The following is a 57,671-nucleotide window of genomic DNA, read 5'->3' on the forward strand; positions in this document are numbered from 1 at the left end:
TCTGACGATAAGTAATCAATAGCACATAGTGCTTTAACAGAAAAGCCTTCCGATTCGGAGGGCTTTTCTGTTATACGCCCGCAAAAATTGACTGATTAAGAGGTTCCAAACCCACATTGCTATACCTGTTTTTGCAACCATAGACTAGGTCAGCCGTTACAATAAACTAGTCTGTAAAAAAAGCAGGCACACTTAAACTATACTCATACAAACTTAAAAATTCAACTATGGAAAGACAAAGCAATGCGAGCATGATGACTGCCATGTTCCGTGACCGTGACAGCGCCGAGCGCGCCTATGAAGAACTTCGCGCACGTGGGTACGACAAAGACGATATCAATGTAGTACTGTCTGACGAGGGCCGCAAGCGTCACTTTAGCGGCGACCTGGACCGCGACGGCGATACAGAGCTAGGCAATAAATCACTGGAAGGAGCCGGAGCAGGATCGGCCATTGGTGGTACGCTTGGTGCCATTGTTGGTGCTGTGGCCGCCATTGGTACGTCAGTAGCTATACCTGGCCTGGGTCTGGTAGTGGCAGGCCCGCTGGCAGCTGCGCTGGCCGGTGCCGGTGCCGGTGGCCTTACAGGCGGCCTGATCGGAGCGCTGGTAGGTGCCGGTATACCTGAGGAACGCGCCAAGGTATACGAAGAAGGCGTGAAAGAAGGAAACATTGTGCTGGGCTTTAAGCCGCGCACGGCAGAGGATGCCCGCTATTTCGAGGAGCATTTCCAAAAGCACCGCGGAGAGCATATTTATTACTAAGGCCCCGTGCCTTACCTGTATCAAAGGCTTGGCTTTTCCCTTGTGGCAAAGTCGAGCCTTTGTGCTTTTTAAACCATCCCGCTCGCCCTGCTGCGAAAGGCACCGCAATGAAAAAACGAACATCTACCGCCCATTTTCCCGTATGCCCTAAAAACACTAAAGAATATCTAAAAGCAAAAAATAAGACTATGAAAAACCTATGGATGGCAGCCACCCTTGTAATGGGCGGGATTGCCTTTGCATCCTGCAGCTCCGAAACGCAGGAAACAGACACCACAGCCAATGTAGACACCGAACTGAATGCAACTGCTGTTGCAGATTCAACCCTGAACGAAGACAAGCGGGAGTTTATGGGCAAAGCCTACAGCATCAGCACCCAACAGGTAGAACTGGGCAAACTGGCAGTCGAGAAAGGCACCACAGACCAAATACGGAACTATGGCCAGCAGATGGTAGACCTCTATTCCAAGAAGTTGGAAGAACTACAGGACATGTCTGGGCAGTATAGCGTTACCCTGCCTCAACAAATGGAAGAAGACCACGCAGGCCGCGTACAGGAACTCCGCGATAAAAACACAGATGAGTTTGACCGTGCCTATTGGGACACTGTAGTGGATGCGCACAAGGACGCGCTCAGCGTTTTCGAGGATAATGTGAAGGATATTGAGGAGACAGACAACACAACATTTAACCTGTGGGCGCGCAACACCACCAAAGAGATCAGGGCGCAGATGGAAAACGCCATGCGTTTCCGGCAGGGTAGCAGAAACTAACACAAGCACAGGCGGCGCTTACAGTGCCGCCTTTTTTAATCGCCTTTCTTTAACAGCTTCTGCAGCACAGTCCAGGTATGGCGGGCCAGCAGCTTCTGCCCTGCTGCATTGGGGTGCACGCCATCCGGCAGGTTGAGGTGCCGCATGCCGGCCACCCCCTCCAGCAAAAAAGGCACAAAAGCAACATTATTCTTGATAGCCAGTTCCCTGAACAGTTTTCGGAACTCCGCGGCGTAGCGTCCTGGCACAATGTCCGGAATCTCCATACCTGACAAAATGATCTGGGCATCCGGATGTTTGTGTTTCACTTTGTCGATGATCTGTTGCAAGTTCTGGGATGTTTCCCGGGCAGGTATACCGCGCAGCCCGTCGTTGGCCCCGAGCGCCAGCACAAAAATATCGATCGGGGCAGAAAGCCAGCGGTCCACCCGGTACAGGCCACTGGCCGTGGTATCCCCGCTTATACCTGCATTGATCACGGTATAGGCATCGTAGCCCTCCTCCTTCAACTTCTCCTGTATGAGCGAGGGATAGGCCTGCGCTGTTGGCAGTCCGTACCCCGCTGTGAGGCTATCCCCGAAAAAAAGTATTGTTTTCATAGTTTTCTGGTCTGGCTATACCTGACTGGGCGGTTGCCGTAACTGTTGCTCTGGGCGTGAAAAAGCCCCGCCATGAAGAGCTGCAAACAGCATGAATCAACCCCAAGCCCCGAGGTTTAAGCATGCTCCGGAAACGAAAAAAAAGTCAGAACAGTTATATGATCAAGTGAGGCTTTGCGTAAAACAAGGAGGCAATATGATTGTTTATGCTTTGCCGACGCGCTGCTTTGCGATAAAGCTATATTTATACTACATTAGGACTCGCCTAAAAGAAATGCCCGTGGCCTCATCTGCGGCACTACTTTTGCGTAGATACTGTGTGGTCCAACTAACTTAATTAGATGCTATCCTTGACAACCCGATTAAAAATATTCCTTTCTGTACTGGCCGTGGTCCTACTCACGGGTTCTTTTATCCTGTACAGCAAAAACAATACGACACCTGCCGGCAAAAACGAGATTCTGATCAAGGCCCTGATGCAGGGTTTGAGCACTATGCACTACAAGCCGGAGAAAGTAGACGACGAATTTTCAAAAAAAGCCTTTAAGCTATACCTGGACCGCCTCGATTTCAACAAGAAGTTTCTGCTGGAGTCAGACGTGGCCATGCTGCGCAAGTACGAAACACAGATCGATGACCAGCTGCGTGCCGGCTCGTTTGAGTTTTTCGACATCTCGGCCGACCTGATCGAGAAGCGCACCAAGGAATCTGAGGCTTTTTACAAAGACATTCTGTCAAAGCCATTCGATTTCTCAAAAGAAGAAAACATTGAGCTGGACGGCAAGAAACTGAAGTTCGCCAAAGACAAAAACGAACTAAAAGAAGCCTGGAGAAAGCAGCTGAAGTACCAGACACTGGTGCGACTGGCCGATATGCAGAAGCAACAAGAAAAAGCCACTGCCAGTGCAGATAACAAGGAAACACGCAAAACCTTTGAGCAGATGGAAGCCGAGGCTCGCGAAAAGGTGATGACCGCCTACAACGAGCTTTACAAGCGCCTGGACCAGGTTACCCGCGATGATCGTCGTTCGACTTACATCAACGCAGTGGCCAACGTGTACGACCCGCATACCGGCTACTTCCCTCCTAAAGCCAAGAAAGACTTCGATATTGAGTTTACAGGTCGCCTGGAAGGTATAGGGGCCTCGCTGCAGGAAAAAGACGGACAGATCAAAGTATTTGAGATTGTACCGGGTAGCCCGTCCTACATGCAGGGCGATCTAAAGCCGGGTGATGCGATCCAGAAAGTTGCCCAGGGCAACGGCGACCCGGTATTGGTAGAAGGTATGCGCCTGGACGACGCCATTCAGCTGATCCGCGGTAAGAAAGGCACGGAGGTACGTTTGACGGTGCGCAAGCCAGATGGCAGCACACGCGTTATCCCGATCATCAGAGACGTGATCGTGTTCGAAGAGACCTACGCCCAAAGCGCGATGATCGATGATCAGCAAAAGATCGGCTATATCAAGCTGCCTGGCTTCTACGCCGACTTTGAGCGCAACGGTGGCCGTAACAGCGGCGAAGATGTGAAAGCCGAAATCGCGAAACTGAAAGCGGCAGGTATGCAGGGACTGGTACTAGACCTCCGTAACAACGGTGGTGGTTCGCTCGCCGATGCGGTGGAGATGGCTGGCCTGTTCATTGACCAGGGCCCGATCGTGCAGATCCGTACCTCTTCTGGCAAAACCGTGGTGCTCGACGACCGCGACCCTGAAGTGCAGTATGCCGGCCCACTGGTGGTGATGGTGAACTCCAACAGCGCCTCCGCCTCCGAGATTCTGGCAGCTGCCATGCAGGACTACAAACGCGCCGTAATTGTTGGCACCCCTACTTTTGGTAAAGGCACTGTGCAGCAGTTTGTTGAGATTGACGAAGCCCTGCCATCACAGTTTGACCCATACAAGCCGTTTGGAGCACTTAAGCTAACGATCCAGAAGTTCTATCGCATCAACGGGGGCACAACCCAGTTGCGCGGCGTAACACCTGATGTGATTCTGCCAGACGCTTACAGCTTCCTCGAGTTCGGTGAGAAAGAACAGGAATACGCCCTTGCGTTCGACGAAATCTCACCAGCCCGCTACAAGCCTTGGACGCGTTCTAAGCTGAACATTCCGGCTATCCAGGCCAGCAGCAAGAGTCGCGTTTCAGGCAACGAAAGCTTCAATGTTATCCAGAAGAGCGGCGAAAGGCTGAAAAAGCAGGCAGACAATACTTCCCGCTCCCTGAGCCTGAAGAAGTACATGGAAGAGGAGAAGAAGAGCGAAGTAGCCAACAAGCAACTGGAAGACGCTCAGAAGAACGTTCCGGTACTGAACGTGGCACGCCTTAAGTCTGATTTGCAGGCTATTTCGGGAGACACAGCCAAAATGGCCCGTAACAAGGATTTCCTGAAGTCGCTACAGAAGGATGTGTATGTGGAGGAAGCCGTGGCGATCATCAAAAACGACATCAAGTAATTGCCCTCATTTGGCAATAAGCAGAAAGCCGGCTATGTAGATAGCCGGCTTTTTTTTATTTTGCATCTTCGCCTTACCTATACCTTATGAAACACTTCAACCCACTCCGGGGCTTCCGATCGAAGCGCTATACCTTGTCTTGCGTTGCTGCCGTACTTCTGGCTTTTTCTGGTTGCGCTCCCCGCCCTCAAACCCAGGCAGAAGCCGGGAAGCAGGGCGTAGTAGCCGACAAGGCGATGGTCGTGTCTGCCCACCCGGATGCCTCTGAGATTGGCCTGGAAATCCTGCGCAAAGGCGGTAACGCCTACGACGCCGCGATCGCGACACAGTTTGCCCTGGCCGTCTGCTACCCGGTGGCGGGCAACATTGGGGGCGGTGGCTTTTTGGTGTACCGCCACCATACCGGCGAAACCGGCGCACTTGACTTCAGAGAGAAAGCTCCCGCTGCCGCTCACCGCGACATGTACCTCGACTCGCTGGGCAATGTGATCCCAAACCTGAGTCTGCTGGGCCACCTGGCAGCTGGCGTGCCCGGTTCGGTTGATGGCATGATCAAACTCCACGAAAAGCTTGGCTCTATGCCTTTTGCCGAACTGGTGCAGCCCTCTATCGACCTGGCGCGGCGTGGTGTGGTGCTGACGGCGCGTGAGGCCCGCATGCTTAACAGTGCCCGCGAGGAGATGATCGCATACAACAAGCATACCCCCTACCTGACACGTGAGCAAGCCTGGCAAACCGGCGACACGCTCTTCCACCTGGACCTGGCACGCACCCTGGAGCACATCCGCGACAAGGGCCGCGATGGTTTTTATGCCGGCGAAACAGCTGACCTGATCGTGAAAGAAATGCAGCGTGGCGGCGGTCTGGTGTCGCACCAGGACCTGCGCGACTACAACGCCGTGTGGCGCACCCCGATCACGGGGCAGTACAAAGACCTGAAAGTAACGTCGATGTCGCCGCCCTCCAGCGGAGGTATAGCCCTGATGCAGTTGCTCACCATGGTGGAGCCTTACGACCTGAAAAGCTACGGCTGGCAACAGCCCCAAACGATCCAGGTCATGACCGAAGCTCAGCGCCGCGTATACGCCGACCGCGCCACCTACCTCGGAGACCCGGACTTTTACAAGGTGCCGAGCAATGGCCTGCTGGATCGTAGCTACCTGCAGGCCCGCATGCAGACTGTGGATTTGGAACGTGCCACGCCGTCATCAGAAGTGAAAGCAGGCAAGCTGCCCATCTACGAATCAGACCAAACGACCCATTTCAGCATCGTAGACCAGTTTGGCAATGCCGCCTCCATCACCACGACCATCAACGGGGGCTATGGCTCCATGGTAGTAGTGGAAGGCGCCGGTTTCCTGCTCAACAACGAAATGGATGACTTTAGCGCTAAGCCGGGAGTGCCGAACATGTTTGGCCTGATCGGTGGCGAGGCGAACTCCGTGCAGCCCGGGAAACGCATGCTCAGCGCCATGACTCCAACTATACTGGAGAAAAACGGCAAGCTCTTTATGGTGGTAGGCACGCCGGGCGGCTCCACTATCATCACCTCTGTCTTCCAGACCATCCTGAACGTGGTAGAGCACGGCATGACCATGCAAGAGGCCGTGGCTGCCCCACGCTTCCACCACCAGTGGCTACCGGACGAGATACAGCACGAACCGGATGCGATTTCTCCTGAAGTGCGCCAGGTACTAGAAAGCAAAGGCTACAAACTCAAGCAACGGAACCGATACGGCGCCGTGGAAGGTATCCTGGTGCTGCCCAACGGCAAACTCGAAGGCGGTGCCGATCCGCGCGGCGACGACACAGCTGTTGGCTTCTAAATGTTTTTTGGACAAAGGACTTTTTGACAAAAGACAAAGGACGATCTTTTAATGATTATAAAAAAAGAGAGCCTGCAGGTATAGCACCTGCGGGCTCTCTTTTTGGAATTGGTTTATTTCTTCCCTTAGCTGTTTTTACGTTTTTCAATGAACCCGCCAATGTAAGTAGCCATGGCGGCTATACCTGTGGTGCTCATCAGGCCAAACATCAACTTGCGGCGGTTGAGGGTGGCAGTGTCGAACTTCGTTTCTGTTTCGGTATCCGACAGGGCAGCCTGCAGGAACGAGCGCAGTGTCTGGACGAGCAGGAGGCCTGTGATACCGACTGCCACGTGAGCCATGGCCTGATCACCTTTTTCCAGGTTCTTGCTCAGCAATAGCAGCCCGCTTCCGGCCACTGCAGGTATAAGGGCCGTCTTCGGTCGCTTCTCGTTCAGGAAGTAGCTGCTCAGACCTGTCCCGATTAGCGTGGCAGCGTGCACATTGTTGATGATTTGAGGTTTATCTAGCATAGTCGTCTTCATTGGTTTTCTAGTTCATACCGATTGTCAGGCGGCTTGGTTATACCTCTACAAACGCCCTCGGCCATGAAACTGCTATACCTGCGCAAAAAAAGCGGCCTACCGCATGACGGTAGGCCGCTTCCTAATATAAGTAACTTCGCTTAGTTTCTAACCAGTTTGGCCTGGTACACTTTGCCTTGTACCAACACCTGCACGTAGTACATGCCATTGCGCAGGCCAGCTACCTTCTCGTTCAGCTGCTGCTGCACGCTGCTCAGGTTACCGCTCAGCTCGTACATTTTGGTACCGTTGGCAGAGCGCAGCTCCAGCGTCATCTCTTCCATCACCGATACTTCAGCCGGCAACGAGATGTTCACCACAGCGCCCTGTGTCGGGTTTGGATACAGACGGAAAGCCAGATCCTGGCCATTGGCTATACCTACCGGGAAGTCGTTGTCGCGGATGGCGAGCGTGAAGCTGCGGGCGGCGGCTGCCATACCCAGGTCCGTTGTCACATTGTTGATGTAGAACGACACCTGTTCGGTTGGCTCTGTCAGCTTGTCGTCTGCTATGCTTACCTCGAACGAAGCAGTTGAAGCGTAGGCAGGCACCTCCACGGCGATTACGTTGCTGGCGGCCACTGGGGCAGTCGTGTAGTCAACGGCAGTGGCAGTAGCACCGTCCTTCACTGTCAGGTATACGGTATGCGCCTTTGGCTGCGCGGCTGAGATGTCCATGGTCACAGTGACAGGTGCATCGCCCTCCGTGGCAGTCAGGGTTGGTGCTGAGAAAGCAACTGCTGGCGTAGCCCCGAAGCTGAAGCGGGCTGAAACCGGCACGTGGTCCGACGTAGTGTTTCTGTAGTTCGGAATAAGGCTCAACAACTGGTTCTCAATCGCAATCGACTCCTCAATGTATTCATCCACCAAAGACTTCGACACGATGATGTGGTCCAGGAAGCTTTGGAAAGAACCCGAGGCATAGGTATAGCCACCGGCCACGCTCAGGTCGTAGGTCAGGGCTTTGTAGTTGTTGTCGAGCACAAACGAGTTTAGGGAAGAAGGCAGGTTGTTCACCACCGAGATGTCTACATCCTCGTTCATGTCGCCCAGCATCACCAGGTTCACGTTCGGATACTGTGCCGCCAGGCTGTCTTTTAACACCTGCACGTCATACTTGCGCTGGTTGTAAGGCGTCACGTTGGTGCCGGAGTTGGCACGGGTATGGAGGTTCACCACATAGATCTGCTGTGTCACGCCGTTCACGGTGGCTTCCAGTTCTACCAGCAATGGCAGGCGACCACTGGCCCAGAAGCTGGTCTGCGCTGCAGGGTAGTCAGGCAAGGTAGCTGTACCGGCCAGCACATCCTGATACAGTTTGTGGAGCAGCACTTTCTGGCTCTTCACTTTCACAACGTCTTTCTTGTAAGCAACATACAACTTCTGTGGCACCAGGTTGCGGCTTGGGTCCCAAGAGTATGAATGCACATCGGAGCGAACAAAATCATAAGCAGGGAGTTCTGCCATCAGGCTAGCCATGGCGGCATCGTTTGCAATCTCCTGGAAGGCCACGATGTCGGCGTCCAGTGTCTGAAGGGCTTTTTTAGCATTGGCGAACTGGAGTTCCTCGTTATCCGGACCAAGTTCTGCACCTCTGTCGTCTTTGTCAGCGCCAAACCACTCCAGGTTCCAGGACACGATATCCAGCGTGCTGCTCTTTGGCAGGGAGGTACCAGTCAGGACTCCTTTCACTACGGTGAAGTCGCCGCTTGAGTAAGTCAGCTGGCCAGTGGAGCGGAGCTTGGTGCTGCCTGGCTTGTAGCGTACGTACACTTGATTCGTGGCGCCTGCCTCAGCAGCAGTGTAAAAGAGTGAGGAAGCGTAGGTCTGACCGTTCTTGGAAAGCTCGAAATCGGTTCCTACAGACAGGGTCATGCCTGCCGGGTAGCCCAGTGCTGAGAAATTGAAGGCATAGGGAGCTGATGCGTTCGGTACTTCCACCAGACCGAAATCAACGCTGAACTCGTTGGCTACCAGCAGTTGGTCTACGTTCTCAACGGCAAAGTCGTCCAGCGTCCAACGAGCGGCATTCAGGTCCACACCGGAGGTATAGACGAAGGCTACATGCACCGCAGAGCCTTTGTAGGCCGTCAGGTTCACGATGGATTGCTTCCAAACGTCAGAAGCGGCAGCCGGGAAGTCGCCATTCAGCTCGGTCCAGGTGGCAGTGGCTGGTGCGCTGGTGCCATCGTAGTTTGTCGACACCATCAGTTTCAGGCCAGGGCCCTGGAAGGCGGTTCTGGTCCAGAAGGAAAGGGCGGCAATGTTAAAGGCAGACAAATCCAGTGCAGGCGAAATCAGCCAGTCCTCGTTGTCGCGGGCACTGCCGGCAAAGCCGTTAATCTGCACACCGTTGTTGCGTCCGCTGGTTTCAGTTTCTCTACCGAAAGTCGTGCAGCCCCATAACTGGTCGCCGGTTACGCTGTAGGCCTTCCAGCCACCTGGCAGTGCGGTACCGCAGTTGTTGAAGTTCTGTACATACGGGCTAACCGCATTGGCAGACAGCTCAGTTACAGCCGTGGCTATACCTGTGCCGCTATGCGCAATTGTGCCAGTCAAGGCTCCTAAAGTAGTTGGCGTCACGCGTACAAACACGGTTGGGTTGGCAGCCATCTCCTCAGCAGAGAAAGAGATGCTGGCAGCGAAACCAGATGTAGCTTGCTTGGAGACCATAAAGCCACCAGTAGCCGACAGTTGTACGTTGCCGGTGATGTTGGCACTGGCCAAGGTATAGGAAGAAACGTTTGGCTGGTTCAACACCACATCGCCAAAAGCCAGTGATGCCGGAGCCAGCACGATGGGATTCTTACTGTCGCTCAGGCTGCTCACTTCGATATTGTCTATGGCAAAGCTCGGTCTGGAACCGCCGCCGCTTATTTGGCGGGATGCCCAGCGCAGCTGCACCAACTCCTGGTTTTCAGCCGCCTCTGGTAGGGTTATAGTAAAAGTCTCTACTTTTTGTGGCGCTGTGTTACCGCTCGTAGTCCACTTTTCTGTGTTGTTCTGGTACGCAGTGCCGTCCAGGTTGATAAAATCGCCGCTTGTACCAACGCGGTACTGCAGCACCACTTCGTTGATACGCGTGTTGCTACCGCCATCATACGGATTGCGCAGCGTCATCATCTCAAACGACACTTTCACGGCCTGTTTTTGCAGGGTGCTGATGGCGAACGCCAGGCTTAGGTCAACCGACCCACTGTTCAGAAAGCCTATTTTGCCATTGTAGTTATGAACGGAGCCGTTGGTAGTAGTGGATGTGCTACTTCCCAGCATCGCTCTGTCTGCAGTTGCCGGAGTCGTTCTGAAGTTCGCGCCAGGACTAGTAGACAATAACCATCCCTGCCATCCGTCAGGATAAGCAGTGGACGCATGCTCCAGGCTGGAAAAGTCCTGCGAGTAAGGCAGCGACTGTGGCTGCGGATTGGTCTGCGCTAATGCTTCGCCGCCGGCCAAAAAGGCACAGCAGGCCAACACAAAAGCAGACGCCTTGTGTAAATGTTTAAACATAGGTATAAGAGAGATTTGATTGGTGACGTGTGAGGCGCACGAAAGTGTACTGCACTGTCGTGCAATGGGATACGGGCACAGAGTGGCGCTTGAAAATCCATCGATTGCAAAGGTAAGCAGACGTTTTCAATCCAATGTTACCAAATCATCAATATTATTCCAAGTGTATATTATAACTTAACTATACCTTGCTTAAAGCCTGTTCGATGTCCTTGATCAGGTAGTCGGCATCTTCCAGGCCAATGTAAAATCGTACCAAGTTGAAGTCAAGCTTGCCTTTGTGGCTGCCGTTGCTGTAGTAGGCCGCCGCCGGGTAGATCAGCGACTCGTGTCCTCCCCACGAAGCGGCCATCAGGAAATGCTGCAGGCTGTTGCAGAACGCTTCTATCTTCTGCATATCATCTGTTTTGAGAGCAATCGTGAACTGCCCGGTGTTATTGCGGAGCTGTTTTTTTGTGAGCTCAAATTGCGGGTTGGTGGGCAGGAAAGGATAATAGATCTTTTCGACCTTCTCTTGCTGCTGCAACCAGTCCACTACCTTTCGGGTGGTAGCCGCAACCCGCTCCATTCGGAGAGGCAAAGTACGCAGGCCGCGCAGAAGCAGCCAGGCATCGTGAGGCGCCAAGATCGCGCCCAGCGTCATAAATTCCCGCTCAAATATCTTGTTAATCATGTCACGGCTGCCGCAGATGACGCCTCCCATGGTATCGGAATGCCCACCGATGTACTTGGTGCAGGAGTGCACCACCAGGTCCACACCCATTTGCAGCGGATTCTGGTTAAGCGGAGAGGCAAAGCTGTTGTCGATAACGGTGCTGCAGCCATGTGCTTTGCCTAGTGCCGCCACGGCTTCTATATCCTGCTGCTCGAAGGTAAAGGAATTGGGGCTCTCCAGGTATAGCAACTTGGTGTTGGGGCGCATCGCCTTCCGGTAATTCTCAATGTCAGTACCGTCTACCATGGTCACCTCTACCCCGAACCGGGGCAGAAAGCGGTTCATCAGCACATTGGTCCAGCCGTAGGGTTTCTCGATGCACACCACATGGTCACCTGCCTTGAGTTGCGAGAGCACCGCCGCCGACACTGCCGCTATACCGCTCCCGAAGGCAATGGCGTGCTCCGCTCCCTCCAGGGCCGCCATCTTTTTCTCGAACATGGTTACGGTGGGGTTATTGCCGCGGGTATACAGGTATGACTCAGCCTCGTTCTGTAACATGCGTCGCATATCGTCTACCGTTTTACTGGCAAAATTACTCGTCTGCAGGATGGGCGGCGCTACTGAATTGTAATACAGTTCCCGGTCTTCGCCCAACTCGTTGAGGATGTAAGATAGCTCCATGGTATAGCGGATTGGTCCCCCTCTTGTACTCTCTTTTCCGGTTTCAGGTTGTTCACGCTCCCTCCCACTTTTGCTTCTGGTAACAGGTATAGATACTGTAAAAACATCCCCCTTAAAGCGCCTTTTACAAAAACCTGAAAGGTGCTTGAAAAACATTTTTCACAACCATTGCAAACGCTTGATTATCAACTATTTAAAATGAATAAATCTATGCAATTATACCTAAAATTTGCAACTGTTAGGGTGCTGAAAATGTTGTAATTACATGAAAGAGAAAGAAGAAGAAAACATCATATCCATGTATCCGGAAGAGCAGAAGCAGCTGGACAAGGAGTGGTATAAATCCATTCCGGCGCAGGTGTTCCTGAACTACTTTTTTGCGATCAATTACCACCTCGACCACTACGAAGGAATGGGGCTACAGCAGCTAGCTTATTTTAAGGAAGTGCCTGCCGAGCTACCCGAAGAAGATGTGGAAGCTATAAAGAAACTGTTGTTGAACAGCTGGAACACAGAGTATGCTTTGCGTACCACAGCCGAGCTGGGCGATGAGAATTATATCCGCAACGCCTTGCACTGGACGTTTCCGCAGGCTTATTATACCGTGTTTGCGAGCTTACAGGCTTTCCTGCATACCCGCCAGATCAAGACGAGCAACGAGTCGCTGGTGATGCGCGAAGCGGGTCGCCTTATCGTGAAAAATGCTTACCCGCAGGCGATGAGCTTCTATGCATCGGGGCATTACGACGATTTCCGTATTAACCGTTTGCCACTGGCGCACTATAAGCCGGGTTTGCAGATTGCAGGCAAAGAGTTGGAAGCGCAGTCGCAGATCGGACAGTTTCTGAAGACGACACGCCGCATGAAGGCAAAAGCTGTGCGTCAGCAGGTACAGGCGAACCCGAACACCGCTATCCGCAGCAGCCGCACAGGCGAGGTGTTGCAGAAGTTCGGTCCGCAGCATTGGCAGCAGCTGACCTGGCGCATGGGCTATACCACGCTCTTCGACTTGCTGGCCAGGTTGCGCATCTCCAACTCACACCGCGAGATCGAGCGCTTTGTGCAGGCCGACATCGACTTCAGGCTGTTCCACGAGTCACTGTTGCAGATCGTGAGCTACCTCAACGGCATACACGAGTGCTATGTGGCCCAGGCCATGAGCTTGCAGCAGTATGAGGCTTTTGTGCAGGAACTGCCAGCCTATCTGCAGAACTCGTTTGTGGCAGCCAGGTTGCAAGACAGAGTAAAACCGCTTTTGCAGGACGACGAGCAGCAACTCCGCACAGCTGCTTAAGTCCGATTTGTTCTACTACATATATAGGAGCCCCGGTGAGTTTTGCTTGCCGGGGCTTTTACTTTTCTCGCCGCAACCAGGTAACAGTCAACAATCAGCAATTTAATGTTTAAAAGCTCCTGTTTATTTAGCAATTTTGCAGTTTATATATAACAGTCACCATTAGTACTAAAATCGCATGCAACTCAGCGAACAGGAACTACGCAGACGCCACGAGCGCGAAGAGCTGGAGAAAATGGGCATCAACCCATATCCATCCGAAACATTTGAAGTGACGGCCACGGCCAAAGAGATAAAGGAGAATTTCGATAAGGATAAGAACAACTACCAGGAAGTAACCCTGGCGGGTCGCTTAATGAGCCGCCGCGTGATGGGCAAGGCCTCGTTTGCGGAGCTCATGGACAGCACGGGCCGGATCCAGATCTACGTATCGCGCGACGACATTGCACCGGGCGAGAACAAGGATATGTACAACACCGTGTTCAAGAAAATGCTCGACATCGGTGATTTCATCGGCATCAAAGGCTATGCGTTCGTAACGCAGGTTGGTGAGATCTCAGTGCACGTAACAGACCTGAAAGTACTGACCAAATCGCTGCGTCCGCTGCCGATTGTGAAGCGTGAGATCGACGAGAACGGCAACGAGATCGTGCACGATGGTTTTACGGATCCGGAGCTGCGTTACCGTCAGCGCTACGTCGACCTCATCGTGAACCCGCACGTGCGCGAGACGTTCAAAAAGCGTACGCAATTGGTCAGTACCATGCGCAACTTCCTTGCAGAGAAAGGTTACCTGGAGGTGGAGACCCCAATTCTGCAGCCTATCCATGGTGGCGCGGCAGCCCGTCCGTTCAAGACGCACCACAACACACTGGACATGACGCTATACCTGCGTATTGCCAACGAGCTATACCTGAAGCGCCTGATCGTAGGTGGTTTTGACGGCGTATTCGAGTTTGCCAAAGACTTCCGCAACGAAGGCATGAGCCGCTTCCACAATCCGGAGTTTACAGTAATGGAGCTGTACGTTACCTACAAGGACTACAACTGGATGATGGATTTGGTGGAAGAAATGGTAGAGAAAGTAGCCTTGGCTTTGCATGGTAAAACAGAAGTGCAGGTAGGTGAGAATATCATCAACTTCGCACGCCCCTGGAAGCGCTACACCATGTACGAAGCCATTGAGCACTTCACAAAGATCGATATCTCGAACATGGAGGAGCCGGAACTGCGCCAGGCCGCGCAGCAGTTGGGCATCCATGTTGACCCAACGATGGGCAAAGCCAAAATCATTGACGAGATTTTCGGTGAAACAGCAGAGCCAAACCTGATCCAACCGACCTTTATTACAGACTACCCTGTAGAGATGAGCCCGCTGGCCAAGAAGCACCGCGACAAGCCAGGCCTAGTGGAGCGATTTGAGGCAATCTGTAACGGTAAGGAAATCTGCAACGCCTTCTCTGAGTTGAATGACCCGGTAGACCAGCGTGCCCGCTTTGAAGAGCAGCTGGAGCTGGCGAAACGCGGCGACGTGGAAGCCATGGCCCTGGACGAAGATTTCCTTCGCGCCCTGGAGTACGGCATGCCACCAACCGCTGGTTTGGGTGTTGGCATCGACCGCCTGACCATGATCATGACGAACTCCAACTCCATTCAGGATGTGCTGTTCTTCCCGCAGATGAAGCCCGAGAGAAGAGAAGAGTAAGAAGCAACCTCTAATAAAACAGAAACGGCCCGCTAAGGTATAGCGGGCCGTTTCTGTTTTAAATTTAGGCTAGAATTTTTCCTCGCCCGATATGCCGCCTTTCACTTTATCTGTAGCGTCTTTCAGGCTCTCTTCTTTTCCGATCCAGGATTCAACCCTCGTTTTACCAGCACCTAACTTCTCGTTGATGCCGCGGCCTACCCAGGCGGCGGAGTCGGACAGACGGCGACGGGTAATGCGGCCACTGTCGGGTGCCATGAGTATACCTGCGAGCACACCTACGCTGGCGCCGGCAAGCAAGCCCATCGCGACCCCCAGTGTGCTGCCACTGTCTTTATGCGAGCTGTAAGAAGAACTCTTGCGACTACTATCACTGCTATACCCGGTACGCTGCTGCGTTTGCGGTTGATGCTTTGGCTCACGAACAGAAGAGTGCGTTATATTTCCGCTCGATTCTTTGCCCACATGGCTGTAGGTGGAGGAAGTTCGTGGAGTGTTGCTGTATGTGCTTTTGGCCTCGCCCAGGCTGCTGTAATCCATTTTCGTTCTCATAGTTGGCTTTGGTTTTAGTGTAAATTCAATTGTGTTAACGCTTGATGCTCTCTAAAATATTAACGGGAGTAAAGTCCGAAGGTTAACACAAACCATTTCGCCCGCTTGCAAAAAACAAAGGCCCATCCCTCATCAGGATAGGCCTTTTAACTTCCCAAAGCTTGTCTCTGCCCCAGTAGGTATACCTACCTGAGCGGCAAGCTCAGTTTCAAGTTTGATTTTGATAGGGCTCTACCCTATTCACAAAACTAAACGTTGGTTTCTGCAGCGCCACCAGTAGTCGTACCAGTAGAGCCTGTTGATGAAGAAGATGCGCTGCCACCAGTAGTGCCGCCAGTGTTGCCACCGTTTTTAGAAGCACCACCCATTTTGCTCATCGCTTCATTGCTCATGTTCTTGATCTCGTCAAGGCCAGTCTGCAGGTTTTTCTCCAGATCTTTGCTCAGCTTGTTTGCCCACTTTTTGATACCTGTTCTGGTATGCTCACCTGTGTCTGGAGCCATCAGTAGGCCTGCAATTACACCAGCGCTAGCGCCTGCCAACAGGGCAAGCATGATCTTTCCGCTATTATCTTTCATAGTTGTGTTATTATAAATTGTTGGATTTGATTTCTCTGATTTTTACTGTTGACCTAATAACGATGAAGCCATGTATTAAGTTATAACTATACTACAGTTTTATACTATACTGCCTCTAATTAACGAAAAAAAGCCCAGCAAAATACATTGCCAGGCTTTTAATCTGAGTGCGTTTGATCTTACAAATCTCTGATCACCTTCATGATCTCGTTTTTGGTCTTGCCCAGCTTCTGCTGCAGGCGGCCCCAAAGCTCGTCTTCCTGTCCTTCTACATACGTCAGGTCGTCTTCTGTAAGCTCAGCGTAGTTCTTCTTCAGTTGGCCCTTCACATCATCCCAGGAGCCGCGCATCACCAGGCTGCTGCCATCGTCAGTTACCTTGTTGCGCTCGAGTTTGTCCATAAAGTTCTTTACGGTGCGCTCCAGGTCATCACCTGCTTTGCTCAAGGTCCTTTTCAGGCTATCGCGGGTGTCCAGGCCATTATTAGGTGCCAGCAAGATGCCAGCCGCTACGCCTACCCCGATACCGGCCAGCGTGGCCAGCAAAATCTTTCCTTTTTCGTCGTTCATGTTGTTTATCATTTTCTGGTGCTGTTTATTTGATAAGGCTTGGTTTCGCAAAACAGAACCTATCGTCCTTATACTTATATTCGATTTATTTTACGTTCCAATACATACGGGGCAGTGCATACTTGGTTTGCAACACATTGCGCCTCTCCGTTCAGCAACAAGTGCGTATAACCGATAACAAATAAAACACGATGAAAAAAACAGCTTTTGTAACGGCTTTCCTGGCCTTAAGTGCCTTCTACTCCTGCAAAAACAGCGAGATTCCCTGCATCGACCAGGCCAAGATCAACCCCGACCAGATGTGCACCATGCAGTACGACCCGGTGTGTGGCTGCGACGGAAAAACCTATGGCAACTCCTGCGAGGCTGACCGCTCCGGTGTGACTTCCTATACCAAAGGCGAGTGCGCCACCAAATCCTAAATTATACCTGGCAAGCTATGACAGAGAAAAGATACGTTAAACAGAACAGGCCCTTCCGGGTGCCGACTACCGACGGAAAGCTGATAGAAGAGCACTTTGGCAAAGCCTCTACCCGAACAGACGCTTTCAGCGTGGCCCACATGGTAGCACCGCCGCACTGGAGCGAGCCCCACCAAACGCCGGAGTTCGACGAGATCACAATTGTGCTGCGCGGCCGCAAATTAATTGAGCTCGACGGAGAGGAAGTAGTCGTGGAAGCTGGCGAGTCCATCCTGATCAAAGCGGGTTCCCGTATCCGCTACTCCAACCCTTACGATGAGGAAACTGAGTACTGGTCTGTCTGCGTGCCCGCTTTTGATTTCACCAAGGTACACCGGGAGGAGGGTTGATTGGGAAATTGGGAAATATGAAGATTCGGGAATCTAGCGTTTATGACTGAGGAGATGAATGGCTTCTCAGACTTGAGAAGGATATAAACCGCGTGAAATAGATCGTTCGCTTATACCTTCCCTCCCATTAAATTCTTATTGAAAAGCAAAAAACAAAAAGCCCCTGGCGCATATGCGCCAGGGGCTTTTTGTTTTTTTTAAATGAAAGATTCATTTACAAATCTTCAAATCCAAAATTATTGCTGCTTATTCAGCATTTCTACCACACCCTCGGAGATACCCATGTAAGAGAAGCCACCGTCGTGCATCAGGTTCTGCATGGTCACCATACGGGTCAGGTCAGAGAACAGGGTGATGCAGTAGTCCGCGCAAGATTCGGCAGAGGCGTTGCCAAGCGGCGACATTTTGTCGGCATAGTCGTAGAACGCGTCGAAACCACCTACGCCGGTTCCGGCTGTTGTTTTAGTTGGCGACTGCGATATTGTGTTTACGCGTACCTTTTTCAGGTTGCCGAAACGGTGTCCGTAGTTGCGGGCGATCGACTCGAGCAATGCCTTGGCATGCGACATATCTGTATAGTCAGGGAACACGCGCTGGGCTGCAATGTAGGAAAGGGCCACAATCGAACCCCACTCGTTCATCGCGTCCTGCTTCTCCGCCACGTGCATTACTTTGTGGAAAGACAGGGCCGAAATATCCAGTGTCTTCTGGAACCACTCGTAGTTCAGGTCGCCATAAGACTTGCCTTTGCGGATGTTCGGGCTCATACCGATAGAATGCAACACGAAATCCAGCTTACCGCCTAAAATCTCCTGCGCTTTGCTGAACAGGTTTTCCAGGTCTTCCACAGAGGTAGCGTCAGCAGGTATAACCTGAGCATTGCAGGCTTCAGCCAGTTTGTTGATCTCCCCCATACGCATTGCGATCGGGGCATTTGTCAGCACAAACTCAGCACCCTCTTCGTGGGCACGCATCGCAACTTTCCAGGCAATAGACTTCTCGTCGAGCGCTCCGAAAATGATTCCTTTCTTTCCTTTAAGCAGATTGTAAGACATGTATTTGTCAGGTTAATGTTTCACATTTTTAGGATTCGCGGCTGGCAGGTATAGCCAACCGAAATCAGGCAGCAATATAGCAATAACTAGGTATAACTCAAGTTCAAAACACCCATCATTCACGCAAGATCAACCTGCCATGTACTCCCTCCCCTGTTCCGGATTGAATGCCCCAACCGAGCACCTTGCCTTGAGTAGGTCTTATAGCGAAAGCAATTCTTTGGCACTCTTGTAGGCACTTGCGCTTGGGTTAGCACCCGCAATCATATGCGCAATCTCGTCTACCCGTTCTTTTTCGCTCAGTTTCTTGATGCGGCTGATCGTACGGTCTTCGGTATCGTGCTTGTAAACAAAGTAATGTGAGTTACCCTGCGCCGCAATCTGCGGCAAGTGCGAAATGGCAATGATCTGGTGCTTCTGGGCCATTTGCTGCATCATCTTGCCCACCTTCACGGCTACCTCCCCTGATATACCGGTGTCAATCTCGTCGAACACGATGGTTGGCAGGGCAGTCTTATCAGCTAGCATGTACTTAATGCTGAGCATGAGTCGGGAGAATTCACCTCCAGAGGCTGCCTTCACCAGCGACTGCGGCTGTGCACCCTTGTTGGCACTGAACAGAATGCTGATCTCGTCGGTACCGGTGGCGGTTGGGGCGGCCGCTTTGTGCTGAATTACAATGCGGGCGTTCGGCATACCGAGCTCAGCCAGTAAAACATAAAGCTCCTGCTCAAACTTGCCGAACGAGGCCTTGCGTCGCTCTGACAGCACAGCGGCTTTTTCCAGCATTTTCTGCTCGGCTTCTTTCATGGCTTTTTCGGTGCTGCTGAGCGCGTTGTCCAGGTTGAGCACGCTTCCCACTTTGCCTTCCAGTTCGCGCTGGATTGCAAGCAACTCATCAATAGTCTGCACCTGGTGCTTGCGTTGCAAGGTATAGATTGTATTGAGGCGCTCCTGCACTTCAGTCGTGCGGGCCGGGTCGGCTTCGGTGCGGCGCTCAGCGTCCTCCAATTCACCGGCCACATCGTTCAGCTCGATCATGCAGCTCTCGGTGCGGGTGCGCAACTCTTCGTATTTCGGCGAAAAAGACGCCAGTTGCCCAATCAGCTGCACGGTGTCTTTCAGGGCAGAAGTGATGTTAAACTCTGATTCGGTGAGCGACTGCACGGCCTGGGTCAGCTTCAGTTTGATATCCTCGGCGTTTTCCAGTTCTTTCAGCTCCGTTTCGAGTTGCTCTTGTTCGTCGGCCTGCAGCCCTATTTCCTCGAGCTCATTGAGCAGAAACGTATTGTAGTCCAGCTCTTTCTGTGCCTGGGCCAGTTGGTCGGTCAGTTTCTTGTAGTCGCCCTCGAGCTTCTTGAACTTGCGGTAAGTCTCGTTATAGTCCTTCAAATATGAGAGGTTCCCGGCATAAATATCGAGCGACGTGTTACCGGCGTAAATGTCCAGAATGTTGAGTTGAAAGCTGGTGTCGCCCAATTGCAGCGTGTCGTGCTGCGAGTGGATGTCCATTAGGTTTTCCCCTATCTTGCGTAGCACGTCCAGCGTTACGGGTGTGTCGTTCACGAAGGCGCGCGACTTTCCGCTTGGGCTGATCTCGCGGCGCAGGATGCAGTGCACGTCAAAGTCCAGGTCTTCGGCCACAAACACTTCTTTCAGGTTGTATTGCGAAATATCAAACACGCCCTCGATCACGCACTTCTGCTCTTGGTTAAAGAGCAGCTTGGAATCGGCACGATTACCGAGCAGCAGACCGATCGCGCCCAGCATAATGGACTTACCGGCACCTGTTTCGCCTGTTATGATATTGAGCACCGGCGATGGATTCATTTCCAACTGCTCTATGAGTGCGTAGTTTTTTATTTTAAGATCAATCAGCATATATAAGGATGCAAAACGCTCGTCAAAAGGTATAAGACTTAACGCCCGGACTTAGTTCGATAATTTGGGTGTATTTTAATAAGGTGCTTCTATATCGTAAATCACTTCTTCTACCTCTGCCACAGGTACGGTGTGCTTGCTGCGTCGGCTGTCCAGCAGCTCCAACTCTTCTGCGGAGACGTGCTGCAGCACTCCCTGCACCACCACACGGCTTCTCAGCACAATCTGCACCGTTTGCTGCTGCAACAGTTCAGGCAGGTGATCGGCCAACTTGCTTCTATAAATCCTGATTTGGCGTTTGCCCATAGGTATAGCGCGCAGGTATAGCCCTCCGCCCCGTGAAGATACGTGCTTTCTATGAAATTTGGAAAGGGCTTAGCGCTGGAGCAGCACTTCGTATTTGGTGTTGTTGGTGGGGTCCACCTGCGTGAGCAAGGTATAGGCGGCTTGCTTATCGGCCGGAGCGGCAGTCTTGAATATATTGACCAACTCATCTGACTTCGCTTCGAAGAACGAGCGGATTAAGGCCGCGCCAGGTTTCTGCTGTGATATTTTCTGAATGTTCCGCAACACCTCCAGCGTAGCTTTACGGGCTTTCTCCGGGTCCTGCACCATCAGGTCCATCCCCTGCCGGTGCATGGTATAGATGCCCTCCCGGAACGGCACAAACACCGGGTCCTGCAGGTTGTCGATCATCCAGTAGCGGTTGCGGTTGCCCTCGAACGGGCGCCAGCCCGGGAAAATGGAGTTCTGTGAAGCGGCAAGGTTCAGAATGCCACGAGCCCGGTCAAAAGAGGGCGAACCTCCTAGCTTGGCGAAGCTGTCGTTGTCCATCCCGATGATCATGTAGGCATAATAAGCCAGCATGGCCGACAGGTTACCGGTAAAGTTGTTTTCGGCAAAGTCGAGCGGCTGTGCTTCGTTGAATTGAAAGAGCCAGTCGCGGTCGATGAACGAGAAGAGTGTGGACTCGTAGCCAGTGCCATAAGCCGGACGTACAGACACGATTTGCACATTGGCTCGGAAAGTACCCACTTCGGGCATCTCCGTCAGGTTGATGAGCATGCGACACTTGATGCGCTCATCTACCCGGTAAGACTGGTTTGTCCAGCGGCGATTGTTCATAAACTCGAAAATGCGGCTCTGCATTTCGGTGAACAACTGTCTGTTGGCAAAAGCTACCTGTTCGCTGTTAACCACAACATCGCACTGTAGCTCCTGAGCACGCGCTCCCAGGGCTACTCCCATCACACACAGCAAAACAAACAGTCGCTTAAGCATAGATTCTCTCCCAGATCAGGTTGACGATGTCCTGCGCCACCTCGCTTTTGTGCTTCAGCTCAAAAGTTGTGGTCGTATCGTGCTCAATTATAGTGATTTTATTTGTATCGTGCTTAAAACCTGCGCCCGGATCGTTGAGCGAGTTGAGCACGATCATGTTCAGGTTTTTCTTCTTCAGTTTCTCGCGGGCATTGCTGTCCTCGTTGTCTGTCTCCAAGGCAAAGCCTACTGCAAATTGGTCGTCCCGCTTTTCCTTGCCAAGCGCCGCTGCTATATCAACGTTCTTTACCAGCTCAATGGTCAGTTCGGCGCCGGCTTTTTTTATTTTGCGGTCGGCTACCACTTTGGGTTTGTAGTCGGCTACGGCTGCGGCAAACACCCAGATGTCGGCTGCAGGCGCCTGCTTACTTACGGCAGCATACATTTCGTCGGCTGTGGTGACAGGTATAACCGTGATGGCTTCGTGCTGCGCCTGCAGGTTTGTTGGCCCTGCCACCAGCAGTACCCTGGCTCCCCGACTGGCAAAGCACTCGGCCAGCGCATAGCCCATTTTGCCCGTTGAGTGATTGCCTATAAAGCGTACCGGGTCAATGGGTTCGTAAGTCGGACCTGCCGTCAGGACGACCGTTTTGCCCTTAAACAGTTTTTCCAATTCCTGTGAAGTGGTTTTCAAGTACGCGAATAATTTCCTCAGGCTCTGCCATACGCCCTTGCCCTACCAGTCCGCTGGCTAGTTCGCCATACCCGGCCTCGATGATGAAGTTGCCATAGCCGCGCAGTTTGGTAAAGTTAGCCTGCACGGCCGGGTGCTGGTACATGTCCAGATCCATGGCTGGTGCCACAAACACCGGGCAGCGTGCCGACAGGTAAGTGGCTGACAAGAGATTGTCGCAAAAGCCATTGGCGAATTTGGCGACGGTGTTGGCACTGGCAGGCGCTACCACCATGGCATCGGCCCAGAGGCCCAGCTCCACGTGGTTGTTCCAGACACCCTGCTCGTTGAGCACAAACTCGGTGAGCACCGGCCGCTTAGAGAGGGTAGCCAGTGTGAGCGGGGTTATAAAAGCAGAAGCAGAAGTGGTCAGGATGACCTGCACTTCTGCTTCTGCTTTCACGAGTAGGCGGACCAGCATGGCGGCTTTATACGCAGCTATACTTCCGCAGACTCCCAATACTATTTTCCGGTTTCGGAGCATGCGCCTTACAGCGACAGTTCTTCGCCTTCTTCGTCTGGTGTGCGCACGTATACTTTACCCTCCAGGAATTCCTCGATAGCAAGGCTGGTAGGCTTCGGCAGGCGCTCGTAGTACTTAGAAATTTCGATCTGCTCACGGTTCTCGAACACTTCCTCCAGGTTGTCTACTGTTGTGGCAAACTCAGCCAGCTTAGAATTCAACTCCTCTTTCAGCTTCACAGAAATTTGGTTGGCTCTTTTAGAGATAACCGAAACAGACTTGTACACATTGCCGGTCTGCTCTGCAAAGTCGGCCATGTTACGGGTAACGATTGATGATGGTACTGCTGCCATATATACTTGCTTTATGAATTGCTTGGGTTAGTTTTCTTAATTTTCTCCAGCTCCGACTGTGTGTTGGCATATACCTGCTCGGCGCTACGCAGAAAACGGCTATCCGGATACTGGTCGATAAAGGCCTGGTAATAGTCCACTGCTTCAATGAAGCGCTCCTGCTGTTTGTCCGGTACACTTTCCAGTGCAAAGCGGTACTGTGCGTCTACTCTCAGGTAAGAGGCTTCCTCGCTGTAAGGGGAAGACGGATTTTCGCGCAGGAAGTTCGTGAATGCCACCACAGCCGACTTGTAATAACGCAGTTTGTAGTACAGGCGCGCGCTTTCAAATGATTTCAAATCGAGCTTGGCGCTCAGCGTATCGAACATTTTGTTCGCCTCGGCTGCAAACTGGCTGTTAGGGTAACGCACCAGAAATTCCTGGATCGACTCCATAGCCGTTACGGTGCTGGTTTGGTCCTGCTCAAAGTCAGGGGAGTCGTTGTAGAGCGACTTAGCCTGCAGGAACATCGCCTCCTCGGCCATTTCGCTGCGCGGGTAAGTTTCGTAGAAGGTGCGGAACTGAAAGGCGCTCAGCATGTACTCGCGCTGCTGGTAATGCGTGTTGGCGTAGTAGAAACGGGCTTTTTCGGCCTCTTCTCTGCCTGTCATCAAAGGCATCACCTGCTCCAGCAGCTGGTTGGCGCGGTAATAGTCCCCTTTCTCGTAATACTCAAGGGCGGCTTTGTATTTCAGGTCAACGTCGTTGCTTTTCAACAGCTTCTGGAAGTTGCTGCAGCTGGTTGCAAAAACCAACAGGCACAACATTACGACGGTATGCAGGATTCCTCTGTTCATGAACGGGCAAAATTATACAATATCCCTGTGATTTACAAGCGTGAAAATACGGCAATTACTGGCGAACCGGCGACTGTTTAACGGCTCCTGCGGCTGGCTTTTTTGGTTGAGACGCCCCCGCCTTGTTACCGGATGCTTTGCCCTTAGCCGGTGTAACCGCTTTTGCAGGTGCGGTCGTTTGCTTTGGCGCAGGTGCACGCGGTGCCAGCACTTCTTTCTTATCAGGTCTGAGCTCTTCTAGCCAGGCAAAACCCTCCAGCCTCCGGTCATCCGGTTCTAACTCGTGCGGCGGTATGAACTTAGCGTCCGGATTTACAAGAAACGTAATTGATTTCACTTTATTTTCCGCAAAGTTCAAAACCATGTCGCTGCATACGGCCCTATTCATACCTGTCAGCACGGAGTCGCCCTCCAGCGCAAAATAAATGCTTTCGCCGTTGCCATTCACATTCACGCGGCGCATCCGTCCCTCTTTAAAATAGGCCACCATGTCGCGTCCCTTCACCTGATTGTAGTTCCGGAGCGAGTCTTCAGAGGTGATAAAGGAGTTACTGAAGACGTACATCCTGTCTATGGTCTTGTTGCGCATGTGGATGCGAATGGTATCGCCCACGATCTGGCTTTGTTCGCTCCATAGCGTGGGGTTCCGATGCATGTACATCAGCGAGTCGGTGCGGTTATAGCTTAGCGAGTCGCAGGTACCCTGCAGGTCCGATTTGAAGATCTTCACATTGTTAAAAGCGAACAGCATACTCGGCTGACCGTCTGCCTTTGCCTCGCGGGAAATAAGCGAGTCTGCAGCCATGTAGAGCGTATCGCCGTCCATGATCGACTCCATCACGGGGCTGCCCCATACCTTGGCCACGCCCCGGTCGCGCCAGTAGCGGCCAATCTGCCCGCGTATGGTCACATCATCCTTGAGGGAGCGCATGGTCATGTTCACTTTCGCCTCGCCGTAGCCGCGGGCCTCGTCGTAGTACAGGTCATCACCACCCAAACGGTACTCCGGCGTCAAGATATAAGCATTGCGGCCAAAGCGCGACACTTTGGTAACTGTGTTGTAGGTGCCCTGCTCGGCATACAGGTCGCCGTTCTGGCCTTTGATAAAAGTTGGCCCCTGAAAGTAAACTACCTCTGTTTCGGTGTTGTAGCGCATGTTTTGCGCCGTGATCTCGTAATCAGGGGAGAACACTTTCACGTTTTGCTGGAAGGTAAAGACCTTGCTGTTGGTATCGTAGGTCCCGCGCTGGCTCTGCAAACGGTTGTTGGGCTGCACTATGGTGCCGCCTTCGGTATAAACCGCCGTACGTGTATCGAGGTTATAGTCGAGACTTGGGGTGGTGAGCGTCATGCTCGGGTCCTGCATAGTCACCCCACCGCTCATTTTAGCGGTACGTCTGGCGCCGTCGTAAATTGCTTTTGTCCCGGTCATGGTCACGGTATCGGCCTGGTTGATGCGCACATTGCCAAACGCTTCCAGTATTTCGCTGTCGCGGTACTGGTATACCGAGTCGGCATACAGAAAAGTCTCTTTCTGCTTGAAAATCACATTGCCGATCAGTTTGTTTACACGCTTCCCATTGATGGTGGTGCCTATCAATTCTTCTGTATTCTCGAGTTGTACCCGGTCTTGCTGCCCCTGCTGCTGAGGCCCTTGTTGAGTGGCTGTCTGGCTTGGGCGTGCTGTGTCCTGCTGGTTGAGGCGGGGCTGCGGAGGTGCCTGCCGTGGCTGGTCTATACGTGGCTGTGGGGGTTGCTGCTGTGGCACTATCTTGGGCGGCTGCGGCGGGCGTACCTGCTGCGTGGCCTGCCGCGGATTCACCGGAGGTTTCTGCTGCTCCTGTGCCAAAACTGTCAGCGACAATAGCGTAAAGAGAATAGAATAGACTAATTTTGTGATGTTCATGCTTTTTATGGATTCAGGACGCAAGACACAGGATAATTGACCCGATCAAAAGTGCTGCTCTAAAAACTAAGAAAGTGATGTGTCAAGATCTCTTGCTTGTTGTTTTCTGTTTTGTGTCCCTTACAATGTCAAAATTATAAAAAATATACCAGCCGCTGCCTTATGCTACAGAAAGTTTCCGGTTTCATCCAATCAAATGCCCTCTGCGAACCCGAAAGCAGAATACTGGCGGCCGTAAGCGGCGGCATCGATTCGGTGGTGCTCTGCGAATTGCTGCACCAGCTTAAATATACGTTTGCCATTGCGCACTGCAACTTCGGGCTGCGTGCCGAAGACGCCGAGGCTGACCAGCTCTTCGCCAAAAAGCTGGCCAAAAAGTACGAGGTGCCTTTCTTCACGGAGAACTTCGACACACGCACTTTTGCGGCTCAGGAAAAACTCTCGACCCAAATGGCGGCCCGCACCCTGCGCTATACCTGGTTTGAACAGGTGCGCCAGCAGGAAGGTTACGACTACATTGCCACAGCTCACCATAGCAACGACCTGACAGAGACCATATTGCTTCACCTGACTAAGGGCACAGGTATAGCCGGCCTGCATGGTATACCTGCCAAAAACGGCCACATCATCCGCCCCATGCTCACGGTCACCAAAGACGACATCTTCGACTTCGTAACGGAGCAGCGACTGATCTGGCGTGAGGATACCTCTAACGAGACGACCAAATACCAACGCAACAAAATTCGCCATGAGGTAATTCCGGTGCTCAAGGAAATAAACCCCAACCTGGAGGAGACCATGCAGCACACCGCCGAGCGGGTGAGCCAGGCCGAGGCCATCGTGCATGCCTACATCGACACGCTGCGCCAGCAAAGTATAAAAGAGGCAGAAGATGCGGTATATCTGTCGCTGGTGCCGCTACAGAACGCTACGGGCCTGCCGGTGGTGCTGCACGAACTGCTGCGCCCGTTTAACTTCAGCTACAGCGTGGTGCTGGAACTGGTGGAGGCGCTCGACGGCCTTTCGGGCAAGCAGTTCGACTCGCCGAGCCATACCCTGGTGAAAGACCGCGACCAGCTCGTGATTACCCCCCGCAACCTGAGCCGCTTCGGCAGCGTGACCATAGCCGAAGGCCAGGCGGAAGTAAGTGAGGAACACGTGCAACTGAGCCTGCGCTACGTACCTGCCAGCGAATACAAACTCAACACCAAACCACACGTAGCTGCTCTGGATGCCGGCCTGCTCAAATTCCCGCTAAAGCTGCGCCCGTGGCAGGAGGGCGACTGGTTTGTGCCGCTGGGCATGAACGGCAAAAAGAAAATCAGCGATTTCCTGATAGACAAAAAAATTCCGGCCAACCTTAAAGCCAAAACGCTGGTATTGGTAACAGAGCAGTCCATTGCCTGGATTGTGGGTCAACGACTCGACAATCGCTTTAAAGTGACGGAGAAGACGGAAAAGGTGCTGGAGATATCATTACTGCGGAAGTCTTAAGCTTCCTGACAGAGGAAATTTAGACAAAGGACAAATGATGCTATCTATAGTAGAAAACTCAAAAATTCTTTGTCTTTTGTCTAATAGTCTTTTGTCCGAAAAGCACGCTTTTACCAATAGATTTTTCTAATTTTACGGAAGTAAACTGAATCTCAAACCATAATTAAAGTATATCCTACAATGAAAGTAACCGTAGTTGGAGCTGGTAACGTGGGTGCAACGTGCGCCGATGTATTGGCTTACCGCGAAATCGCGAACGAAGTAGTTTTAGTGGATATTAAAGAAGGTTTTGCTGAGGGCAAAGCGCTTGATATCTGGCAGAAAGCCCCCATCAACCTATACGACACGCGCACTGTCGGCGTAACCAACGATTACACCAAAACTGCTGGTTCTGACGTGGTAGTAATCACATCTGGTTTGCCACGCAAACCAGGTATGACGCGCGACGACTTGATTTCTACAAACGCAGGCATCGTTACGTCTGTAACTGAGAACATCGTAAAGCACTCGCCTGACGCCATCATCATCGTGGTTTCTAACCCGCTTGACGTGATGACCTACGCAGCGCACATCACTTCCAAGCTGCCACGCACCCGCGTAATGGGTATGGCTGGTATCCTGGATACTGCCCGTTACCGTGCATTCCTGGCTGAGGCCCTTAACGTATCTCCAAAAGACATCCAGGCGGTGTTGATGGGTGGCCACGGCGACACCATGGTGCCACTTCCACGCTACACGACAGTTGGTGGTATCCCAGTAACGGAGTTGATCGACAAAGAAACACTTGACGCTATTGTTGACCGCACCAAGAACGGTGGTGGCGAGCTGGTGAAACTGATGGGTACTTCTGCCTGGTATGCACCAGGTTCAGCAGCTGCTCAAATGGTAGAGGCGATTGTACGCGACCAGCGTCGTGTATTCCCTGTTTGCGTGAAGCTGGAGGGTGAGTACGGCATCGACGGCGTATACCTGGGTGTTCCGGTAATCCTGGGCAAAAACGGTATTGAGCGCATCATCGAGCTTGACCTGAACGAAGACGAGAAGCAACTGCTGGAAACGTCTCGCGGTCACGTGAAAGAAGTAATGGACGCATTAGACAACATCAACGCTTCTAAAGCTTAATTGCTATACCTTACTTATCCATACGAAAAGCGCCGCTTCTGCAAAGGAGCGGCGCTTTTTATGTTTTGTCTGAATCAGGATTTGCAGGATTAAAAAGGATAGACAGGATTAAATTACTTTTCCTGTGAATGGTACATAGCCCTTGCTCGCGACCCGCGAGTGTGAGATACGCGAGTGTGAGATAATAAGCAGACTCTGGCCGCTGGTGCACGATTGTCATCCCCCTGCCCCTTTCTTTGTTGAGGGCCCCTAACCTCAAGGGGGACTTTTTGCTACTGCCAACTAAAAGGTATAAGCACTTTAGCACAAACCATTGGCACGCATTGAAAGACATACTCGCACGGAAGCTACGAAGCAAACGGCATTAGCCCAGTGCACAACCGACGATTTTGTGTTTGAGCGGCCAGCGAGTTTAAAATCGTCTTGATTTTTTTGCCTACTTTTTTTATCAAGAAAAAAAGTAGGTCCCCGCCGGACAGGCGAAGCAATGAAACAAGGCAGGTTGCTATACCTGCAACTGCCATAGCTATACCTCATTAATCCTTCTGACTCGCCTGAAACAGCTTCTGCTTCTCTTCTTTGGAAAGGCTTTCATAACCCGAAACAGAAATCTTATCCAGAATCAGGTCGATCTCCATTTGGCTGGGCTTGCCGGCATACCCGGTGTGATAACCGGAGGAAGGCCGAGCGCCGTTGCCCACAGTCGCTTTCTGGCGGTGCGTTACTTTCAGTTTTGGCCGGCGCTTAAATAAACCGGCAAAAAAATCCAGGGTGCTGTGCAAAGGGCGGCCCATATCCCGGCCACGTTGCAGTTGCTTCACAAAAAGCCAACCGAAGAGCGCGCCGCCCAGGTGGGCGATGTTACCACCGGCATTATCGCCAATGGCGCCTGAAATGGATAGAATCACCAGGAAAGCCGCGATATACTTGATCCGTACCGGTCCTATCAAAATCAGGTTGAAGGTATAGTTCGGTATCAGCGTGGCAGCCGCTACAACTACAGCCAGCACACTGGCCGAGGCACCGATCATAACAGCGTAGGCGGCACGGTCGGCGAAGTACGGAATAAGGTTATAGCTCAGGATGTAAAGCACGCCACCGGCTATACCACCGAGCACGTATAGACTCAACAACTTCTTCTCTCCCAGATATTCCCGGATTAGTTGCCCGAACCAGTAGAGGTTGAGCATGTTGAAGATGATGTGCAGGAAGCCTTCGTGGGTGAAGGAGTACGAAATGATCGTCCAGGGGCGGGTAATGAAAATGAGCGGGTCGGAGGGCAGCGCGATAAAGCGCATCAGCCCGGTGTAGGCCCAGCTACTGCCGGTCAGGTACAGCACCGTACGAAGCACAATCAGCGACACAAAAACGATGACGTTGATCAGAATCAGTTGCTTCAGGGTGTTGTTCGGCTGCCGGAAAGAGTCTTTTATGTCTTGGAGAATACTCATTATACCTGTTAGCTGAAAAAGGACGGAACAAAGGCTTTGGGGATTTGCTTTGGCGACCTGCCATGCGATCCGGAAAGGCTTGTGCGCCTTGCTATCTTATACTTATTGTTTTTACTATTACGTATCCTGATAATCGTTGCGTTGCCACATTTTGATAAGAATGTACGCAAACAGCATACCGCCGAGGTGGGCGAAGTGCGCCACGTTGTCGCCGGGTATACGATTAAAGCCCGCGTAGAGCTCATAAGCTCCATACATCAGCACAAAATACTTAGCCTTGATCGGTATAGGTAAAAACAGCAGAAAGAGCTCGAGGTTCGGGAAGAGCATACCAAAAGCCATCAGAATACCGAAAACAGCACCAGAGGCACCCAACATTGGCATGTTGAAAGTCTGGTTAAATACTGCTCTGACCGCCTTTTTGCTTTCGGTGATGTACCCTTCGTTATCGGGGTTTCGCTGGTACTCGATGGCAAACTGCTTTTCGTAGCCACCCGCATAGTGCGATTCCATAAAATTGTAAAAACCGGCCGGCGTCGGGTTTTCGATGTACTGTACCGCCTCGTTCTCGATTGTATTCAACTCATACGCCCGCACTCCGGAGTACATCATACTGGCACCCAAACCCGTGATCAGGTAAAAGGCCAGAAAACGCTGCGATCCCCAGAAACGCTCCAGCAAAGGCCCGAAAATGAACAAGCTGAACATATTGCTGAACAGGTGCCCCCAGCCGCCATGCAAAAACATATGCGTAAAAATCTGGATAGGCTGAAAGTAGTCGGAGCCGAAGTGGTACAAAGCAAACTGCCGGTAATCGAACACACCATTCGCCTGCAGAATAAAAATGACCACGTTGATGATCAGGAGGTTCCTGACCATGGGGGTTATATTGAACATCTTATCTACCTAAATTTCTCGCGCTGATTGCTATACCTGGGACAACGCTCAGTTAGCTAAAAATAACGATTTAACAATCAACCATTTAACAATTTAAAACCTACCCCTTCAGGAAAAGCTCATGCAGCTGGCCGAGCTCCATGATGACCAGCGTCTTTTGTCCGCCGGGGGTATAGTTGGGTACTTCGCAGCCAAACAGCTTGTCTACGAGCGAGTTCATCTCGAGGTCAGACATGCGTGGCTGCAGCTTGGAGGCCAGTCGCTTGGCCATGGCACGGGCGAGGTTCTCCCGTTTATCCAACTTGAGCGTGGCCAGATTGTTTTTATACTGTTCGATCAGCTCTTCGAGTAGCTCCTTTTCGTTGGCTGCCTGCACATCGGCAGGTATACCGTTCAGAATAATGGTGTTGCCGCCGAAGTCCTCAAACTGAAAACCCAGCTCCTGAAACTCTGCCCGCAGCTCTTTCACTAAAGCCGAATCGGCTGGCGAAAGCTCGATGGTCTGCGGGAAAAGCAAAGCCTGCGAGGTCACCATTTTCTTCTGCAGCGAGGCCATATACTTTTCGTACAGAATCCGCTCCTGTGCCGCCTGTTGGTCAATAATCATTACGCCCGACTTCACCTGCACCAACAAGTACTTATGATGCACCTGCAAAGTTTTGCTGGAGGTGGCTAATTCAGTTGGAGCCGCAAAAGCATCGTCGAGCAGGCCCATACCCGAAGGCGAGGTGATCCGCTCTTCCTGTTGCTGTACGGGCTGGCCATTCCGCAGCGGTTCGTACAATTGCTCCCAGCCATTGGTGCTGGCCTTTTTAGGCGAAGCCGGTACTTTGAAGCCCGGAAAAGTGCCCTCTTTCTCAAAGCCCTCTCCCCCATGCGGCATCCGGATCGGCTGCAATGGCACAAAGTTCACATCGCTCTGGAAATCAAGCGAAGGGGCAATGTTGTGTGTGCCCAGCGATTTCTTCACGGCGGCGTGCACGATGGCGTATACCGTCTTCTCGTCCTCGAACTTGATCTCAGTCTTGGTTGGGTGCACATTGATGTCGATACGCTCTGGCTCTATGTCGATAAACAGCACATAGAACGGATGGCTGTCCTTGGGCAGAAGTCCTTCGTAGGCGGTCATAACGGCGTGGTTGAGGTAGCCGCTCTTGATGAAACGGTTGTTCACGAAGAAGAATTGCTCACCGCGGGTCTTCTTGGCAAACTCAGGCTTGCCAATATAGCCGCGCACGTTCATAAACGGCGTTTCTTCCTCGCAGCCGGCCATTTGCTCTTTGTAGTTGTTCCCAAACACGCCTACAATGCGTTGGCTCAGCTTTCCGGCCGGCAGACTGAATATCTCCACGTCGTTGTGGTGCAGCGTAAAGGCCACTTCCGGGTAAGCCAAAGCTACCCGCTGAAACTCGTCCAGTATATGGCGCATTTCCACCGCGTTGGTTTTCAGAAAATTGCGGCGAGCAGGTACGTTATAAAAAAGGTTCTTGACAGCGATAGATGTACCGGCTGACACAGCGGCCGGCTCCTGCGAGGCAACCGTAGAGCCTTCTACAAGCAGTCGGGTACCGGTTTCGGCGCCGTGCGGCTTGGTCTTGAGTTCTACCTGCGCCACCGCCCCGATGGAAGCCATGGCCTCGCCCCGGAAACCCATGGTGCGGATCCGGAACAGGTCTTCGGTGGATTTGATCTTGGAAGTGGCATGTCGCTCAAAGCACATGCGTGCATCGGTTTCGGACATGCCGATCCCATTGTCCACCACCTGCACCAGTTGTTTCCCGGCGTCCTTCACAATCAGCTGCACACTTGTGGCACGGGCGTCAATGGCGTTTTCGAGCAATTCCTTCACCACCGACGAGGGCCGCTGCACCACTTCACCTGCGGCAATCTGGTTGGCAAGGTAATCGGGCAATAAGTGTATGATATCGGACATCCGCTATTTCAAAATCTTTTGGTGGTATACTGGCTTCAAAGCACCCGTTCTACAAACTCGGCCGGGTTTTTGAATATACTATTTTGTCGAAACAGAACTTATTCAGAACAAATTTTATTACTAATTTACAGACCAGTTGCAAAAAGCAGCCGGAAATTAGAGACCGTCCGGATTCTGTTTTTAACAAGAGAAGCTATATGGCCCGTGGCGCTTGAGGCGATAGCACTTGCAGGAACCACCCGCCATACTGCCTATGGGAGGCAAAAAAGACCGGAAATAATTTTTCTCGTTTTTTGAGCCGCCTTCTGCAAAAATAGGCTTAATTTCGACTTGTTCCAATATAATAATACCAGTACAGGATGTTGAAGAGTTTTAGCTTAGGGTTACTAATACTTATCTTTCTCGGGATGGGACCGCTCATGTCGCTGACACCGTCAGACAGCATTATTGTGGCTTCGAAAGAGCAAAGCTGGGTAGACAGTGTCTTCGCTTCCATGACTCCCAATCAGCGTCTGGGCCAGCTGTTTATGGTGGCCGCCTACTCCAACAAAAACGAAAAACACTTCCAGTCTATTGATTCGCTCGTTAGTCGCTATGGCATTGGCGGTATCATGTTCATGCAGGGTGGTCCGGTGCGACAGGCCCAGCTTACGAACCGTTTTCAGCGTAATGCCCGCGTACCCATGCTTATTGCCCTGGATGCCGAGTGGGGTCTGAACATGCGCCTCGACAGCAGCATGCATTTTGCCAAGCAAATGACCCTCGGAGCGCTCACTGATGACAAGTACGTATACCTGATGGGCCGCGAGATCGCCCTCAAAATGAAGCGTATGGGCGTGCACGTGAGCTTCTCCCCTGTTTTGGACGTGAACGTGAACCCAGCTAACCCCGTGATCGGCAATCGCTCGTTTGGCGAGACCAAAGAAGAAGTGGCTCGCCGCGGAGTGGCCTACATCAAAGGTCTGCAGGACCATGGCGTAATTGCCGTAGCCAAGCACTTCCCCGGCCACGGCGATACTGACACCGACTCTCACCTGACCCTGCCTGTCGTAAACCACGATATGAAACGCCTTTCCGAAGTGGAGCTATACCCTTTCCATAAGTCTTTTGAGGCCGGTGTGATGGGCGTGATGGTGGCACACCTGCACATGCCCAAGATCGACTCGACTAAAAATCAGGCGGCTACGCTCTCTAAGCCGATCGTAACAGGCATCCTGAAAGAGAAAATGAAGTACAAGGGCCTCGTATTTACTGACGCCCTGAACATGAAGGGCGTGAGCAGCTTCTACAAGCCCGGCGAAGTGGACCTGAAAGCCCTGATGGCCGGTAATGACGTGCTGCTGTTCCCGGAGGACGTACCAACCGCTGTCCGCAAGATCAACGAGGCGATTGCCGCCAAGCAAATCAAGCAGGAAGACATTGACCAGCGGGTGCGCAAGATCCTGCACGCCAAGTACTGGGCTGGTTTGAACAACTACAAGCCAGTATCATTGACCAACCTGCAGCAAGATGTGGACCGTCCGTTGAGCAACGTGGTACAGGAGCAACTCTATGAGCATGCCGTAACAGTGGCCCGCAACAAAGGCAATTTCATTCCTTTCCGCAACCTCGATACACTGAGCATTGCATCGGTGGCGATCGGAACTGGCCCGAACAGCGTGTTTCAGCAAACACTCGGCAATTACGCCCCTACAACCAAATTCACCATAAAAGACCGTTTTGCGCCTGACTCCGCTTTCACTAAGCTTATACCTAAGCTGCAGGACCACGACGTGGTGGTGGTAAGTGTGCATGGCCTGAACAACACACCTTTCCGCGATTTCGGGATTGGCCTGGGTACCCGCGCTTTCATTCAGTACCTGCAGAATCGTACAGACAAGAAAGTGGTGGTGGCCGTGTTTGGCAATGCCTATAGCCTGAAGTTCTTCGACAAGAGCGACTGGCTGGTGGCTGGCTATGAAGACAACTCTTCTTCGCAGTCGCTGGTGCCGCAGGTGCTGTTTGGCGCCCGTGCTGCCAAAGGCAAACTTCCCATCACGGCATCGGCTACGCTGAAGGCAGGCACAGGTATAGCAACGCCTGCTATTGGCCGCCTGAAGTATGGCACACCGGAGAGCGTAGGCATGGACTCCAAGACGTTAGCGCAAATTGATAACATCGCGACTGAGGCAATTGCATATGCCGCTACGCCAGGCGCCCAGGTGCTGGTGGTAAAGAACGGCACCGTGATCTTCAACAAATCATACGGCCACTATACCTACGACAAGAAAAAGCCGGTCACCAACAACACAGTATACGACATTGCCTCTATTACCAAAGTAGCAGCTACGTTGCAGGCCGTGATGTTCCTGAAAGACCAGGGCAAGATCAGTCTGGACGAGAAAGTATCGACTTATTTGCCGGAGCTGAAAGGCACGAACAAAGCCAATCTGGTAGTACGCGATGTGCTGGCCCACCAGGCGGGATTGCGCGCAGGTATACCGCACTGGCAGAAAACGCTGGACAAGCTACAGCTGAACCAGACCTTCTACGCCAGCGCCCAGAACGACGTGTTCCCGAACGAAGTGGTGCCGGGTATCTACTCTATCAAATCGATGGAAGACTCGCTGTGGGCCTGGACGGTGCGCTCCCCGCTGCTGACAAAGCCAAAAACCGCCAAAACGTACGAATACCAGTATAGTGACCTCGGTTTCTATATACTGAAGCGTATGTCGGAGCGCATGCTGAACCAGCCGCTGAACGAGTTCATGGATCAGAACTTTTACGGTCCGCTGGGCCTGAGCACCATGACCTATAACCCGCTTTTGAAGCACTCGCGTGATGTGATCGTACCGACAGAGGATGACAATTACTTCCGCAAGAACCTGATCTGGGGTACGGTGCATGACCAGGGCGCTGCCATGATGGGTGGTGTGGGTGGCCATGCGGGCTTATTCTCCAACGCCAACGACCTGGCCGTGCTGCTGCAGATGAACCTGCAAAACGGCAACTATGGCGGACACAAATTCTACAATACCCCAGTGGTAACGGAGTTTTCAAAGCGACAGTCTACCATAAGCCGGCGCGGCCTGGGCTGGGACAAACCTGACCCGGATGGAAACGGCCCGACCTCTAACCTGGCTTCTAAGTCAACTTTCGGGCACACGGGCTTTACCGGCACCGGCGCCTGGGTAGATCCTGAGAACCAGCTGATCTACATCTTCCTGAGTAACAGGGTATACCCGGATGCAGGCAACTCCAAACTGGTGAAGTATAACATCCGCACACGCATACACGATGTGATTTATAAATCGATTGTTCCAAAAACTTAACATAAATTGGATTGTTACAGGTGCAGCTCCGTATAGGGCTGCACTTGTTTTTTCTCACCTTACAGAACCATGAAAATCGGAATAGTTTGTTACCCAACCTTCGGGGGAAGCGGCGTGGTCGCCACGGAACTTGGCAAGGAACTGGCGCTTAAAGGGCATCAGGTGCATTTTATCACCTACAGCCAACCGGCCCGCCTCGACTTTTTTAACGAAAACCTGTTTTACCACGAGGTATACATCCCCAATTACCCACTATTTCAGTACCCACCCTACGAACTGGCGCTGGCCAGCAAAATGGTAGACATTGCCCGATTCGAGAAGCTCGATGTGTTGCACGTGCACTATGCTATACCGCATGCTTCGGCAGCTTACATGGCCAAGCAGATCCTGCGCACTAAAGGCATCCACATACCTGTTATTACGACCCTGCACGGCACCGATATTACGTTGGTGGGTAAAGACGCCTCGTTTGAGCCGGTGGTTACGTTCAGCATCAACCAATCGGATGGCGTAACGGCTGTGTCGGAGAGCTTGCGTACCGAAACGTACGAGTTTTTTCAGATCGAGAAAGAGATCGAGGTGATACCTAACTTCATCGACCTGAACAAGTTCAAGCGCCAGAAGAAAGATCATTTCAGAGCGGCCATCAGCCCGAACAACGAGAAGCTGCTGGTACATACCTCCAACTTCAGAGGCGTGAAACGCGTGGAGGACGTGATCCACATCTTTGCCAAGGTGCGCGAGCGAGTGCCTTCTAAACTCCTGCTGGTGGGCGACGGCCCGGAACGACCGAAAATGGAAAAGCTGTGCCGCGACCTGAATATCTACAACGATGTGCGCTTCCTGGGCAAACTGGAGGCAGTGGAAGAAGTGCTCTCCGTTGCCGACCTGTTCCTGATGCCATCTGAGAAAGAAAGCTTTGGTCTCGCCGCCCTGGAGGCAATGGCTTGCGAGGTACCGGTTATCTCGACCAACGCTGGTGGTATACCTGAGCTGAACGTACACGGCGTGACGGGTTTTGTAAGCGAAGTGGGCAATGTGGAGGACATGGTGAGGAATGCCCTTTATATCCTGGAAGATGCCAACCTGCCTACTTTTAAAGCAAACGCCCTGGCCCGCGCCCACGATTTCGACATCAACAATATTGTGCCGCTCTACGAACAGTTCTACCAACGCATTATCGATGCCCAACTGGCTGAAATGGGTAATTAATTGTACTACCTGCATCATCACGAAAAATCCGGCCGCTATACCTGTTGCCGGATTTTTTTATGCCTTATATTTACTTTGGTGTACTGCTCCAGGGCTATTCGTCAGGTATCTCTGCGCAAGGCGATATCTGGAAACTTTCTGGCGTGAGCGCCATCGCTATACCTTACATTAAAACCCATTACCTCTCCGACTATGACAAAAGATAAATACTACATCATCGATTTCGACAGCACTTTTACACAGGTAGAGGCATTGGATGAACTGGGCGAGATAAGTCTGGCTGGTGAGGAGAATAAGGACGAAGTGATAAGGCAGATCCGGGACCTGACGAATGGAGCGATGGAAGGCAACAGTTCTTTCACCGAAGGACTTACCAGGCGTCTGGCCTTGCTCCGCGCAAACCGTCGTCACCTTAAGCCACTGATCGAGCTGCTGCAGATCAAAGTTTCAGATTCGATCAAGCGCAACAAAGCGTTTTTCCAAACCTACGCCGACAATATCCTGATCGTGTCGAGTGGTTTTAAGGAGTTCATCACCCCGATCGTGACCGAGTACGGCATCAAAGAAGAGCACATTTACGCCAACACGTTTCGCTTCGATGAGCAGGGCAACATCGTGGGTTTTGACGAAAACAACCTGCTGTGCCTGGACCGGGGAAAGATAAAGTTGTTGGAGGAGCTGGCACTAGAGGGCGATGTATACGTTCTCGGCGATGGCTATACCGACTACGAGATAAAAGAAGCCGGATTGGCCAACAAGTTCTATGCCTTCACCGAGAATGTGGTGCGTGACCGTGTAGTGGCCAAAGCCGATGAAATAGCTCCCAGCCTGGACGAGTTTCTGTACCAGCACAAACTACCAATGGCCATCTCCTACCCCAAAAACCGCATTAGGGTGCTCTTGCTGGAGAATGTACATCCTAAAGCAGTTGAGCTCTTTAAGCGAGAGGGCTACCAGATAGAGACCGTGTCGGGTGCTTTGAGCGAGGATGAACTGTGCGAACGGATCAAAAATGTGTCGGTGCTGGGTATTCGCTCCAAAACACAGGTAACAAAGCGGGTGCTTGAGCATGCCAATAAGCTGATGTGCATCGGGGCCTTCTGCATCGGCACCAACCAGATCGACCTGAGCGCCTGCCTTGATGCCGGTGTGGCCGTTTTCAATGCGCCTTACAGCAATACCCGCAGCGTGGTGGAGCTGGCGATTGGCGAAATCATCATGCTTTGCCGCAACGTGGTGGACAAAAGCACCAAAATGCACCAGGGCGTATGGGACAAATCGGCAAGCGGCAGTGTGGAGGTGCGCGACAAAAAATTAGGTATAGTAGGTTATGGCAGCATTGGAGCACAGCTATCGGTGTTGGCCGAGGCGCTGGGGATGGCGGTGTACTACTACGATGTGGTGGAGAAATTGCAGTTGGGCAATGCCCGCAAATGCGACACGCTGAAACAGCTGCTCGAACTTTCCGACATTGTGACACTGCATATAGATGGCCGCACGAGCAATGCCGGAATGTTTGGCAAAGAGGAGTTTGCCTCCATGAAAGATGGCGCCATCTTCCTGAACCTGAGTCGTGGCCACATAGTGGATGTGCCAGCGCTAGTAGAGGCCATTAGATCAGGTAAAATAAGAGGCGCCGCCGTGGATGTGTTTCCTTACGAGCCCGCCACCAACGACGAGGAATTTGTGAATGAGCTGCGCGGACTGCCCAACGTTATCCTGACGCCCCATATCGGGGGAAGCACACAGGAAGCGCAGGAGAACATTGGCACGTTCGTTCCGAGCCGCATCATGGAGTACATCAACTCGGGCAACAGCTACCAGAGCGTGAATTTCCCGAACATCCAGCTGCCGGAGCTCAAGAATGCCCACCGACTCATCCACATTCACCAAAATGTGCCGGGCGTGCTTGCCAGCATCAACAGTGTGCTGGCCGGCAACAACGTCAACATTCTGGGCCAGTACCTCAAAACCAACGAACAGATCGGTTATGTAATCACCGACATCGACAAGCTGTATGACAAGAAAGTGATCGAGGAGATGAAACGCGTGCCGGCTACTATCAAGTTCCGGATCTTGTATTAGGATTGGGCTGTCCGGGTATAGCGGGTGCAGTATGTTACCTACTTTTCAGGCAGGTGTAGGTGATGATTCTTACTCAGCTATACCTGCATGTGCAAAATTCAGACAATTCACGACCTGTCCCTACAAGTATAAGTTAACTTTCTACTTTCTGAACTTTCTACCATCCTAACTTAAAACACCTGCCCGATCTCCTGCTTCAAGAAGCTGATGGCTCTTGCGGTTGGGTCAATCTCGTTGTTGAGCACATTTTCCAGAATGCGCTTGGCCAACTCGGTGCCTTTCGCTTTTTCGTCGAGGCTTTGGTAGGATTTGTTGATCAGGTTAACTACTTCTTCGCGGGCATGGCGCACCTGCTGCCACGACTGCTCGGTCATGTATACCTGCTGCGACATGTTGTGGTTGAACTCGTTGCGGATCTCGGTAAGCAGAATGCGGTGATACTCGGCTGCCGTATGGCCGCCGCCACTCACGCGGAGCAAAAGATTGCTTGGCGTAATACGCTCTAGCAAAAGCACAACGCGCTCGTAGGCCTGCAGGCGTATAGGGGTCACTACTTCTGCATTCTTCTGACGGAGCTCGAGCAATCGAAGTTTGTAATCCCGCTCCAGCAATTTTTTAAGCATCGAGTAAGCCACTGCTGCCACCAAAATGGCAGGTATAGAAATCTTGAGTATGTCGAGTATAATGTTGGTGCCTTCTTCCATTGGGGTATGTTTTGAACCTTAAATATCGGAAAAAATTAATTTAGGTTGGCATGAATCATTTTCCGGGTATGGCTGTTTAGCTATTACAACGGGGAGTCGCAGAAAAATTGCGAGTAATTGCGTAAATTGCGACTCCATTTCAAATTTGAACGAACTATGGCAACTGAAACAAAAACTGCACCGATAGGGCTTACTGAAAAAGCACTGGCTGAAGTTAAAAATATAATGCAAGAGAAGAACGTACCAGCTGAATACGGCTTGCGCATTGGCGTGCAAGGCGGTGGCTGCTCGGGTATGTCTTACCTGCTGGGCTTCGATAAGGCGAAGGATTCTGACGAAGTATACAACCTGGATGGCCTGAACCTGATCATGGACAAGAAACACGCGATGTATGTGCTGGGCATGGAAGTGGACTTCCAGGACGGCCTGAACGCCCGCGGTTTCGTTTTCAACAACCCACAGGCCAAAAGCACCTGCGGTTGCGGAAGCTCTTTCTCTGCATAACAGCACCTTCTTTCTCTTTAGTAGAAAGACAAAGCCCGGCCAAATGGTCGGGCTTTGTTGTTTTTACCCTTGGATAGAATCTCTCGATTAAACAAACAGTACACTTATGAGAAAAGCGGTGAGTATTGCGCCCACAGAATCGCAAAAAAGTTAAGTGATAAAGAACTACCTGCCTTGCTATAACTGCCTTCATACCTGTCCGCCAGCACCTTTGCAATGACCTCTTTCTTCCTATGCCTTACCAAGAGGTATAGCCAACCCACCCCTGCCAATAAGATGTCGCCTAGTAAGAATTCCATTGGATTAACACTTCAAACTCTTAAACTCTCTAATTCTCAAACTTAATAAGTCCTCGTCATACTTGCCGGTACCACCAATATAAAATCAGCCTTCTGCGTATTCTCTTCGGTTAGTTTATCCAGTTCTTCCTGCAGTACGGTAGTGATGGTAAGTGTCTTGAGCTGCGGATTCCCTTGCTTGAGGTACCAGCCTATACCCTCAAAGTTATCGGAGTGATAGGCGCCGTTCAGGTGCAACATTTTCTTGCCGCTGCTTACCTGCTGTAAAATAAAGTGTGCCATGGTCGCGTCTTTGAGGGCCTGTGCCTGCACGATGTTCTCTGCTTTGGTATTGCCATGTGTGCTACTACCAAACATAGAGAGCATGTTCTTATACCCTGGTAGGTTCATGTCAACCTGCACGGGCAGCGGCGCAATATAGCGTTTCGCATTGGCCGACACATTTTCCAGCGCTTTCATACTTCCGGCCGCCACCATGGCGGCGTAGCGGCGTGGGACGTTGGTCGCGATGAAAGGTACAGCGGCTTCCCTGGCGAAGCGCACCACTGGCCGGTAATCGGTTTTGTAGTTATTCCATGGCCGCGACTCCTGTTCAAAGTTGTTCTCCGCCACCTGCCCCGACAAGTATTCGTTCAGCACCAATTGTACATCGGCTTCAAACATCTCGGCGCCGATAGCAAAGTTCTGCTGATGGGTTTTGTGAAGGTCTTTGGCTAGTTCCAGTTGCAGCCAGTGGGCGATCGGGTCGTTGTGCTGTTCACCGAACAGTACCACATCGGCTTTCTGCAGTTCGTCCAGCATTTTGCTATACTTCAACTGCTTGCCTTTGCTGTTATAGAGCACATAAGCGGGCTTATCTTTATCGGAAGCGGTGGTTATACCTGTGGTGAACATAAGGAACAGGAGTGTCAGGAGTGAGAATCTTATCATGCTTCAAATCCAAATTGTTGCTTTACATAGACATTAAGAATTGATTTCAACATATCAAATCCGACTGTAGGTAGCTTATCTCCTATTTCGACTTAGCCTTATTCCAAACGGTATTGTCCCTTGCTGCGTCCAAAAATTCATGCCCGCTCCATGTTAAACTGATTGGATTCCATTCTGTTAATTCCTTACATGAAATATATTCGGCTTCTAAATAACCAGCTTGGGCTAGTAACTTCACGTGGTAACTTATTTCCTCTTTGCTATAGTCTTCAATAGATAACTCAAAGCTTCTGTTCAAAAATCCGAGCTCTTCAGTTTTGAGTAATATTTGCCGAACTAAGTCAATGTTTCTTTTCATAATATTAGATTTCCACTATCAAGTTACAAAAAAATAGCTGGTCCCGAATAACCAGCTATTATTAATTCTGACCTATACCTACTTAGCCTATACCCTGTAAAACAACCACTTCGACAGCTCTTTGTAGTTGATCTTCTTGCCATACATGAGTATACCTACCCGGTAGATTCGGGAGGCGATCCAGGTAGTGAAAATGAAACCCAGAATGAGGAGTCCCATGGAGAGCAGCAACTCGCTGACCGGCACGCCAAACGGAATGCGCACCATCATCACGATCGGAGAGGTGAACGGAATGATCGACATCCAGAACGCTACAGGTCCGTCGGGGTTTTGGATGACCACCGTGTAAGACATAATGAAGGAGATGATTAGCGGGATGGTGATCGGGAACATGAACTGTTGCGTGTCCGTCTCGTTATCCACGGCGGCTCCAATGGCCCCGAAAAGCGAGCCATACAATAAATACCCTCCCAGGAAGTAGAACAGGAAACAGCCCAGTAGCAGCGGGAAGTTCAGGTTTGAGATCGCGTTGCTCACTTCCGAGAATGTACTGGCCTGGCTAGATTCTTCGGTTTGGGCCGCTTCTTCGCCGGTTGCCAGTTCGCGCCCGGCCTGCATCTGCTCAATTGGGGTCGGCGTTGGCTTAATGTCAAAGGCTGCCTGCACGCCGCCCACCACAATGGTTGAGAGCACCACCCAGAGCAGAAACTGCGTTAGGCCCACGCCGGCTATACCTACGATCTTGCCCATCATCAACTGAAAGGGCTTTACTGATGAGATCATCACCTCCACAATCCGGTTGGTTTTCTCCTCAATCACACCGCGCATGATCTGCACGCCATAGAGGAAAATGAAGAAATAGATGATCACGGCCCCTACTATACCTGCGCCTGACGTTACCCACACGTTGCTGTCGCGCTCGCCGCTTTCGCTCAGGTTCACGGTGGTCATGGTGATGTTGGCCTTCATTTTATTGAGCATGTCGCGATCTATACCTGAAGCCATAAAACGCTGACTTTCGATCTCCTTTTCGAGCATATTCTCCAGCCTGAACTTCACCTGCAGGCTCGTGTTCTTCTTGGAATAGAGACGTATACCTTCCGGCTTGTCCAGGTCGAGTTTCGGAATGTGCAGCAGGGCGGTATAGTCGGTTTCCTGATACGCCATCTTGGCCTGCTCCAAAGAGCCCGCGGCCACAGGTATAATTTTCAGGTCTTCTTTGCTTTCCAGCTTATCGGCAAAAAGTCCGCTCTCGTCCAGCACCATTACCACATCCTCGCTGTCCGAAATGGTGGCGAGCCAGGCAGGTATCACCATGAAGGCGGCCAGCAGCAGCGGTGTCAGGAAGGTCATGATGATGAAGCTTTTCTTGCGCACGCGTGTCAGGTATTCGCGCTGTATGATGAGCCAGATCTTATGCATGGTAGGTTTCTTTTACTTTTCGGATGAATATATCATTAATGCTCGGCACCAGCTCTATAAACGAGTGCACCTCCACGCGCTGAATCAGGTAGCGCAGCAGGTCGTTGGGCGATGCGCCGTCGAGCAAACGGATAGAAGCCCGGAACACACCGTGGTTGCTATGCTGCTCCAACACCTCAAAATCAGGTGACGTGACCATCAGCTGCCCGTTGCCGATTACCTGGTAGGTATCGGTCTTGTACGTGTCTTTAATCTCGCGCACGGGCCCGTCGAGCACTTTGCGGGAACGATTGATGAGGGCAATGTTGTCGCACAGCTCCTCCACCGACTCCATGCGGTGCGTCGAGAAAATGATGGTGGCCCCGTTGTCGCGCAGGCGCAGGATTTCATCTTTGATGAGATTGGCATTGATGGGGTCGAAACCAGAGAAAGGCTCGTCGAGAATGATCAGCGAGGGCTGGTGCATAACGGTGGCCATAAACTGCACCTTCTGCTGCATACCTTTCGAGAGGTCTTCGATGTGCTTGTTCATCCATTCCTTTATCTCAAAACGGGCTACCCATTCCTTAATACGGGCTGTGGCTTCTTCTTTTGTCAGGCCTTTGAGCTGGGCCAGGTATAGCAACTGCTCGCCCACCTTCATTTTCTTGTACAGGCCGCGCTCCTCGGGTAAGTAACCCATGTCTTTGATATGCGATGGCCGCAATTTCTCGCCTTTGAAGTAAATCTCACCGGAGTCCGCCCCTGTAATCTGGGTGATAATACGGATAAGGGATGTTTTTCCTGCGCCGTTAGGGCCTAGCAAGCCAAAAATGCAACCCGCAGGTATATCGAAACTGACGTTGTCCAGGGCGGTGTGGTTGGCGTATCGTTTGGTTACGCCATCTATTTTAAGAATGCTCAATGCTGTTAACCTTTTGGTATGTTCAAAAATAGCCTTTTTGGGGCTGAGTGACAAGCAATATCAATAAAGCCCTATACTTAATCGACAAACATAGGTATAGGCTATACCAAGTACGTTTGTTTGGCTGTGTTAGCACAAAAAAGCCTGCCCCTTCTAAAGAAAAGGCAGGCTTTTGTTTGGTTGCCAGAAGGCCTATTGGAAATAGTCTTTCACTTTCTCGAAGAAGCCTTTATCGCTCTTGCCTGGATGTGGCTTAAAGTTATTTGCTTCGCGCAGGCGCTCCAGTGTGGCGCGCTCATCGCTGGTCAGGGTTTTCGGCGTCCAGACGTTGATATGGATCAGCTGATCGCCTTTGCCGTAGCCGTTAATGTCTTTCACACCTTTGCCGCGCAGTCTGAAAATCTCACCGCTTTGCGTTCCCGGCTTGATCGTGATCTTCACACGGCCACCGATCGTTGGCACTTCAATATCGGCTCCCAGCGCAGCATCAATAAAGCTGATGTACTGGTCGAAGATCACGTTGTTGCCGTCACGCTTCAGGCTTGGATGCTCTTCTTCTTCTATCTGGATAAGCAGGTCGCCTGGCACGCCGCCGCGCTCGGGCACGTTGCCTTTGCCGCTCATCGAGAGCTGCATACCGTCCATTACGCCAGCCGGCACATTGATGGTGATCACCTCTTCCTGCAACTCGCGTCCGCTACCGTGACAAGCATCGCAGTTCTTGGTTACGATGCGCCCCTCGCCGTTACAGGTAGGACATGTGGCCGTGCTTACCATCTGGCCCAGCATGGTATTCACCACCTTGCGTACCTGGCCTGAGCCCTGGCAAGAGCCGCAGGTCTGCATTTCGGTGCCATTCTTTGCGCCGTTGCCGCCACAGGTGCTGCAGGCTACGTAGCGTTTTACTTTTATCTTTTTCTCAACGCCATTGGCAATTTCCTCGAGGTTGAGTTTAAGTTTAATGCGCAGGTTGCTGCCTTTGCGGGTACGTCGGCCACCCTGACGGCCAGCGCCACCAAAGAAGCTCTCGAAACCACCGCCGCCACCGCCGAAGATGTCGCCGAACTGGGAGAAAATGTCCTCCATGTTCATGCCGCCACCACCGCCGAAGCCGCCGTTCATACCCTGATGGCCAAACTGGTCGTAGCGCTGGCGTTTCTGCTGGTCGCTCAGCACTTCATAGGCCTCAGCCGCCTCCTTAAACTTTTCTTCCGCCGTGTGGTCGTCGGGGTTTTTGTCGGGGTGAAACTTAATGGCGAGCTTACGGTAAGCCTTCTTGATCTCCTCCTGACTTGCTCCTTTGCTTACACCTAAAACCTCGTAATAATCTCTCTTAGCCATTGATTAAGCTCCTATTATAACTTTCGCGAAACGGATCACCTTGTCATTCAAGGTATAGCCTTTCTCGATCACGTCTACTATTTTGCCTTTCAGCTCTTCTGACGGAGCCGGGATCTGGGTAACAGCTTCATGGAAGTCGCTGTCAAAGTCATCGCCTGTGTTGATTACGATCGGCTTCAAACCTTTAAGCTGCGTAACGTGCTTCAGCTTGTGGAACACCAACTCCAGCCCCTGCAACATTGCATCCACGTCTTTAGTTGCCTCCATCGACTGGCGGGCACGCTCCATATCATCCAGCACAGGCAACAACTCGCTCATCAGGTCTTCGTTGGCTGTTTTAAGCAAATCCATACGCTCCTTGGCTGTTCGGCGTCTGAAGTTCTCGAACTCAGCCATCAGGCGGATGTATTTGTCTTTCATCTCTGCCAGTTCGGCTTCGGCTTTGGTCTCAGCGCCAGTCTCGTTTACTGTCTCCTCCGTCTGCTCCTGTCCGTTATTTTCTTCCGTATTGGCAGTGTTATCCTGTAGTTCTGCGTTTTCCTGCTCTTTCTGAATATCTTTCTCTGACATAATGCCTTAAGAATTATAGGTTGATAGGTCTATTTTGTCTTTTCAATTGTCTTGCCAATTCTGGTTTTGTGTCAGATTGGCATTTGTTTAATAGTTGCACCTCAAAAAAAATCGGTAGCAAGCCCTGCAGCCGCTACCGATGTGTATTCTTAAACTGGCTGACGTGGTTACGAATTAAGCGCTAACCAGATCATGTCCTTCAGTTGCGTCAGGTTCTTTTGCGTCATGCTCGAGATAAACACAGCCGGAATGTCCTTTGGCAATGTCTCACGCATTTCAGCCTCCAGCTCGTCATCGATCATATCGGTTTTGGTGATGGCCAGAATGCGTTTCTTGTCGAGTAGCTCCGGATTGTAGGTTTCCAACTCGTGTACCAGTATTTTATACTCCTCGGCAATGTCCGGACTATCGCACGAGATCATGAACAGCAGCATGGAGTTACGCTCGATGTGGCGCAGGAAGCGCAGTCCAAGGCCTTTGCCCTCCGATGCTCCTTCGATGATACCCGGTATATCAGCCATTACAAACGAACGGTAGTCACGGTAAGGCACAACCCCCAGGTTCGGCTCCAGCGTCGTGAAGGCGTAATTGGCGATCTTTGGTTTGGCCGCCGACACCACCGACAGCAAAGTTGACTTACCAGCATTCGGGAAACCCACCAGACCGACATCGGCCAGTAGTTTCAGCTCCAGAATCACCCATTCTTCTATACCTGGCTCGCCTGGCTGGGCATAACGCGGTGTCTGGTTGGTAGGCGACTTAAAGTGCGCGTTGCCCAGTCCGCCACGACCGCCCGGCGTCAGGATGATCTCCTGTCCGTCTTCGGTAATCTCGCACATAAACTCGCCGGTCTCAGCGTTGCGGGCAATTGTTCCAAGTGGAACCTCCAGCACATCGTCTTTGCCCTGCGCACCAGAGGAGTGGCTCGGACCGCCGTTCTGGCCATTTTCGGCAATTACGTGCTTGCGGTACTGCAGGTGCAGCAAAGTCCACAGCTGGGCATTGCCACGGAGGATGATATGGCCACCTCTGCCCCCGTCGCCGCCGTCAGGACCGCCCATAGCGGTGCGTTTGTCGCGGTGCAGGTGCGCTGAGCCAGCGCCACCGTGTCCGGAGCGGGAACAGATTTTTACGTAATCAATAAAGTTGGATTGGGCCAATGTAGGTAATGCTAACAGGTATAAATTATAAGGTATAAGCAAGTACGGAGCGTTTGAGTTCCGGCCTGCTTATACCTCTTGTAGTCAATAGTTGAAAAACCGCTCGAAAAGCTATTTCTTCTGCTTCTCTTTCAGGTTGTCGATGTGCGCGCAGATGTTGTTGAAGATTTCGTCAATTTCACCGATGCCATCCACAGAGTAGAATTTGTCCTGGCCGGCATAGTAGTCGGCAACCGGCGTGGTTTTGGTGTTGTACTCGACTACACGCTTGCGAATCAGCTCTTCGTTCTGGTCGTCGGGACGGCCGGAGGTCTGACCACGCAGCAAGAGGCGCTTCGTCAGCTCTTCGTCATCCACTTTCAAGGCAATCATGCAGGAGATCTCAGTGCCAAGGTCCATCAGCAGTTTGTCCAGGCCCTGTGCCTGCGGCACGGTGCGCGGAAATCCGTCGAAGATAAACCCGCCCGCATGCTTGTTCTCTTTCACTTTGTTTGCGATCATGCCAATCACCACTTCATCGGGCACCAACAGTCCATTGTCCATCAGCGATTTGGCTTTCATACCCAGTTCAGTGCCGGCGGCAATTTCAGAGCGCAGCAAATCACCCGTTGACAGGTGTATCAGGTTATACTTGTCTATCAGCTTTTGGCTTTGTGTACCTTTACCAGCACCTGGAGGGCCAAACAAAACGATGTTGAGCATATCTTTGATTTATGATAAAAAACAAATTTAAGTATAAAATCGATGTACTGTTCAATATTTTTTGAGATGCGCCAAATCATGGGCGACTGCTTTCAACGCAACCAGCTCCCTGGCTACGACACGATTTTGTAGATATCGCGCAGGTTGCGGCCCAGCCCGTTATAATCAAGCCCGTAGCCTACTACAAAGTCGTTTGGTATAGACTGCGCCACATATTTCACGTCAAGTTGGTGCTGCAGGCACTCGGGCTTCATGAGCAGGGTCACGATTTCGATGGAAGCAGGGGCTTTTTCACGCAGTTGCTGCAGCAGTGCGTGAACGGTATGCCCGGTATCCACGATGTCCTCAATGATCAGCACATCGCGTCCTTCTATATTCTCGGTCAGGCCCAGCACCTCCTTCACGCGGCCGGTGCTCTGCATGTCCTGGTAAGACGACATGCGGATAAAGGAGATCTCACAAGGTATTCTGATGCGCTTCATCAGATCGGCTGTGAACATGAACGACCCGTTCAGCACGGCCAGAAAGAGTGGGTTTTTACCAGCGTAGTCCTGCTCAATTTGCTCTGCGAGCATCACAATGCGTGCAATAATTTCTTCTTCGTACATGTAGGTACTGAAGTCACAATCGTGAATCGTGATTGTACGGGGCTCCATATAGCGTATTGGTCTTGTTGGTAAACAAAGGTACGGATAATAAAAAATAAGCCCAACCGAAAGGATGGGCTTATTTATACTTATGGATATAGTATTCTTTATCTGGAAGTTAATCCGGCAATCACGGCCGTATTCTCCGCGTTAAGGACTTGGCCTGTTGCTGGTGCCTCCTGCTGTATCTCCATATTCAGGTTTGGTTCCTCAGGTATAGCCGGGGTTCGCTCCGTGGCTATGTGCGGCGCAATTACCAGCGACACGATTGACATGAGCTTGATGAGGATGTTCATCGAAGGGCCGGAAGTATCTTTGAATGGGTCGCCCACGGTGTCGCCGGTTACGGAAGCTTTGTGGGCATCAGAGCCTTTGTACTCCATCTTGCCATTAATCTCCACGCCTTTCTCAAACGACTTCTTGGCATTGTCCCAGGCACCGCCGGCGTTTGACTGGAACATCGCCATCAGCACACCCGACACGGTTACACCAGCCAGCAAGCCGCCCAGAATTTCGGCAGAAGGGGTATCGGCGAACACACCTCTGAAACCGAAGCCCACCAATACCGGCACGATCAGGGCAATGGCACCTGGCAGCATCATTTCGCGGATGGCGGCTTTGGTTGAAATTGCCACGCATTTCTCGTACTCCGGCTGACCGGTACCTTCCATTATACCCGGAATTTCGCGGAACTGGCGACGCACCTCATGCACCATCGCCATAGCTGCCCGACCCACCGCCGAAATAGCCAGCGCCGAGAAAATAAACGGAATCATGGCACCGATAAAGAGGCCGGCCAGCACAGGCGCCTTGTACAGGTCAATGGACTCAATGCCGGCTATACCTACGAAAGCGGCAAACAGAGCAAGGGATGTAAGTGCGGCAGAGGCGATCGCGAAGCCTTTACCGGTAGCGGCAGTGGTGTTACCCACAGCGTCCAGAATATCGGTACGACCACGCACTTCTTTCGGTAGTTCGCTCATCTCGGCTATACCTCCGGCGTTATCAGCAATCGGGCCGAAGGCATCGATGGCTAGCTGCATGGCCGTAGTGGCCATCATACCAGCCGCCGCAATGGCCACACCGTAAAGGCCGGCAGAAGCGTACGAAAGCACAATACCAGCGGCCAGTACAATAATCGGCAACACCGTGGAGTGCATACCTACCGCCAAGCCGGCGATGATGTTGGTTGCATGCCCCGTAGAGGATTGCTGCACGATCGAATTAACGGGCTTTTTGCCCATAGCCGTGTAATACTCCGTGATAATACTCATGAGCGTGCCTACCACCAGACCTACGATCACGGCAATGAACACACCGTTAGAGGTAAACTCAAAGTTGCGCAGGTTCATGTTCTCCGGCAGCATCCAGTGGATGGCGAAGTAAGCACCAACTGCAGTCAGCGCAACAGAAATCCAGTTACCCAGGTTGAGGGCACCCTGCACGTCGCCACCTTCTTTCACCCGGATGAACAGCATACCGATGAGCGAGAAGATGATACCCAGACCGGCAATGAACATCGGCAGGATGATCGGGGCCATACCACCGAAATTATCTTCCGAAACCACTTCGCGGCCCAGTACCATAGTAGCCAAAATAGTTGCCACATAAGACCCGAAAAGGTCAGCACCCATACCTGCCACGTCGCCTACGTTGTCGCCCACGTTGTCGGCAATGGTAGCGGGATTGCGCGGATCGTCCTCCGGTATACCTGCCTCTACTTTACCCACCAGGTCGGCACCCACGTCGGCAGCTTTGGTATAGATACCACCGCCCACACGTGCGAAAAGCGCGATACTTTCAGCGCCCAGCGAGAAGCCAGTGAGCACCTCCAGGGCTACTTCCATTTCATGCCCGTTCACGCTGCCGTTCACACTCTGCACAAAAAAGTAGTAAAGGACAATGAAGAGCGAGCCCAGGCCCAGCACAGCCAGACCAGCCACGCCCATACCCATTACCGAACCACCGGCAAACGACACGCTGAGGGCACGCGACAGACTATTGCGGGCTGCTTCCGCCGTGCGCACATTGGCCTTGGTAGCAATGCGCATACCGATAAAACCAGCGATGGCTGAAAAAAGCGCCCCCATGATGAAGGCCAATACAATTGTCCAGTGCGATTTTTCACCGGTATAGCCCAGGTAAAAGAGAAATATACTGGCAATGACTACAAAGTAGAAAAGCACTTTATACTCAGCCTTCAAAAATGCCATAGCACCGTCGGCAATGTGGCGGGCGATTTCCGTCATACGTTCGTTGCCTGCTGCTTGCTTCGTCACCCAGGCTGACCTGATAAAGGTATAAATCAGCGCCGCCAGTCCAAATCCAGGGATTGCGTAGAGAATAGGTTCCATTCAATAAGAGTTAGTTTTGTTAATAAGGGTTGAGATTCCTAAAATTGCTATATAGAGCTATTAAAGAAAGGCTATTCGTTTGACTTTTCCAAATAATAACTTTCGAAGCGCTATACCTAAGTTGTCGGGTATGAGACTATACCTTAGCTATTTGTGCCTCTTACTTCTCACGTGCCCTGTTTGTACCGCTCAATCCTGCCATTATTCAGACTATTGCCTCCTCCCAAACCCCTTTTCCGCTATTAGTACAAATAAAAAAAGGACTGCCAAGTATAGGCAGTCCTTTTGAAGGACAACTTTATCTAACTACAATTTAGCCATTAATTCCCTGTACAGCGCCACCATACTATCAATGTCTTTCTTGTGCACAATTTCATTTGGCGAGTGCACATTGTCCTCGGGTGCGCCCACAAAGCACCAATCCCAGGGGTAAGGACCGTGCTGTAATTCCTTGGCATCGCTGCCACCTGCACCCTCAACCTCCAGTTGGTAAGGTATACCAGCGTCTTTCGCAATGCTGATGACCCTCTCAACATATGACCGGCGGGGTATCAGGCTGTCGCGCATCGAGATGGCAACGCCCTCTCCGGGTCGCACTCCTTCCGTTACCCAGGTTATATCCGAAATGAGTGCCTGGTGAACGCCGTACCGCTCCGCAATGTATTTGGCCAGGTATGCGACCGAGCCGCCGCCATGCTCCTCCCAACTGCTGAACGCGATAATGCCATGCTCCAACGTTTCCGCCACTTTCAGTGCGCTCCAAACTCCCAGCCTGTTATCGAGGTAGCAGGACTGCACGGTCTCTTCGGTTTCCCGGAAGTCGCACTTGAACACGAGCTCTGTGCCGCGGTCGATCTCGCGGTCGTAGCTGTACCTGATCTCATGCGCTTCTTCATCAAGCTCCAGCGTGCATTCAATTTTTCCCTTGGAGTCCTCTCCTACCAGCGTATAGCCTGTCTCCAGGTCAGGACCGCCTATCTTGACCAGTTGCTTGCCATAGCGCACCGTAAAGCCGATGGAGTCAATATGTGCAAAAATCGCGGTTCTTGGCTTACCAAATATTAACAAAATACAATCCTGAAAACCCTCCCCATAAACTACAACAGGTTGTTGCTTCCACTGAACTTTCTGTTCTTCAATGTAGTTAAGCAGAAAATCAGATAGCTTTTTTTCGTTGCCGGACGGTGCGTGTATGCTGCAGAGTTGTTTCAGAAGTTTCATGCAATATTTCTTTTGTATCAATTCAAAATTAATATAATTGTTGTACTTTTAGTACCTGTTCACCAGATATGGGGCTATCATTACGCCGCTCCGGGCTTTTCTTTTAACCTATGAAGAAGATTGTACTTGCTTTTCTCGGTATCATCCTGACCAACTTCGCTTTAGGGCAAGGTTCTAAGGCGCAGTCCGATACGGCTATCAGGGAAGTGACAATACAATCGGTTGAGGTGATTCCTTCGGCAGGTAACATCAAAGGTATGCTGCTCATGGACAAAGACATCCAGTACGAACTGGAGGGCGCCGTGGACAACATGTACAACTTTAAGTACGAGCTCGCTGAAAAACAATTCAAATCTTTGCGCCGCCGCTACCCCAATCATCCGCTACCTTATTTCCTGATGGGGCTCAGCCAATGGTGGAAGATCGTGCCAACCAATATACAGACCCTGGAATACGACGATCTGTTTTTCGCTTACATGGATTCCACCATCCAGAAGGCTGAAAAGCTGTACGACGCCAACGAAAAAGACTACGAAGCGGCTTTCTTTTTGTCTGCAGCAAATGGTTTTGCCGGCCGTCTGCACTCCGAGCGAAGCAACTGGCGCAAAGCTACTATTGCCAGCAAGCGCTCACTGGAGTACCTCGAGAAAGCCAAAGCCGGCAACGGCCTGAGCCCAGAGTTCCTGTTCGGGGAGGCGCTCTTTAACTACTACTCCATCTGGATTCACGAAAACTACAAAATGCTGCGCCCGGTGCTCGCCTTCTTCCCGAGCGGCGACAAGCGACTAGGTATAAAACAGTTGCGCTACGTGGCCAACAACGGCTTTTACACCGGCACCGAGGCCAAGTTCTTTCTGATGAAGATCTATGCCAATGAAGAGGGCAACATGGAAGCTGCGCTTGATCTGGTAAAAGGACTGGTAGAAAAATACCCCAACAACGCCTATTTCCAACGCTTCTACGCCCGAGCGCTCTTTGTGCAAGGCCACTTTACGATGGCGGAGCGGGTATGCCTCGACATACTGAGCAAGCTCGACAGACGCATGCCCGGCTACGAAGCCGTGAGTGGGCGCTATGCCTCTTATATCCTGGCCTACATCAACCAGAACAAGTACCGCGATTTCCAGAAAGCCAAGTCGTACTACCAGAACTCGATCACCTTTGCCGAAATGAGCAACGAGCGCGACTCAGGCTATTTCGTGAATTCATACCTGAACCTCGCCCGCATTGCCAAACAGGAGCGTGAACTGAAAACAGCGAAACGCTATTACGGCATCGTACTAGAGGCCACCGACAAAAAGCACGCAGCCAACAAAGAGGCCAAAGACTTCATGAAAGCACACAAGAAAATTTAGGTACACCATACCTTCACAAAGCAAAGCGCCCCTGGCATCATATATGGCAGGGGCGCTTTTGTATTTATCTATACCTATTAGCCGATACGCTCGGCGGGTATCTGCACTTTCTCTTTAAAGTACTCGAGGGTGCGCTTTAGTCCTTCAGCACGGTCAACCTGCGGCTCCCAGCCTAGCACTTCCCGGGCTTTGCTGATGTCCGGCTGGCGCTTCTGTGGATCGTCGGTCGGCAGCGGCTGATATTCGATGTTGAGTTCCACACCAGTCAGCTTGCAGATTTCCTCGGCGAACTGCCTGATGGTGATCTCAGACGGATTGCCCACGTTCACCGGGTACGGGTAGTCGCTCAGCAGCAGGCGGTAAATGCCCTCCACCAGGTCGTCCACATAGCAGAAGGAGCGTGTCTGGCTGCCGTCGCCGAAGATGCTCAGCGGCTCACCGCGCAGGGCCTGGCTCAGGAAGGCAGGCAATACACGGCCGTCATCCAGTCGCATGCGTGGTCCGTAGGTGTTGAAGATACGCACAATGCGCGTCTCCAGCCCGTGGTGCATGTGGTAGGCCATGGTCATGGCCTCCTGGAAGCGTTTGGCCTCGTCATAGCAACCGCGCGGCCCCACCGGGTTCACGTTGCCCCAGTAGTCCTCGTGCTGCGGGTGCACCAGCGGGTCACCGTATACCTCCGAAGTGGAGGCGATGAGCATACGCGCACCCTTGGCCTTGGCCAAGCCAAGCAGGTTATGCGTACCCAACGAACCCACTTTCAGCGTCTGGATTGGGATTTTGAGGTAGTCGATTGGGCTGGCCGGCGAGGCGAAGTGCAGAATGTAGTCCAGTTCACCTGGCACGTGTACAAACTTGGACACGTCGTGGTGGTAGAACTCAAACTGCTCCAGCTTGAAAAGGTGCTCGATGTTCTCGAGGTTGCCCGTGATCAGGTTGTCCATCGCGATCACGTGGTAGCCCTCGGCTATGAATCTGTCGCACAGGTGGGAGCCCAGAAAGCCTGCCCCACCCGTTACCAATACTCTTTTTCTGGCCATACCTATACCGTTGCTTTGGTTTCCTGCTTCACGTTGGCCTGCTTCACGCCGATGCCGAAGTAGGCAAAGCCCTTCTCCTCCATCTCGTGCGCATCGTAAATGTTCCTTCCGTCGAACACCACCTTCTCCTTCATCAGCTTGTTGACAACGGCGAAGTTGGGCGAGCGGAACTCAGGCCACTCGGTCACCAGCAGCAGCGCGTCGGCGTCGATCAGCGTCTCGTACTCGTCCTTGCCGTACTCGATGCGCTCGCCCAGCGAGTGCCTGGCCTCCTGCATGGCCACCGGGTCGTATGCCTTCACTTTGGCGCCCTGCTCCAATAGCTTCTCGATGATCACCAGCGAGGGGGCCTCGCGCATGTCGTCGGTCTTGGGCTTGAAGGAGAGGCCCCACACGGCGAAGGTCCTGCCGGTCAGGTCACCGTTGAAGTAGTTCATCACCTTGTTGAAGAGCACTGACTTCTGCTTCTCGTTCACCGTCTCCACCGACTTCAACACCTCCATGGAGTAGCCGTTCTCGGAAGCCGTCTTGATGAGAGCCTTCACGTCCTTGGGGAAGCACGAGCCCCCGTAGCCGATGCCCGGGTAGATGAACTTGTTGCCGATGCGGGCGTCAGAGCCGATGCCCTTGCGCACCATGTTCACGTCGGCACCCATGATCTCGCACAGGTTGGCAATGTCGTTCATGAACGAGATCTTGGTGGCCAGCATGGCGTTGGCCGCGTACTTGGTCATCTCAGCCGAGGGGATGTCCATGAAAATGAGCGGGTGGCCGTTCATCAAAAACGGTTTGTAGAGCTTCTGCATCACCTGCTGGGCCCTCTCGGAGTCCACCCCCACCACGATTCTATCCGGCTTGAGGAAGTCGTCGATGGCGGCCCCTTCCTTCAGGAACTCGGGGTTGGAGGCCACGTCGAAGGCGATGTCGGCGCCGCGCGCCTCCAGCTCCGAGGCAATGGCCTGGCGCACCTTGGCGGCCGTGCCCACCGGCACGGTGCTCTTGGTCACCACCACCAGGTAGTCGGTCATGGAGCGGCCGATCTCGCGGGCCACGGCCAGCACGTACTTCAGGTCGGCCGAGCCGTCCTCGCCCGGGGGCGTGCCCACGGCAATGAAGGCCACCTGGCAGCCCTGCACGCTCTCGGCAAGGCTGGTGGAGAAGCTCAGGCGCTCCTTCTGCGAGTTGCGTAGCACCATCTCCTCGAGGCCCGGCTCGTAAATGGGCAGGATGCCCTGGCGGAGGTTGTCTATCTTCTTCTGGTCGATGTCGATGCAGGTCACGTCGATGCCCACTTCGGCAAAGCAGGTGCCTGTCACCAAACCCACGTAGCCCGTCCCAACTACTGCTATTCTCATAGGTAAAATCTGTTATGGATGTACAAACTTAAGTTTTATTCAAAATCAATAGGCAATCAAAACGAACTCGTCCGGTTATCTTGCCTCTGTTCCCTATACCTTTCTCTTCACCTGAAGCATGTAGATGCCCACTTTCAGGAAGCAAGACAGGAGGGGAAACTAACGTTTCTTAAAATCAGGATGAACTGCACAGGGATGTTCCCCATGAAACACACGCTTTTAAAAAGGCAAATTTAAACATTTTATTTAGAAGGATTCGAATGTAGCTATTTACTAATAGCCATAATGCCATCTGGTACTAAGACACCGTAGCGGTGCATTTCCCTCGAAGTGCCGCGAACCGGCGCATTGTCTTACTTTGTTCAGCAAAAAAGAGTTACGGGATATCCTTAAAAAATAAAATTATTGAGCAGGCATCTCCTGTCAATCCGACAGCCTGTGTTGCTACGGCATATTATTATATACCTGCCCCTGATGCCGTACTGCCTCTCATTTGAAACCGCTGGACATATTTTTACGCTTCTCTACAACCTGTGTGTCTGTCTCAAGTATAGATAAGGGAAGCTAACACCCTGAGTCACCTATGAAACCAGACTGGCTGGACACCAAAGAATATCCCTTCAAATCCAAGTTCCTGGAATTAGAAGCCGGCAAGATGCATTATATCGACGAGGGGCAGGGCCACCCGATCGTTATGATCCACGGCACGCCTTCCTGGTCGTTTGCGTACCGCAACCTGATCAAGATCCTGAGCAAAAAATACCGCTGTGTGGCGCTCGACCTGATCGGATTTGGCCTATCGGACAAACCCAAGGACTGGAGCTATAAACCCAGAGCGCACGCAGCCAACTTTGAGCAGCTGATGGCACATCTGGGGCTCAGCGATATTACGCTGCTGGTGCACGACTTCGGGGCGCCGATCGGCCTGGCCTATGCCATCAAACACCCGGAAAAAGTGCGGAGTATTGTGATGCTCAACACCTGGACCTGGTCGCTGTCTAACCACCAGGTGTTTTCGAAGGCCAGCAAATACTTGGTAGGTCCCCTGGGCAAGTTCCTGCACTCCAAGCTAAACCTCACCACAGACCAACTGGTGCACGAGCTGTTTGGGCAGGAAAGCAAAATGCCTGAGAAACTGAAAGACCAGTACACTCACGCGCTTGGCGACCCCGATGACACAGTGAGTTCGCTGGCCTGCGCCCGGGAGTTAGTGGGTGTTAGCAAGTGGTATGATGAACTATGGAAAGAACGCAAAAAGATCCAGGATATTCCGACCCTCATTTTGTGGGGTGAGCGCGATAAGCTAGTCAAGATCGAGGCACTGCAACGCTGGAAGAATTTTTTCCATGAATGCTACGTGATGCACTTTGAGGACAGCGGACATTTCCTGATGGAGGAGCATGCCGATGAGGTAGCCCAGTACGTTAGTAATTTTATAAAAGAAGAAGACAAGAAGAAGGAAAAGACCTTCCACCAAA

At 52.0% G+C, this 57,671-nt stretch carries 52 protein-coding genes (2 of these 52 only partly in view); 18 read left to right on the forward strand and 34 right to left on the reverse strand.

Features of this window, described 5'->3' with window-relative positions:
* From BD749_RS15605 to BD749_RS15615, 3 genes are all read left to right on the forward strand, one after another.
* Nucleotides 1–15, forward strand: partial view of a fasciclin domain-containing protein gene (locus BD749_RS15605; RefSeq protein ID WP_101446032.1) — the 3' portion only. It extends 651 nt beyond the left edge of the window; only the last 15 of its 666 coding nucleotides appear in the window; the start codon falls outside the window, past its left edge; its stop codon occupies nucleotides 13–15.
* 212 nt (nucleotides 16–227) lie between these two features.
* Nucleotides 228–764 carry a hypothetical protein gene (locus BD749_RS15610; RefSeq protein ID WP_101446034.1) on the forward strand — a complete coding sequence of 179 codons (537 nt, stop codon included), beginning with the start codon at nucleotides 228–230 and terminating at the stop codon, nucleotides 762–764.
* Nucleotides 765–952: 188 nt separating this feature from the next.
* Entirely contained in the window at nucleotides 953–1,537 is a 585-nt protein-coding gene (locus BD749_RS15615; RefSeq protein ID WP_101446036.1) for a DUF4142 domain-containing protein, read from the forward strand.
* A gap of 35 nt (nucleotides 1,538–1,572) precedes the next feature.
* On the opposite strand, the gene BD749_RS15620 is transcribed toward BD749_RS15615, so the two are convergent.
* Nucleotides 1,573–2,136: an arylesterase gene (locus BD749_RS15620; protein ID WP_101446039.1), complete on the reverse strand. Its 564-nt coding sequence runs from the start codon at nucleotides 2,134–2,136 to the stop codon at nucleotides 1,573–1,575.
* Nucleotides 2,137–2,477: 341 nt separating this feature from the next.
* Between BD749_RS15620 and BD749_RS15625 the strand changes: the two genes are divergently transcribed.
* Nucleotides 2,478–4,592: a carboxy terminal-processing peptidase gene (locus BD749_RS15625; RefSeq protein ID WP_101446041.1), complete on the forward strand. Its 2,115-nt coding sequence runs from the start codon at nucleotides 2,478–2,480 to the stop codon at nucleotides 4,590–4,592.
* 86 nt (nucleotides 4,593–4,678) lie between these two features.
* Entirely contained in the window at nucleotides 4,679–6,418 is a 1,740-nt protein-coding gene (gene ggt / locus BD749_RS15630; RefSeq protein ID WP_245869303.1) for a gamma-glutamyltransferase, read from the forward strand.
* A 125-nt stretch (nucleotides 6,419–6,543) separates the two neighbouring features.
* On the opposite strand, the gene BD749_RS15635 is transcribed toward ggt, so the two are convergent.
* The 3 genes from BD749_RS15635 to BD749_RS15645 form a co-directional block, all read right to left on the reverse strand.
* Complete coding sequence (locus tag BD749_RS15635) at nucleotides 6,544–6,930, reverse strand: hypothetical protein (RefSeq protein WP_101446043.1); 387 nt, start codon at nucleotides 6,928–6,930, stop codon at nucleotides 6,544–6,546.
* Nucleotides 6,931–7,082: 152 nt separating this feature from the next.
* Nucleotides 7,083–10,487, reverse strand: a complete 3,405-nt coding sequence (locus BD749_RS15640; protein WP_101446045.1) for a T9SS-dependent choice-of-anchor J family protein — start codon at nucleotides 10,485–10,487, stop codon at nucleotides 7,083–7,085.
* A 181-nt stretch (nucleotides 10,488–10,668) separates the two neighbouring features.
* Nucleotides 10,669–11,826 carry a trans-sulfuration enzyme family protein gene (locus tag BD749_RS15645; protein ID WP_101446047.1) on the reverse strand — a complete coding sequence of 386 codons (1,158 nt, stop codon included), beginning with the start codon at nucleotides 11,824–11,826 and terminating at the stop codon, nucleotides 10,669–10,671.
* 265 nt (nucleotides 11,827–12,091) lie between these two features.
* Here BD749_RS15645 and BD749_RS15650 point away from each other — a divergent pair, with 265 nt between their 5' ends.
* Nucleotides 12,092–13,120: a hypothetical protein gene (locus BD749_RS15650; RefSeq protein WP_101446050.1), complete on the forward strand. Its 1,029-nt coding sequence runs from the start codon at nucleotides 12,092–12,094 to the stop codon at nucleotides 13,118–13,120.
* Nucleotides 13,121–13,298: 178 nt separating this feature from the next.
* Complete coding sequence (gene lysS, locus BD749_RS15655) at nucleotides 13,299–14,825, forward strand: lysine--tRNA ligase (RefSeq protein WP_101446052.1); 1,527 nt, start codon at nucleotides 13,299–13,301, stop codon at nucleotides 14,823–14,825.
* A gap of 69 nt (nucleotides 14,826–14,894) precedes the next feature.
* On the opposite strand, the gene BD749_RS19265 is transcribed toward lysS, so the two are convergent.
* From BD749_RS19265 to BD749_RS15670, 3 genes are all read right to left on the reverse strand, one after another.
* On the reverse strand, nucleotides 14,895–15,377 hold the full coding sequence (locus BD749_RS19265) for a YtxH domain-containing protein (protein ID WP_143741273.1): 483 nt from the start codon (nucleotides 15,375–15,377) through the stop codon (nucleotides 14,895–14,897).
* Nucleotides 15,378–15,625: 248 nt separating this feature from the next.
* A complete protein-coding gene (locus BD749_RS15665; RefSeq protein ID WP_101446054.1) occupies nucleotides 15,626–15,955 on the reverse strand; it encodes a YtxH domain-containing protein in 330 nt (109 codons plus the stop codon).
* 179 nt (nucleotides 15,956–16,134) lie between these two features.
* On the reverse strand, nucleotides 16,135–16,524 hold the full coding sequence (locus BD749_RS15670; protein ID WP_244554774.1) for a CsbD family protein: 390 nt from the start codon (nucleotides 16,522–16,524) through the stop codon (nucleotides 16,135–16,137).
* Nucleotides 16,525–16,715: 191 nt separating this feature from the next.
* Between BD749_RS15670 and BD749_RS15675 the strand changes: the two genes are divergently transcribed.
* A complete protein-coding gene (locus BD749_RS15675) occupies nucleotides 16,716–16,946 on the forward strand; it encodes a Kazal-type serine protease inhibitor family protein (RefSeq protein WP_076672180.1) in 231 nt (76 codons plus the stop codon).
* A 17-nt stretch (nucleotides 16,947–16,963) separates the two neighbouring features.
* Complete coding sequence (locus BD749_RS15680; protein WP_101446056.1) at nucleotides 16,964–17,335, forward strand: cupin domain-containing protein; 372 nt, start codon at nucleotides 16,964–16,966, stop codon at nucleotides 17,333–17,335.
* A gap of 236 nt (nucleotides 17,336–17,571) precedes the next feature.
* Here BD749_RS15680 and BD749_RS15685 read toward each other — a convergent pair whose 3' ends face one another.
* The 9 genes from BD749_RS15685 to BD749_RS15720 form a co-directional block, all read right to left on the reverse strand.
* Nucleotides 17,572–18,390: an enoyl-ACP reductase FabI gene (locus BD749_RS15685; protein ID WP_101446059.1), complete on the reverse strand. Its 819-nt coding sequence runs from the start codon at nucleotides 18,388–18,390 to the stop codon at nucleotides 17,572–17,574.
* Nucleotides 18,391–18,591: 201 nt separating this feature from the next.
* Nucleotides 18,592–20,271, reverse strand: a complete 1,680-nt coding sequence (gene recN, locus BD749_RS15690) for a DNA repair protein RecN (protein WP_101446062.1) — start codon at nucleotides 20,269–20,271, stop codon at nucleotides 18,592–18,594.
* A 75-nt stretch (nucleotides 20,272–20,346) separates the two neighbouring features.
* Nucleotides 20,347–20,577 (reverse strand): hypothetical protein, encoded by a 231-nt coding sequence (locus BD749_RS15695; RefSeq protein WP_101446064.1) that lies wholly within the window; start codon nucleotides 20,575–20,577, stop codon nucleotides 20,347–20,349.
* A 69-nt stretch (nucleotides 20,578–20,646) separates the two neighbouring features.
* Nucleotides 20,647–21,552, reverse strand: coding sequence for a type IX secretion system protein PorD (porD, locus tag BD749_RS15700; protein WP_101446066.1), 906 nt, complete (start codon nucleotides 21,550–21,552; stop codon nucleotides 20,647–20,649).
* Nucleotides 21,545–22,204: a bifunctional phosphopantothenoylcysteine decarboxylase/phosphopantothenate--cysteine ligase CoaBC gene (gene coaBC / locus BD749_RS19625; RefSeq protein ID WP_245869306.1), complete on the reverse strand. Its 660-nt coding sequence runs from the start codon at nucleotides 22,202–22,204 to the stop codon at nucleotides 21,545–21,547. The genes porD and coaBC overlap by 8 nt, the downstream gene beginning before the upstream one ends.
* A complete protein-coding gene (locus BD749_RS19630) occupies nucleotides 22,188–22,685 on the reverse strand; it encodes a flavoprotein (protein WP_230392157.1) in 498 nt (165 codons plus the stop codon). The genes coaBC and BD749_RS19630 overlap by 17 nt, the downstream gene beginning before the upstream one ends.
* A 68-nt stretch (nucleotides 22,686–22,753) precedes the next feature.
* Nucleotides 22,754–23,080 carry a DNA-directed RNA polymerase subunit omega gene (locus BD749_RS15710; protein WP_101446068.1) on the reverse strand — a complete coding sequence of 109 codons (327 nt, stop codon included), beginning with the start codon at nucleotides 23,078–23,080 and terminating at the stop codon, nucleotides 22,754–22,756.
* Nucleotides 23,081–23,091: 11 nt separating this feature from the next.
* On the reverse strand, nucleotides 23,092–23,916 hold the full coding sequence (locus BD749_RS15715) for an outer membrane protein assembly factor BamD (protein WP_245869309.1): 825 nt from the start codon (nucleotides 23,914–23,916) through the stop codon (nucleotides 23,092–23,094).
* Between the two features lie 55 nt (nucleotides 23,917–23,971).
* Complete coding sequence (locus tag BD749_RS15720) at nucleotides 23,972–25,822, reverse strand: OstA-like protein (RefSeq protein ID WP_101446073.1); 1,851 nt, start codon at nucleotides 25,820–25,822, stop codon at nucleotides 23,972–23,974.
* Between the two features lie 162 nt (nucleotides 25,823–25,984).
* Here BD749_RS15720 and tilS point away from each other — a divergent pair, with 162 nt between their 5' ends.
* Together tilS and mdh are read left to right on the forward strand one after the other, a co-directional pair.
* The gene (gene tilS / locus BD749_RS15725; RefSeq protein WP_101446075.1) at nucleotides 25,985–27,316 is read left to right on the forward strand and encodes a tRNA lysidine(34) synthetase TilS; all 1,332 of its coding nucleotides are present in this window, start codon (nucleotides 25,985–25,987) and stop codon (nucleotides 27,314–27,316) included.
* Between the two features lie 180 nt (nucleotides 27,317–27,496).
* Complete coding sequence (mdh, locus tag BD749_RS15730) at nucleotides 27,497–28,438, forward strand: malate dehydrogenase (protein ID WP_101446078.1); 942 nt, start codon at nucleotides 27,497–27,499, stop codon at nucleotides 28,436–28,438.
* 536 nt (nucleotides 28,439–28,974) lie between these two features.
* Here mdh and BD749_RS15735 read toward each other — a convergent pair.
* From BD749_RS15735 to mutL, 3 genes are all read right to left on the reverse strand, one after another.
* Nucleotides 28,975–29,889 carry a rhomboid family intramembrane serine protease gene (locus BD749_RS15735; protein WP_101446080.1) on the reverse strand — a complete coding sequence of 305 codons (915 nt, stop codon included), beginning with the start codon at nucleotides 29,887–29,889 and terminating at the stop codon, nucleotides 28,975–28,977.
* A gap of 117 nt (nucleotides 29,890–30,006) precedes the next feature.
* On the reverse strand, nucleotides 30,007–30,768 hold the full coding sequence (locus BD749_RS15740) for a rhomboid family intramembrane serine protease (RefSeq protein WP_245869312.1): 762 nt from the start codon (nucleotides 30,766–30,768) through the stop codon (nucleotides 30,007–30,009).
* A gap of 118 nt (nucleotides 30,769–30,886) precedes the next feature.
* The gene (mutL, locus tag BD749_RS15745) at nucleotides 30,887–32,719 is read right to left on the reverse strand and encodes a DNA mismatch repair endonuclease MutL (protein WP_101446084.1); all 1,833 of its coding nucleotides are present in this window, start codon (nucleotides 32,717–32,719) and stop codon (nucleotides 30,887–30,889) included.
* 407 nt (nucleotides 32,720–33,126) lie between these two features.
* Between mutL and BD749_RS15750 the strand changes: the two genes are divergently transcribed.
* The 4 genes from BD749_RS15750 (at nucleotide 33,127) to serA (ending at nucleotide 39,327) form a co-directional block, all read left to right on the forward strand.
* Nucleotides 33,127–36,030 carry a glycoside hydrolase family 3 N-terminal domain-containing protein gene (locus BD749_RS15750; RefSeq protein ID WP_101446090.1) on the forward strand — a complete coding sequence of 968 codons (2,904 nt, stop codon included), beginning with the start codon at nucleotides 33,127–33,129 and terminating at the stop codon, nucleotides 36,028–36,030.
* A gap of 69 nt (nucleotides 36,031–36,099) precedes the next feature.
* A complete protein-coding gene (gene bshA / locus BD749_RS15755; protein ID WP_101446093.1) occupies nucleotides 36,100–37,242 on the forward strand; it encodes an N-acetyl-alpha-D-glucosaminyl L-malate synthase BshA in 1,143 nt (380 codons plus the stop codon).
* Nucleotides 37,243–37,301: 59 nt separating this feature from the next.
* On the forward strand, nucleotides 37,302–37,448 hold the full coding sequence (locus BD749_RS19475; protein ID WP_180336427.1) for a hypothetical protein: 147 nt from the start codon (nucleotides 37,302–37,304) through the stop codon (nucleotides 37,446–37,448).
* Nucleotides 37,435–39,327, forward strand: a complete 1,893-nt coding sequence (gene serA / locus BD749_RS15760) for a phosphoglycerate dehydrogenase (RefSeq protein WP_101446095.1) — start codon at nucleotides 37,435–37,437, stop codon at nucleotides 39,325–39,327. Before BD749_RS19475 ends, serA begins: the two co-directional genes overlap by 14 nt.
* Nucleotides 39,328–39,497: 170 nt before the next feature.
* On the opposite strand, the gene BD749_RS15765 is transcribed toward serA, so the two are convergent.
* A complete protein-coding gene (locus BD749_RS15765) occupies nucleotides 39,498–40,031 on the reverse strand; it encodes a DUF7935 family protein (protein ID WP_101446098.1) in 534 nt (177 codons plus the stop codon).
* 156 nt (nucleotides 40,032–40,187) lie between these two features.
* Here BD749_RS15765 and BD749_RS15770 point away from each other — a divergent pair, with 156 nt between their 5' ends.
* Entirely contained in the window at nucleotides 40,188–40,535 is a 348-nt protein-coding gene (locus BD749_RS15770) for a HesB/IscA family protein (protein WP_101446100.1), read from the forward strand.
* Nucleotides 40,536–40,639: 104 nt separating this feature from the next.
* Here BD749_RS15770 and BD749_RS15775 read toward each other — a convergent pair whose 3' ends face one another.
* The 12 genes from BD749_RS15775 to BD749_RS15830 all read right to left on the reverse strand — a co-directional run bounded on the left by BD749_RS15775 (nucleotide 40,640) and on the right by BD749_RS15830 (nucleotide 52,443).
* Nucleotides 40,640–40,834 carry a hypothetical protein gene (locus tag BD749_RS15775; RefSeq protein WP_101446103.1) on the reverse strand — a complete coding sequence of 65 codons (195 nt, stop codon included), beginning with the start codon at nucleotides 40,832–40,834 and terminating at the stop codon, nucleotides 40,640–40,642.
* 42 nt (nucleotides 40,835–40,876) lie between these two features.
* Entirely contained in the window at nucleotides 40,877–41,764 is an 888-nt protein-coding gene (locus BD749_RS15780) for a ChaN family lipoprotein (RefSeq protein ID WP_101446105.1), read from the reverse strand.
* A gap of 82 nt (nucleotides 41,765–41,846) precedes the next feature.
* Entirely contained in the window at nucleotides 41,847–42,122 is a 276-nt protein-coding gene (locus BD749_RS15785) for a DUF2513 domain-containing protein (protein WP_101446107.1), read from the reverse strand.
* 87 nt (nucleotides 42,123–42,209) lie between these two features.
* Nucleotides 42,210–43,544 carry an ABC transporter permease gene (locus tag BD749_RS15790; RefSeq protein ID WP_101446109.1) on the reverse strand — a complete coding sequence of 445 codons (1,335 nt, stop codon included), beginning with the start codon at nucleotides 43,542–43,544 and terminating at the stop codon, nucleotides 42,210–42,212.
* On the reverse strand, nucleotides 43,537–44,448 hold the full coding sequence (locus BD749_RS15795; protein ID WP_101446111.1) for an ABC transporter ATP-binding protein: 912 nt from the start codon (nucleotides 44,446–44,448) through the stop codon (nucleotides 43,537–43,539). The genes BD749_RS15790 and BD749_RS15795 overlap by 8 nt, the downstream gene beginning before the upstream one ends.
* 192 nt (nucleotides 44,449–44,640) lie before the next feature.
* Complete coding sequence (gene dnaJ / locus BD749_RS15800) at nucleotides 44,641–45,789, reverse strand: molecular chaperone DnaJ (RefSeq protein WP_101446116.1); 1,149 nt, start codon at nucleotides 45,787–45,789, stop codon at nucleotides 44,641–44,643.
* A gap of 3 nt (nucleotides 45,790–45,792) precedes the next feature.
* A complete protein-coding gene (locus BD749_RS15805; protein WP_101446118.1) occupies nucleotides 45,793–46,359 on the reverse strand; it encodes a nucleotide exchange factor GrpE in 567 nt (188 codons plus the stop codon).
* A gap of 167 nt (nucleotides 46,360–46,526) precedes the next feature.
* A complete protein-coding gene (gene obgE / locus BD749_RS15810; RefSeq protein ID WP_101446120.1) occupies nucleotides 46,527–47,519 on the reverse strand; it encodes a GTPase ObgE in 993 nt (330 codons plus the stop codon).
* Between the two features lie 111 nt (nucleotides 47,520–47,630).
* Complete coding sequence (locus BD749_RS15815) at nucleotides 47,631–48,221, reverse strand: adenylate kinase (protein WP_101446122.1); 591 nt, start codon at nucleotides 48,219–48,221, stop codon at nucleotides 47,631–47,633.
* Between the two features lie 113 nt (nucleotides 48,222–48,334).
* Nucleotides 48,335–48,877 (reverse strand): hypoxanthine phosphoribosyltransferase, encoded by a 543-nt coding sequence (gene hpt / locus BD749_RS15820; protein WP_101446124.1) that lies wholly within the window; start codon nucleotides 48,875–48,877, stop codon nucleotides 48,335–48,337.
* Nucleotides 48,878–48,975: 98 nt separating this feature from the next.
* Complete coding sequence (locus BD749_RS15825; protein WP_101446127.1) at nucleotides 48,976–51,222, reverse strand: sodium-translocating pyrophosphatase; 2,247 nt, start codon at nucleotides 51,220–51,222, stop codon at nucleotides 48,976–48,978.
* 306 nt (nucleotides 51,223–51,528) lie between these two features.
* Entirely contained in the window at nucleotides 51,529–52,443 is a 915-nt protein-coding gene (locus tag BD749_RS15830) for a M20/M25/M40 family metallo-hydrolase (RefSeq protein ID WP_101446130.1), read from the reverse strand.
* Nucleotides 52,444–52,553: 110 nt separating this feature from the next.
* Here BD749_RS15830 and BD749_RS15835 point away from each other — a divergent pair, with 110 nt between their 5' ends.
* Nucleotides 52,554–53,798, forward strand: a complete 1,245-nt coding sequence (locus tag BD749_RS15835; protein WP_101446133.1) for a tetratricopeptide repeat protein — start codon at nucleotides 52,554–52,556, stop codon at nucleotides 53,796–53,798.
* 77 nt (nucleotides 53,799–53,875) lie between these two features.
* Here the strand turns inward: BD749_RS15835 and BD749_RS15840 are convergent, their stop codons facing one another.
* Both BD749_RS15840 and BD749_RS15845 read right to left on the reverse strand, forming a co-directional pair.
* Complete coding sequence (locus tag BD749_RS15840) at nucleotides 53,876–54,838, reverse strand: UDP-glucuronic acid decarboxylase family protein (protein ID WP_101446135.1); 963 nt, start codon at nucleotides 54,836–54,838, stop codon at nucleotides 53,876–53,878.
* Nucleotides 54,839–54,840: 2 nt separating this feature from the next.
* Nucleotides 54,841–56,193 carry a UDP-glucose dehydrogenase family protein gene (locus BD749_RS15845; protein WP_101446138.1) on the reverse strand — a complete coding sequence of 451 codons (1,353 nt, stop codon included), beginning with the start codon at nucleotides 56,191–56,193 and terminating at the stop codon, nucleotides 54,841–54,843.
* A 583-nt stretch (nucleotides 56,194–56,776) separates the two neighbouring features.
* On the opposite strand from BD749_RS15845, the gene BD749_RS15850 reads away from it, so the two are divergent.
* A protein-coding gene (locus tag BD749_RS15850; RefSeq protein ID WP_101446140.1) for an alpha/beta fold hydrolase crosses the window boundary here: on the forward strand, nucleotides 56,777–57,671 show its 5' portion. 5 nt of this gene lie beyond the right edge of the window; only the first 895 of its 900 coding nucleotides appear in the window; the start codon lies at nucleotides 56,777–56,779; the stop codon falls past the right edge of the window.

Origin of the sequence: Pontibacter ramchanderi (genome assembly GCF_002846395.1) — a bacterium.
In the GTDB taxonomy this organism is placed as follows: domain Bacteria; phylum Bacteroidota; class Bacteroidia; order Cytophagales; family Hymenobacteraceae; genus Pontibacter; species Pontibacter ramchanderi.

Bases quoted from the DNA above. Each gene is read 5' to 3' on its own strand.
- mdh (WP_101446078.1), top strand. From the start codon at position 27,497: ATGAAAGTAACCGTAGTTGGAGCTGGTAACGTGGGTGCAACGTGCGCC.
- serA (WP_101446095.1), top strand. From the start codon at position 37,435: ATGACAAAAGATAAATACTACATCATCGATTTCGACAGCACTTTTACA.
- BD749_RS15665 (WP_101446054.1), bottom strand. From the start codon at position 15,955: ATGAAAGATAATAGCGGAAAGATCATGCTTGCCCTGTTGGCAGGCGCT.
- BD749_RS15805 (WP_101446118.1), bottom strand. From the start codon at position 46,359: ATGTCAGAGAAAGATATTCAGAAAGAGCAGGAAAACGCAGAACTACAG.
- BD749_RS15735 (WP_101446080.1), bottom strand. From the start codon at position 29,889: ATGAGTATTCTCCAAGACATAAAAGACTCTTTCCGGCAGCCGAACAAC.
- BD749_RS15620 (WP_101446039.1), bottom strand. From the start codon at position 2,136: ATGAAAACAATACTTTTTTTCGGGGATAGCCTCACAGCGGGGTACGGA.
- tilS (WP_101446075.1), top strand. From the start codon at position 25,985: ATGCTACAGAAAGTTTCCGGTTTCATCCAATCAAATGCCCTCTGCGAA.
- BD749_RS15845 (WP_101446138.1), bottom strand. From the start codon at position 56,193: ATGAGAATAGCAGTAGTTGGGACGGGCTACGTGGGTTTGGTGACAGGC.
- BD749_RS15790 (WP_101446109.1), bottom strand. From the start codon at position 43,544: ATGCATAAGATCTGGCTCATCATACAGCGCGAATACCTGACACGCGTG.
- ggt (WP_245869303.1), top strand. From the start codon at position 4,679: ATGAAACACTTCAACCCACTCCGGGGCTTCCGATCGAAGCGCTATACC.
- dnaJ (WP_101446116.1), bottom strand. From the start codon at position 45,789: ATGGCTAAGAGAGATTATTACGAGGTTTTAGGTGTAAGCAAAGGAGCA.
- BD749_RS15695 (WP_101446064.1), bottom strand. From the start codon at position 20,577: ATGGGCAAACGCCAAATCAGGATTTATAGAAGCAAGTTGGCCGATCAC.
- BD749_RS15610 (WP_101446034.1), top strand. From the start codon at position 228: ATGGAAAGACAAAGCAATGCGAGCATGATGACTGCCATGTTCCGTGAC.
- BD749_RS15740 (WP_245869312.1), bottom strand. From the start codon at position 30,768: ATGGTCAGGAACCTCCTGATCATCAACGTGGTCATTTTTATTCTGCAG.
- BD749_RS15625 (WP_101446041.1), top strand. From the start codon at position 2,478: ATGCTATCCTTGACAACCCGATTAAAAATATTCCTTTCTGTACTGGCC.
- BD749_RS15715 (WP_245869309.1), bottom strand. From the start codon at position 23,916: ATGAACAGAGGAATCCTGCATACCGTCGTAATGTTGTGCCTGTTGGTT.
- BD749_RS15675 (WP_076672180.1), top strand. From the start codon at position 16,716: ATGAAAAAAACAGCTTTTGTAACGGCTTTCCTGGCCTTAAGTGCCTTC.
- BD749_RS15680 (WP_101446056.1), top strand. From the start codon at position 16,964: ATGACAGAGAAAAGATACGTTAAACAGAACAGGCCCTTCCGGGTGCCG.
- BD749_RS15785 (WP_101446107.1), bottom strand. From the start codon at position 42,122: ATGAAAAGAAACATTGACTTAGTTCGGCAAATATTACTCAAAACTGAA.
- BD749_RS15830 (WP_101446130.1), bottom strand. From the start codon at position 52,443: ATGAAACTTCTGAAACAACTCTGCAGCATACACGCACCGTCCGGCAAC.
- mutL (WP_101446084.1), bottom strand. From the start codon at position 32,719: ATGTCCGATATCATACACTTATTGCCCGATTACCTTGCCAACCAGATT.
- BD749_RS15840 (WP_101446135.1), bottom strand. From the start codon at position 54,838: ATGGCCAGAAAAAGAGTATTGGTAACGGGTGGGGCAGGCTTTCTGGGC.
- BD749_RS15640 (WP_101446045.1), bottom strand. From the start codon at position 10,487: ATGTTTAAACATTTACACAAGGCGTCTGCTTTTGTGTTGGCCTGCTGT.
- BD749_RS15645 (WP_101446047.1), bottom strand. From the start codon at position 11,826: ATGGAGCTATCTTACATCCTCAACGAGTTGGGCGAAGACCGGGAACTG.
- recN (WP_101446062.1), bottom strand. From the start codon at position 20,271: ATGCTGATTGATCTTAAAATAAAAAACTACGCACTCATAGAGCAGTTG.
- BD749_RS15825 (WP_101446127.1), bottom strand. From the start codon at position 51,222: ATGGAACCTATTCTCTACGCAATCCCTGGATTTGGACTGGCGGCGCTG.
- BD749_RS15685 (WP_101446059.1), bottom strand. From the start codon at position 18,390: ATGTCTTACAATCTGCTTAAAGGAAAGAAAGGAATCATTTTCGGAGCG.
- BD749_RS15815 (WP_101446122.1), bottom strand. From the start codon at position 48,221: ATGCTCAACATCGTTTTGTTTGGCCCTCCAGGTGCTGGTAAAGGTACA.
- BD749_RS15775 (WP_101446103.1), bottom strand. From the start codon at position 40,834: ATGGAATTCTTACTAGGCGACATCTTATTGGCAGGGGTGGGTTGGCTA.
- BD749_RS15720 (WP_101446073.1), bottom strand. From the start codon at position 25,822: ATGAACATCACAAAATTAGTCTATTCTATTCTCTTTACGCTATTGTCG.
- BD749_RS15770 (WP_101446100.1), top strand. From the start codon at position 40,188: ATGGCAACTGAAACAAAAACTGCACCGATAGGGCTTACTGAAAAAGCA.
- BD749_RS15635 (WP_101446043.1), bottom strand. From the start codon at position 6,930: ATGCTAGATAAACCTCAAATCATCAACAATGTGCACGCTGCCACGCTA.
- BD749_RS19630 (WP_230392157.1), bottom strand. From the start codon at position 22,685: ATGCTGGTCCGCCTACTCGTGAAAGCAGAAGCAGAAGTGCAGGTCATC.
- BD749_RS15765 (WP_101446098.1), bottom strand. From the start codon at position 40,031: ATGGAAGAAGGCACCAACATTATACTCGACATACTCAAGATTTCTATA.
- BD749_RS15780 (WP_101446105.1), bottom strand. From the start codon at position 41,764: ATGATAAGATTCTCACTCCTGACACTCCTGTTCCTTATGTTCACCACA.
- BD749_RS15670 (WP_244554774.1), bottom strand. From the start codon at position 16,524: ATGAACGACGAAAAAGGAAAGATTTTGCTGGCCACGCTGGCCGGTATC.
- BD749_RS15710 (WP_101446068.1), bottom strand. From the start codon at position 23,080: ATGGCAGCAGTACCATCATCAATCGTTACCCGTAACATGGCCGACTTT.
- BD749_RS15835 (WP_101446133.1), top strand. From the start codon at position 52,554: ATGAAGAAGATTGTACTTGCTTTTCTCGGTATCATCCTGACCAACTTC.
- porD (WP_101446066.1), bottom strand. From the start codon at position 21,552: ATGCTTAAGCGACTGTTTGTTTTGCTGTGTGTGATGGGAGTAGCCCTG.
- BD749_RS15615 (WP_101446036.1), top strand. From the start codon at position 953: ATGAAAAACCTATGGATGGCAGCCACCCTTGTAATGGGCGGGATTGCC.
- BD749_RS15650 (WP_101446050.1), top strand. From the start codon at position 12,092: ATGAAAGAGAAAGAAGAAGAAAACATCATATCCATGTATCCGGAAGAG.
- BD749_RS15750 (WP_101446090.1), top strand. From the start codon at position 33,127: ATGGGACCGCTCATGTCGCTGACACCGTCAGACAGCATTATTGTGGCT.
- BD749_RS19475 (WP_180336427.1), top strand. From the start codon at position 37,302: ATGCCTTATATTTACTTTGGTGTACTGCTCCAGGGCTATTCGTCAGGT.
- bshA (WP_101446093.1), top strand. From the start codon at position 36,100: ATGAAAATCGGAATAGTTTGTTACCCAACCTTCGGGGGAAGCGGCGTG.
- hpt (WP_101446124.1), bottom strand. From the start codon at position 48,877: ATGGAGCCCCGTACAATCACGATTCACGATTGTGACTTCAGTACCTAC.
- BD749_RS19265 (WP_143741273.1), bottom strand. From the start codon at position 15,377: ATGAGAACGAAAATGGATTACAGCAGCCTGGGCGAGGCCAAAAGCACA.
- lysS (WP_101446052.1), top strand. From the start codon at position 13,299: ATGCAACTCAGCGAACAGGAACTACGCAGACGCCACGAGCGCGAAGAG.